Here is a 50,222-nt window from a genome sequence, read left to right on the forward strand (position 1 = left end):
TACACGGTGGAGCTGTTTGAAAACGTCTCCGGCAAAAAATACGCCGCGGAGGGCAAGGTGACGGTGAGCGTCAAGCTGGACGACCCCTACGCGCCGTTCCTCGGGCCGAACCAATACGTCCATTATACGCAGGATACCGAGGCCGTCAAGACCTCCTACGCGCTTTGCGAGGGCATGACGGACGATCGGGAGATCTTTGAAACGATTCGCGGCTACATCAAGGCCAATTACATGTATGATTATGTGAAGGCGGCGACGGTTGCGGGCGGCACCCTGCCGGACATCGACGGCTGCTATGAAAAGAAAATGGGAATCTGTCAGGATCTGGCGGCGCTGGCGGCCTGCATGCTGCGCGTGCAGGGCGTGCCGACGAAGCTGATGGTCGGCTATGCCGGAAAGATGTACCACGCATGGAACAGCGTCGTCATCGACGGCGAGGAGGTGCTCTACGACCCGACGCTCGAGCTGAGCGCCATCGAGAGCGGGCAGACCTACACCACGGAGCGGTATTATTGAGCGCGGCGGCCGCGGAAAACCGAGCGGGAAAGCGCGAAATTTCGAATGTTCGATTCGAATTCGAAAGGAAAGGATGCACATCATGGCAAGCAAGGATCACGGCCTGACGCCCATCGAGCTGAGCAGCTTCTGCTCGGAAATCGCCCTGATGCTGGGGGCGGGCATGCCGCTTTACGCGGGCATGGAGGCGCTTGAAAAGACGTATGAAGACGACGCGCACGCGGCGCTGTATCGCGGCGTCAGCGAGACGCTGACGCAGACCGGCTCTCTGCGCGACGCGCTGGAGAGCGCGCACGCTTTCCCGACCTATCTGGTGGAGATGTGCGGCGTGGGCGAGCGAACGGGCCATCTGGAGGACGTGATGCGGGGGCTTTCCGTCTACTACGAGCGGGAAAGCCGGATTCGTCAGGCCGTCCGCAGCGCGGTGACGTATCCGCTGGTGCTGGCGGTGATGATGGTGCTGATTCTGCTGGTGCTGATTCTCAAGGTCATGCCGGTGTTCCGCACCGTGCTGGGCAGCATGGGCGTGACGATGACCGAGACGGGCAGCGTGATGATGAGCGTCGGCACGGCGCTGGGCTGGGTGGTGCTGGCGCTGGTGCTTGTCGTCGTGCTGGCGGCGCTGGCCTGCGTGCTGATTTACGTTATGGCCTGGCACGACGGCGTGGACCCGGTAAGAATAATTTTATCCGGCGTGGCCATCAACACGGTATTGGGCGCGTACAACGCTTTTTTACAGATGCTTAATTCCGATAATCTGGCTAATGTGCTGGCCTTTATGAACGGCAGCCTTTCCGGCTGCAACTGGCAGCAGATTTACGTTATTACCGCTTATTCCAGCGTGGGCATTATTTTAGGCCTGTGCTGCATTAAAAGCGCCAATATTTTGCAGCTGGGCGACGAAATGGCTACCAGTCTGGGTATTAACGTCAGCTGGGTGCGGGTGTTTTTGTCGGCTGTGGGCGCTTTTTTGGCGGCCTCTACTGTGGCTGTGGCCGGTATGATAGGCTTTATCGGCTTGGTAGTGCCCCATATCGCCCGCATGATGGTGGGCTCGGACTATAAAGCGCTGCTGCCTGTCAGCACGCTGCTGGGCGCGGTGCTGCTGCTGGCGGCCGACACCCTGGGACGCACGCTGATCAGCGGCATGGAAATTCCTGTCGGCATCGTTATGGCGGCTACCGGCGGACCGTTTTTCCTGTATATGCTGAGAAAGAAGGGCAGAGTAAGTGGAAGTTAAAGGAACGAAGCTGGAAATAGGCTATGAAGGCTGCGTCATCGTCCCCGAATTTGATATAACAGTCTGCAAGGGCGAAATCACTACTATCATCGGCCCTAACGGCAGCGGCAAATCTACGGTGCTGAAGGCTTTGACGCGCCTGCTGAAATATACCAAGGGCGCAGTTTATCTTAACGGCGAAGAAATCAAAAAAATTGAAGCTAAAACCTTGGCCCGTTATATTGGCGTGCTGCCGCAAAAGCACAGTGCTCCTCCGGACTTTAAGGTTAAGGATTTAGTTGGCTATGGCCGCGTACCTTATCAAAAGTGGTACGAAAAAAACAAGGCCGAGGACGATAAAATAGTGGAATGGGCTTTAAAGGCTACGGGCACCTGGGAGCTGCGCAATAAATCCATTAACGGGTGCAGCGGCGGCGAAGCGCAAAGAGTGTGGATTGCAACGGTGCTGGCGCAGCAGCCGGAAATTTTGTTTTTGGACGAGCCTACTACCTATTTGGATATTGCTCATCAGCAGGAAACCATGCGCCTGGTGAAAAAGCTGAACCAGGAAGCCGGTATCGGCGTAGTGATGGTGCTGCACGATTTAAGCCAGGCTCTGGAGGTCAGCGATAAAATTATCGTTATTAAGAATGGACGCAAATACAGCGAGGGCACTCCCGACGAGGTTATTACTTCGAAAATGCTGCGGGAGGTCTATAATGTGGAATGCGATATTATCCGCGTTCCGGGACGCAGCAAGCCGGTGCTGGCCTTTAAGGAGCTGTAGCGCCGGTGCGCGGCTCTGCGTTGCTTGCTAAGCCGGGCAAAAATTTGGAGGTAAAAGGCGGTTAGCTATGCTCAAAACATTTTTTAAATATTACAAGCCCTATAAGGCAGCTGTGGCAGGCATTGTCTTTGGCTCGCTGGTGGCTGCGGCAATGGAGCTGCTGTTTCCCGCTCTGGTGCGTCAGATACTGAATGTGGAGCTGCCGCAGAACAATGTGGCGCAGGTAATGCGTCTGGCTGCATTGCTGTGCGGCTTGTATATTGGCAATTTGCTGCTGCAATATGTTTTTTCCTATTGGGGCTATTTGATGAGCGCGCGCATGGAAAACGATATGCGCCGCGATTTATTCAGCCATATTCAGAATATGTCCTTCCGTTTTTTTGACAGCGCAAAAACGGGGCAGCTGCTTTCCCGCATCACGGGCGATTTGGGAGAGATAGGCGAGCTGGCCTTTCGCGCCCCGGCGGACGTTATCGTTTGCCTGTTAAGTATGCTGGGCACTATGGTTATCCTGATGTGGATGAATTTGTATCTGGGCGTTTTGGTAACGGTGTTATTGTTAGGCAAGACGGTACATACTATTTATCTCAACGGCAGGATGAAGGCTGCGTATTTTGCCAACAGGGTGAAGCAGGGCGAAATGACGGCGCGGGCAGAGGAAAGCCTGAGCGGTATCCGTTTGGTAAAGGCCTTTGCGGCGGAAGAAGAAAGTCTGTCCGGCTTTATGCAGAAGGCGGACGCTTACGTGGCCGTGCGCAAGGCTTCGTTTAAGGTGCGCGCTTATTTCATCAGCAGCATGAGCTTTTTTACGAATTTTATCAACGTGGCTATCTTGGTTGGCGGCACGCTGCTCATCAGCCGGGGAGAAATGCTGCTCAGCGATTTGGTGGCTTTCTTCTTATACGTTGGTATTTTTATTAAGCCGCTGATGCGCCTGTTGGCTTTTACGGAACTGTACCAGCGCGGCATGGCGGGCTTTCAGCGCTTTTACGAGATTATGCGCCAGCCGGAGGAAATTACCGACCGTCCTAACGCGATAGAGTGTAAAAATATTCGCGGCCGGATAGTTTTTGAAAACCTTACCTTTGGCTACGGCGAGGGCCGGGAGGTTATTAAAAACCTTAATCTGACTATCGAGCCGGGCGAAACCGTGGCCTTTGTAGGCGCTACGGGAGCAGGCAAAACGACGATTGCTAATCTTTTGCTGCGCTTTTACGAGCCCAGGCAGGGACGGGTGCTGTTGGACGATGTGGATATTGCCGATTATACGCAGAAATCCTTGCGCCGGCAAATCGGCTTGGTGCAGCAGGACGTATTTTTGTTTTCTGATTCCGTAAAATATAATATCGCTTACGCTGACCCGGACGCCAGCGACGCGCAGATAGAAGCGGCGGCGAAGGCAGCGGCAGCGGACGAATTTATTGAAGGGCTGCCGGATAAATACATGACGGAAATTGGCGAACGCGGCGTAAAATTAAGCGGCGGTCAAAAACAGCGCATTGCTATCGCCAGAGTATTTTTGAAAAATCCGCCCATCGTCGTTTTGGATGAGGCCACTTCGGCCTTGGATAATAAAACGGAAAAGCAGATTCAGCGGGAGCTGGATAAGCTGGCCGCAGGCAGAACGACGCTGATTATCGCCCACCGTCTTTCCACCGTCAGCCGTGCCGATAAAATTGTGGTGCTCAAGGACGGGCGCATGGTGGAATGCGGCACGCAGGCGGAGCTGTTGGCTAAGCAGGGCGCTTATTATGAGCTATATCATCAATAAAATATAAATTAAAGTCAAGGAGAAAAACACATGAGAAAAATTGCAATCTATGGTAAGGGTGGCATTGGTAAATCCACAACTACGTCCAATCTGTCGGCGGCGCTGGCTTTGAAGGGCTATAAGGTTATGCAGATAGGCTGCGACCCCAAGTCCGACAGCACCAAAAACCTGATGGAAGGCAAGCGTATTCCCACTGTGCTGGAGCAGCTGAAGGCCAAGGGCGAGGAGCTGAAGCTGGAGGATATCGTCTTTACCGGCTTCGGCGGCGTGCTGTGCGTGGAAGCAGGCGGCCCCACTCCCGGTATCGGCTGCGCCGGACGCGGTATTATTTCCGCTTTTGAAAAGCTGGAGGAGCTGCGCGCTTTTGATGTTTATAAGCCGGACGTAGTAATTTACGACGTATTGGGCGACGTGGTTTGCGGCGGCTTTGCTATGCCTATCCGCGGCGGCTATGCCCGCGAAGTATTTATAGTGTCCTCCGGCGAAATGATGGCATTGTATGCAGCCAGCAATATCGCTCAGGCGATCAAGAATTTTGGCCGCCGCGGCTATGCCCGTCTGCGCGGTATTATTCTGAACGCGAAAAATATCGAGGACGAAAGAGCGCTGGTGGATAAGGCTGCCGCTGAAATTGAAACGGAAGTGGTGCAGTATGTGCCACGCAGCGGCGATATTCAGCTGGCGGAAAATCAGGGCGGCACCGTAAGCCAGTTTGTGCCCGATTCCCACATGGTCAAGGTATACCAGGAATTGGCGGACAAGGTGCTGTCTTTAAGCGAGGATGTAGAATAATAGGAGGAAACAATGGGCTTAAAAGAAGATGCAATGTGGGCGATGGCGCGTAAAATGGGTATGCCCGAAAGCGCTATTGCAGCAGTAAAGGCTAAGCGCGCTAAGGGCGAGCCCATGCCGGATATGGCGTCCATGATGAAAATGATGACCAAGAGCGGCGGCAAAAACGAAATGATGAAGATGGCGCAGAAGATGGGCATGCCGCCTTTGGCTAAGGGCATGGACGGCAACGAGCTTTTAGGCAAGCTCAAGCGTTTGAGCCAGGTGGCTACAATTAAGGACGTGCCCCAGCTGACGAAAGCGCTGTTCCCCGGCACTCACTGCCCGCTGATGGGCGCGGCGATGGCCGCCGGCGGCATTAAGGGCTGTTTGCTGGTTATCGTCGGTACGGATGAGTGCAGCTATTATACTAAGAGCCTGACGATTAACGACAATTTCGGCGGCGTAGGCGGACGCTGCGTTTCCGTGGTTTTGGACAGCCACGACGTTACCTTCGGCAGCAGCGAGATGATGCACCGCGCCTTCAAGGAAATGATGGAGGAATACAAGCCGGAATGCGTTATGCTGGTTACGACCTGCGTTATCGAGGTTATCGGCGACGATTACGATTCCATTGCCGAAGAATTAAGCGCCCAGTATCATATTCCCGTTATGGCAGTGCATACGGAGCATTTCAAATGCGAGGACCATTTCCCCGGTTTGGAGCGCGCTATCAGCGCCTGCCTGGATTTGATGGAGGAGGTTCCCGGCAACGGCTCCGTCAACGTTATGGGTCAGCGCATGGGTAATTTTTCGTCCACCGAGCTTTACGCCATGCTGCAAAAATCCGGCGTGAAGATTGGCATGCAGCTGCCCAGCGGCTGCACCGTTGAAGAAATTAAGCAGGCTGCCGCAGCCAAGGTTAATATCGTAGTGCATGATATTGCCCTGCCTTTGGCCAAGGCTATGGAAAAACGTTTCGGTACGCCTTATGTGTACTTTAATAAATTTGCCGACCCGGAAAGAATTATGGAAAGCTATCAAAAGCTGTTTGCTTATCTGGAGCTGCCTCTGCCTCAGGAGGTGCAGGAGCTGTACGGTAAGAGCAAGGAGCTGGAAGCAGCCGCTAAGGGCGAGCTGCAGGGCGTTCCCTATATTTACGGCAATACTCCCTACGACTGCTTGGAGCTGAACCGTTATTTATGCCTGCTGGGTATGGAGCCCCAGCTTGTGCAAAGCAATCATTTTGCCGAGGATAACCCAGATGTGGCCGATATCCTGCGCTTTACCGACCCCTATGTCTGCAAGGCCGCCAATATCGCGCCGCTGCAATATGTTTACGATGTACTGCATCCTTATCTGTATTTGGGGCATGAATTTGACGACCGCCTGCGGGCAAAGGGCATTGCCGTAGTTCACAGCGACGGCGCAGGAGCTATGCTGGGCTTTGAGGTGCAGCGCTTCCTGCTGCAGGTGCTGCAGGAAACTTTGGCTAAGGGCAAGGTATACAGAAAGGAGGCAGGACTGTGAGCTTAGTAAGATATTTACCTGTCCCTTCCGACAGAATGGGCATTATTTGGAGCCTGCTCAATGTACAGGGCAGCATTGTTTTGGAATACGGTCCGGCCGGCACTACTCACTATAGCATGGGCTTGTACGGCGGCCTGGGCATTCGCTTCCAGAACCGTTTATTTACCACGCACATGAGCGAGGACGATGTGGTTATGGGCGACGTTACGCGCTTGGAGGAATCCTTAATAGAGCTGGATAAAAATTACGAGCCCCAGGTGATTTTCGTAGTAGCCTCCTCGGTAACGGCTGTTATCGGCACGGATATTAAGGGCGTCTGCCGCTATATGCAGCAGGAGGTTAAGGCTAAGCTGGTGGCCTTCGAGCAGGGCGGTTTCTTGGGCGACTACAGCGTTGGTACCAGCGAGGCTTATAAGCTGTTGGTGCGCAATCTGCCGAAGAAGGGGGTGTCCAAGCGTCCGCTGACCTATAATATTATTGGTGCTTCCGCTTGGCATTACCGTATTTCCTCCGATATCTGGGAAATAGACAGCCTGCTCAAGGAAAGCTTTGGCATGTCGCGTATTGCCTGCCTGTGCTGCAATACGTCGGTGGATGAAATTGCGGAGATGGGAGCTGCGGCTGTGAATATCGTTATCAGCTGCGAGGGCTTGGCTGCGGCGCAGCTTTTGCAGGAGCAGTTCGGCACGCCCTACGTTTACGCTGTACCCTATGGCTATCAGGGAACTTTGCACTTTTTGCAGCAGGTTGGCGAGACAGTCGGCGCTGTGCCCGACCCCATGGTAATGATGCGCATTAACATGAAGGAAAAGGGCCTTGGGATGCTGGGCATGATGCGTATGATGCGCGGAGGCAATCTGCAGCCGCGTGCGGCAGTCAGGGGCGAGTACGATACTGTCGTGGGCATCAGCGCCTTCCTGGCGGAAGCAGGCATAGCCGTAGAGCAAAAGATCTGCGCTCATTCGCTGAAAAATGTGGCTGATCCGGCAGAAGGCGTTGTGCATTATGAAAACGAGAAGGACTGGCTGGCACAGCTGCGTCCCTTGCAGCGCACGCTGGTAATGGGCGATGATATCGCTCTGCTGCAGTGCGACAGCAGTAATACTAAGCTGCGCATCAGCGCGCCTTTCCTGGAGGGAGCGTTAATCGCCAGTCACCTGCCGTTCATGGGCGAGCGCGGCGCAGACTTCCTGATGGAGATTATTCAGGAGTATTATCAGAAGGCTTAGGCTTTGCTGTACATAAAGCCGTAAATAAAAGGACGCCGTTTGGCGTCCTTTTTGTATATTTGTAGAATTTCCTCACGCTTCCTGCGCGTTAAAACTTGTCTGTATAACAAAATTTATGTATAATATTGTTATGAAATAAATGTTAGGAGGTAGGCGTATGCCGAAAATTCATTCCAGCGCAGATTTGCGCAATAGCTATAATGATATTTCCAAATTTTGCCATGAATATAACGAGCCCGTATTCATTACTAAAAATGGCAAAGGCGATCTTGCCGTAATGAGCATAGAGGCATATGAGGAGCTGGCTGCCCGCAGTGAACTGTATACTAAAGTACAAAGAGGTCTGGACGATGTGCGGGCAGGACGGGTTATTCCTGCTGAGGAGTTTGCTGCTAGGCTGCGTGAACGGCGGCTTGTGATTCGTTAAAAAAATTCTAAAAAGGTGTTGACAAACGCGCAGCGATGCTTTATACTTATATTCGTTGCTGATGCGGAAATAGCTCAGTGGTAGAGCACCTCCTTGCCAAGGAGGGGGTCGCGAGTTCGAATCTCGTTTTCCGCTCCATTTAAAAATTTGCCCGACAGACAGCGTCTGCCGGGCTTTTTAGTATTGTCAAGACGCGCCTGTTGTGATATGATATTATGAGCGATTTGTGTCAGCATATTTTATGTATTAGGAAAGCTGGCAGCTTAATCCGATTATAATATTTTTACCCACATAAATTTAAGGGAGGATTTTATTCAATGAATGTTACTGTTGAAAGAGTAGAAAACGAGGCAACCTTAAAAATTACCGCTCCTGCGGCTGACGTTAACGCAGGTTTTAAAAAGGCTGTGCAAAAAATTGCCAACAGCGTAAATATTCCCGGCTTCCGTAAAGGTAAAGCACCCCGCGCCATTATCGAAATGCATTACGGTAAGGAAGCAGTTAAGCAGGAAGCTTTTGAAATCGTAGCTAACAAGGCCTATAGCGACGCTTTGGAGCAGGAGCGCCTGATTCCTGTTGAAGACCCCAAGGTAGAAGCTTCCACCTTTGAAGAAGGCAAGGATATGGAGCTGACTATTAAAGTAACTTTGAAGCCGGAGCCGGAGCTGGGCGAATACAAGGGCCTGCATGTAGATAAAGAAGAAGCTGCCGTTACCGACGAGCAGGTAGAAGCGCAAATGAACGATCTGCGCAACCGCAACGCTAAAATGGTAGTTGCAGAAGAAGGTCACGTTATTGAAAAAGGTGATTTCGCTATTATCGATTTTGCCGGCACCGTTGGCGGCGAACCCTTCAGCGGCGGCGAGGGTAAGGGCTATCCTCTGGAGGTTGGCTCCAATTCCTTCATCCCCGGTTTTGAGGATCAGCTGGTAGGCCTGTCCAAGGGCGATTCCACCGACGTAGAGGTAACCTTCCCCGAAGAATATTTCGTAAAAGAGCTGGCTGGCAAGGAAGCTGTGTTCAAGGTTAATATTCAGGACGTAAAAATTAAAGAGCTGCCTGAGCTGACCGACGAATATGTTGCTGCTAACAGCGATTTCAAAACTGTAGAAGAGCTGCGCACTAACTATAAGGAGCGTATGCAGAAGGCTGCTGAGGAAAACGCCAAGGTTGCTTACGAGCATGCTTTGATCGACATGGCTGTGGCTAACGCTAAATTTACCGTTCCTCCTATTATGATCGAGGATCGCATCAGCCAAATGGTTGAAGAAATGAAAATGAGCCTGGAAAGCCGTAAGATGACCATGGATATGTACATGCAGTACACCGGTCTGGATATGGACAAGATCCGCGAAAACCAACGCCCTGTTGCTGAAGAAAACGTCAAGACCGATCTGGTTCTGGACGCTATCGCTAAGGCTGAAAACATTCAGGTTGACATGGCCGACGTGGACGCAGAAATTGCCGCTATTTCCGCACAGCACGGCGCTTCCGTGGACGAAGTTAAGAAAATTATTAAGAGCAACGGCACCATGGGCCTGCTGCTGGCCAACATTCTGCGCCGCAAAGCAGCCCGCGTAGTTATCGACAGCGCAAAATAAGCTGCCGTTAGAGTTGTACAGTAAAGGGGTGTGACAAAATGAATTACGTGCCTATCGTTGTTGAACAATCCAGCCGTGGCGAACGGTCCTACGATATATATTCCCGCCTTTTGAAGGATAGAATCGTTTTCGTGACTGGCCCTATTGATGACAATATGGCCAATGTTGTCATCGCTCAATTATTGTTCCTAGAGTCGGAAGATCCTGACAAGGATATTCATTTGTATATCAATAGTCCTGGCGGCAGCGTCAGCGCCGGTATGGCTATTTACGATACGATGCAGTACATCAAGCCCGACGTTTCCACTATCTGCATGGGTATGGCCGCCAGCATGGCTTCCGTGCTGCTGGCTGCCGGTGCGCCCGGCAAGCGCTTCGCTCTGCCCTATTCCAGAGTAATGATCCACCAGCCCTTGGGCGGCGCTCAGGGTCAGGCGACGGAAATCGAAATCCACGCCCGTGAGATTCTGCGAATCCGCGAGGAAATGAACCAAGTGTTGTCCAAGCACACTGGTCAGACTGTGGAAAAGATTGCCGCCGATACGGAACGCGACCATTACTTAACCAGCAGAGAGGCTAAGGAATACGGCTTGATCGACGAGGTCGTTACCCGCAGCAGGTCGGCTGAATAAGATACCAAGGAGATTTCCAAAATGAGTTTTGACGATGATCACGGCAAGGAGCTGTGCTGTTCCTTCTGCGGCAAGCGCGAGGGGCAGGTGCGCAGGCTGATTGCCGGTCGCGGGGTGTATATCTGCGACGAGTGTATCGAATTCTGCAAAGATATGCTTGACGAGGATAACCAGCAGGCTGCGTCTGCCAGCGTGGCCGAAGTGGGCGATTTGCCTAAGCCGAAAGAAATAAAGGCTATTTTAGACGAATATGTAATCGGTCAGGACGAGGCGAAAAAGACTTTGTCCGTAGCCGTTTACAATCACTATAAGCGCATTAATTACGAATTGCAGAACCCGTCGGAAGAACGGGATGTGGAGCTGCAAAAGTCCAATATCCTGATGCTTGGCCCCACTGGCAGCGGCAAAACGCTGCTGGCGCAGACCTTGGCCAAGATTTTGCAGGTGCCCTTCGCCATGGCCGACGCTACTACCTTAACCGAGGCTGGTTATGTAGGCGAGGATGTGGAAAATATTCTGCTCAAGCTTATCAGCAATGCCGATTATGATGTGGAGGCTGCTCAGCGCGGCATTGTCTACATCGATGAGATTGATAAGATTTCCCGTAAGTCTGAAAATGTTTCCATTACTCGCGACGTTTCTGGTGAAGGCGTACAGCAGGCTTTGCTGAAAATTTTAGAGGGTACCGTGGCCAGCGTGCCGCCTAAGGGCGGGCGCAAGCATCCGCATCAGGAGTTTATCAATATCGACACCACCAATATTCTGTTCATCTGCGGTGGCGCTTTTGCCGGTCTGGAGCATATTATCAACGCCCGCGTCGGCAAAAAGAATTTGGGCTTTGGCGCGGATATCCGCAAAAAGGAAGAACTCAATAGCAACGAATCCTTTAGCCAGGTATTGCCGGAGGATATTATGAAGTTTGGCATTATTCCTGAATTTGCCGGCCGTCTGCCGGTTGTGGTAACGCTGAATTCCTTGGACAAGGCGGCGTTGGTTAAGATTTTGACGGAACCGCGCAACGCGTTGGTTAAGCAGTACCAGCGTTTTCTGGCGATGGACGGCGTAGAGCTGGAGTTTGAGCCTGCGGCTTTGGAGGCTATTGCCGAAGAGGCTTTAAAGCGCAATGCCGGCGCTCGCGGACTGCGCGCTATTATCGAGTCCATTATGCGCAATGTGATGTATGATGTTCCTTCCCGTGATGATGTAAAAAAATGCATTGTTACCGAAGCCACTGTGCGTGAGCATTGCGAGCCGCAAATGCTTGTGGAGTAAGTAATTAAAAAATGTAGGGGGAAGGTAAAGCGCCTTCTCCCTTATTTTCTATGAGATAGATTTTGTTAGAGTAAAGCGCCGGCTTGGACCGGCGGACGTGAGGAGGGATTAGATGGCTGAAAATTTATTGACTAAGCCTCTTTTGCCATTACGCGGCCTGGTGATTTTGCCGGGAATGCTGGTCAATGTGGACGTGGGCCGCGATAAATCCATGGCTGCCGTGAAGGCGGCTTTGGATACGGATAAAAAAATTTTGCTGGCGGCGCAGAAGGACGCTGCCCGTACCGATATCAGCACGGCCGATTTGCATGGCTGGGGCGTTCTGGCGGAAATCAAGCAGCAGCTGAACCTGCCCAGCGGAGCTATGCGGCTGCTGGTGGAGGGCTTGGAGCGCGTGCGCTTGACCGACGTAACGGAGGTGCATCAGGACGGCAGCGATTATTTTGTCGGCCAGGGCGAGTTTGTGCCCAGCGCGGCTGGCAACGCTGCGGAGGCTGAAGCGCTGCGCCGTTTGCTGCTGGATGCCTTTGAAAATTGGGTGCTGCTGACGAAAAAAATTAACGCCGAGGTGGTGCAGGCCTTCAGGGGTCAGCCCGATACAGGGCGCGTGGCCGATATGATTACCGGCTATCTGCCGGTTTCACTGGAGGAAAAGGAGCGGGTGCTGGAAACGCCTGCCGTCAATGAACGCCTGCGTTATCTGTACGAGCTGCTGACCCGCGAGCAGGAAATTGCCGACGTGGCTAAAAGTATTTCCCAGCAGGTACACGCTCAGGTGGAGCAGAATCAGAAGGAATATTATCTGCGGGAGCAGATTAAGGCCATCAGCAAGGAGCTGGGCGAGGCCGAGGACGTGCAGAGCGAAATTGCCGAATACCGCAAGCGGGTGGCGGAGCTGGAGCTGCCGGAGGATGTGGCGGCCAAGCTGGACAAGGAATTCAACCGCCTGATTAAAATGCCGCCGATGACGCCTGACGGAGCCGTTATCCGCAGCTATATCGACGCGCTGCTGTCGCTGCCCTGGGGCAAATTTACCGAGGATAATTTTGATTTGCAGCGGGCGCAGAAAACTTTGGACAGCGATCATTACGGCTTGAAAAAGGTTAAGGAGCGCATCATGGAATATTTGGCGGTGCGCGCCCTGGCGCCTGCTTCCCGCGGGCCTATTCTGTGCCTTGTAGGTCCGCCCGGCGTGGGCAAAACCAGCCTGGCCTACAGTGTGGCCCGTGCCATCGACCGCAAATTTACCCGCGTGTCTTTGGGCGGCATTCGCGACGAGGCTGAAATTCGTGGCCATCGCCGTACCTATATCGGCTCCATGCCGGGCCGTATTATTCACGGTATGCAGACTGCTGGCTGCATGAACCCCGTCTTTTTGCTGGACGAGGTGGACAAAATGGCTGCCGATTTTCGCGGCGACCCGGCCTCCGCGCTGTTGGAGGTGCTGGACCCGGAGCAGAACAACGCTTTCAGCGACCATTTTATCGAGTTCCCCTTCGATTTATCCCATGTTTTCTGGATTGTAACTGCCAATACGGTGGAAACAATTCCTCCGGCGCTGCTGGACCGCATGGAGATTATCCAGCTTAGCAGCTATACGGACGAGGAAAAGGTGAAAATTGCCCAGCTGCATCTGCTGCCGAAGGAAATTAAACTGAACGGTCTGGATAAATATAAGGTCAAGGTCAGCGAGAAGGCTATCCGCCGCGTTATTCACGATTATACGCGGGAGGCCGGCGTGCGCAATTTGGAGCGCAAGCTGGCTGCGGTGTGCCGCAAGATAGCTTACCACATTGTGAAGGGGCGGGGCAAATCTGCCCAGGTAACGGAAAAGAATTTGGAAAAATACTTGGGTAAGGTGCTGTATATGGACGATGATATCAGCTTGGAGTCCTCAGTAGGCGTCTGCAACGGTCTGGCTTGGACCAGCGTCGGCGGTGAGCTGCTGAAGGTAGAGGTGCTGGCCTTTAAGGGAAAGGGCAACCTGACGCTGACGGGACAGCTGGGCGACGTGATGAAGGAGTCGGCGCAGGCAGGCTATACCTATATCCGCAGCCGCGCTAAAACCTTGGGCTTGCCAGACACCTTTGGCGAGAACACCGACCTGCATATCCATCTGCCGGAGGGCGCGGTACCTAAGGACGGGCCTTCCGCAGGCGTTACCATGGTCACGGCTATGGTGTCCGCCTTAACGGGCAAGCCGGTGAAGGGCAAGCTGGCCATGACGGGCGAAATCACTTTGTCGGGTAAGGTGTGGCCTGTAGGCGGCATTAAGGAAAAAATGCTGGCTGCTTACCGCTATGGCGTTAAAACCGTGCTGCTGCCCAAGCGCAATATGCAGGATCTGGATGAGCTGCCGGATAATGTGCGCAAGACCATGCAGTTTATTCCTGTAGAACATTTGGATGACGTTTTGCAAATAGCATTGGAGGAATGACATGAGTAAAGGAACCTGGGATATTATTCGCTCTAAATATGTGGCTTCCGCCGTTCGTGCCGACCAGTACCCTCATGATAAAATGATTGAGGCTGCTTTCATCGGCCGCAGCAATGTTGGCAAATCATCTCTGATTAATTCGCTGTGCCGCCGCAACGGCTTGGCGCGCGTCAGCGCTACGCCCGGCAAAACCCAGACCATCAATTTTTACGAGCTGGAAGCTAAGCGCGTCAGCGAGGGACTGGACGAACGCGCCAAGTTTTATCTTGTCGACTTGCCGGGTTACGGCTTTGCCCGTACCAACCGCAATAATAAGGAGCAATGGTCCGGTTTCATCAGCAAATATCTTTCTGAAAGTGAAAATTTGGGGCTGGTGTGCCAGCTTATCGATATTCGCCATAAGCCTATGGACAGTGATCTGGAATGCTACCATTGGCTCAAAAGCTGCGGCCTGAAAGTGCAGATAGTGCTGACCAAGGCCGATAAGCTTTCCAAAAGCGCTGCTATGGCGCAAAGGGCGCTGTTTATTCGGGAAATGGGGCTGAGTAATCAGAATATCATCGCCTATTCCTCCACGCAGCACACTACCCGCGGCGAGCTTATCGGCCGCATTATGGACGTGTTGGCGGCGGACGCAGCAGTTGAAGAATAGGCGGCGTACCGCTTTAGACCATAAGTTTTATCCTGAGGAGTTGGCTGGAAATGCTTGTTAATCGTTTGCTGTTATTCGTTACTGCGTTGTGCCTTGGTCGTTTGTTGCAAAGCGCACATTTGCCCATACCCTTTTTAATGGGCGGCTTGCTGACGGCGGTTGCGTGCAAAACCTTGGCGCAGCGCGTGAGCGTCAGCTGGCCGAAAAAATGGCGCGAATATGCTTTAATGGTCGCCGGGTACGGTATCGGCTCGGTATTTACGGCGGATACGTGGCGCAGCTTTTTAGACGAATTGAGCGGCGTCATCGAAGCGACGGTAGTGATTTTAGCCGCCAGTATGGCTTTAGCGTGGGTGGCGTCGCGTATTTCCCACGAAAACCTTAAAAGCTGTATTATGGGGATGCTGCCCGGCGGCATGACGCTTTCCATGCTGATGGCGGAGGAAGATAAGGAAATTAACCCTAACGCCGTGATGGTCATGCAGGTTATCCGCTTGCTGGGCGTGGTTATTACGGTGCCGTTTTTGGTAATCTGGCTGTTGGACGCGCAGGTGGTGGGCAGCAGCGTTGCTCTGCCTAACAGGGGCGGCCTGCATTGGCTGGTGTTTGTGCCTTTGGTTATATTGGGCAGCTTTGTGGCTGTCAAAACGCATTTGCCGACGCCGCGCCTTTTGGGGCCTATTTTGGCGACGGCGGCGTTCGCCGTTTATGCCGACGGGGTGCAGCCTGTGCCGTTTTGGCTCATGGCTCCGGCGCAGGTCAGCATCGGTTTATTCATGGGTATGCAGCTGGACGCCGGGCGCATTGCCAAAACTAAGGGTGTGGTGCCGCTGGTGCTGGTGGGCACGGCGCTTTTAATCGTCGTCAGCATCGGCATGGCTAACGTATTGAGCGCGCGTTACGGATTTAGCCTGATTACAGCTTTTTTAGCTATGGCTCCCGGAGGCATTGCCGAAATGTCGCTGGCAGGCATGAGTATGGGTGAAAATGTTTCCATCATATTGACGTACCAGCTCGTGCGCGTGCTGGTCATCAATATCTGCGTGCCGCCGCTTTTGGGCTGGCTGTTTCCGCATAAATAAAGAAAAGGCTGCTGTACTTTAAGATAAGTGCAGCAGCTTTTTTGTCGAAAATAATATTTTGGCCTTGCTGCCGTAATTTTTGGCAATCACGCAGAAAAAATTTTAAAAATTTTTCTGCGCCTTTTGCTATACGCTTATGTAAAATCTATGTAAAACCGCATGGCTGCTGGGTTTGCAGCTCACACTGCTAATATCGGGACATGAAAAGACCCTACTGGACAAAAACGCGCCAGCGTGTTATACTATAGCCATGTTAAGGAAGCTTAACAAATAAGATGCGAAAGGAAGTAAGCGTGATGTCTTTTGATAGATTTGTAGAAACTCTGTGCAGCTTTAAATGGTACATGATTCACTGAGCAAGGGAGGTTGAGTATTATGCTGGAAGGCTTCGTTAAAGCATTATATGAATTAAACTTCTACTATATTCACTAATAGGCGGTATGTAATAAAATGCATATAGGTATACTGTAAAAGCGCTGGCTGTTGTGGCTGAGCGCTTTTTTGTTGCGCTTCGCGCGCTGTAATTGAAGGAAAAAGCCTATCTATATATAATCGCAAGCAGTAAAAATAGAAAAGTAAAAATTTTTCTCAAAGATGGTTGACAAAACAAATAGTAATGAGTATAATTAACTTAACAAGTTGATATTGATATTACAGGTGCGCGAGCTTAATAGAGAAGCCGGTGAAAGTCCGGCACGGTCCCGCCGCTGTAACGTGGAGCGTGTCTTGTTTATGCCACTGGAAATCCATCTGGGAAGGTAAGATATGCGAAGAAGCGAAGCCAGAAGAACTGCCTGTAAGATACATCGTCGTTTGACCTGCGAGAGACGGGGAGAGATGTCGTGAGAGTAAAGCTATGGGTTGATTCGCTTTATTTCTGTATGATATTTCGCCGTTTTTCAAAAGTCCCGCCTGCAGAAGGTTAGTTAGGGTACTTTGAAAAGCGGTTTTCTGTTTCTATCTGCTTTTAGGGTCGCGTGATGGCTGTGACCTTAGGAGAAGTGCCAGGGCCATCGATGTTTTCAATGCGCTTGTTCACGGTATTGGACACACCGTGTTTTTCAAATCCCATTCTCAAATTTTTCTTTTAGCTGAAAGCATTTCCTTTCTCCTCTCAGGTGCTGCGGTGTAGGGGTGCACCGCAATACCGAATTTCCAGCCATCACTTTTGCGTGGTGGCTTCTTTTTTTGCCGCAATTACGCAATGAGTAAGGCGACGTTTTTGGAATAGGAGGTTTTACATATGAAAGAATTATATTTAGCAGGCGCGGCTGCCGCTTTGACCGAGGCTTTTCAGTCTGTGAAGGGCGTGGAGAAAATTCATGCAGGCAAGGCCGTAGCCACTGATGGACAGGAGCTTACCGGCGTACAGCTGGTGTATAACCCTAAAAAACAGGATATCTGCGGTATTCTGGAGGCGTATTTTGCGGCGGTGAACCCCTTTGCCGTAGCTGACGACCCCGCGCTGCAGGCGGCGGTATTCTATTCTTCTGGCGAAGATGTGATGCAGCTGGAATATTACGCACGATTTTTGCAGAGCCGCGGCCATGAGCCGGGCGCCGCTTTGGGAAATCTGATTGTCAACGATTCGATTACGCCGGGGCAGGAGATAAGGCCGCTGCAGGTGCGATTCGGAAGACTGCAATTGTTCACTGCCGAAGTGTAGTTGTGTGGGATGTTTTCCGCGCAGCCGCAAAAATTTTGCGGCAAGCGTTTATGTTTGTTATATACGGCCTGGACAACCGTGACCGTGTATATAAATGCTTTGTTTTAATCTTCCAAGCAAGAGTGTGGCGCGCTTGTCAAAATACTGGGTGAGAGCAGTTAAGCGCGGGGACACTAGAATGATAAACGGAGGTGGTAGTGCTAATAAATTTATTTGCACCTAATCAAAGCAAACTAATATTTAATCTAAAAGGAGGATTATTTAGATGGCTGATGAACAAAAAATAGCTGCTGTTGAAGGCGAACGTCCGTTGACAGACCAAGAGCTGGAAGCTATGCTGCGTAAATCAGAAAAAGTAACCGAATTCCCCGAGGTTACCTTGGATGAATTTACCGAACCTGAATGGGACGAATGGGTGGAGGCATGCAATGCACTCTTAAAAGGCGCTCCCTTTGACAAGATTATGTATACGAAAAATTACGAGGGCATTACTTTCGACCCCATTTATCGCCGTAAAGAAATGGATCCCATCCTGCCCACAGATGATTATCCCGGTATGGGCGATTACCTGCGCGGCGCAACCTTGAATGGTTATGTACATGAACCTTGGGGCATTGCCCAGGCATGCGATGAAACTCTGCCCAGCGATAATAATGAGCTGCTGAAGGAAGAAATCGCCAAAGGTTCTACTGTTTATCATATAAAACTGGACAGCGCTACTTTGGCTGGCATTGACGCTAAAGACGCTGCTAAGGTCGGCGACGTAGGCGTAAATATCACTACTGCTGACGATATGAGCACTCTGCTGAACGGTCTGAAACTGGATAAATATCCCATCATGATTTATGCAGGCGCAGGCGCTAAAGGTATTCTGGCGCTGACTGAAGCGGCTTTAAAGGGCGCAGGCAAAGAACTGAAGGGCGTAAAAGGCGTTATCGGCGCTGACCCGATTGGCGAGCTGGTAGTAAACGGCAAAACGAATACATCTTTGGAATGCTTGTATGATGAGATGGCAGAAACCATCAAATATTGCCGCGCTAACGCTCCCCTGATCCGTCCTGTATATGTACGCAGCGACTGTTTTACTGATGGCGGCGCAGAATCCGTACAAGAAGTTGCTTACACCTTTGCAACCGCAGTTGAATACATTCGCGCTATGCAGGCTCGCGGCATTGAACTGAAAGATATTGCAGCATCCCTGTATTTTGCCTTTAACCAAGGCGCTAACTTCTTCATGGAAATCGCTAAGCTGCGTGCAGCTCGCCAAGTATGGGCTGCTATTATGGAAGCCTTTGGCGCAGATGTTGAAGATCGCGCTATCATGGTACATGGCCGCAGCGCTCGCTTCACCAAGACTGTTATCGACCCCTATGTAAATATGCTGCGCAACTGCACCCAAACATTCTCCGGTGTTGTAGGCGGCGTAAACACTTACGAAAACCCGCCGTTTGACGAGTTGATTCGTAAAGGCGACGTCTTCTCCCGCCGCATTGCACGTAACCTGCATGTAATGCTGCAAGAAGAGTTTGGTATGCTGTGCCCCATTGACCCGGCTGGCGGCTCTTGGGCAGTTGAATCGCTGACCAAACAAATCGTAGAAAAGATTTGGGCTGAATTCCAAAAGATTGAAGGAATGGGCGGTATGGTTAAAGCTTTGGAAGCAGGCTATCCTCAAGCTCAAATTGCCAAGACCTTGGAAGAACGCTTTAAAGCTTTGGAAATGCGCAAAGACCGCGCTGTTGGCGTCAACATGTATCCTAACATGACGGAAGAACCGTTGGAGCGTCGCGAAGAAGATACGCCGAAGCTGAAGAAACAACGCGAAGCCGCAGTAGCAGCTTACGTTGCCGATATCGATACCAATTATCTGGCAGGCAAACTGGCGAACGTCGTTACCGTAGAAGGCGCTATCGAAGCGTTCAGTAATGGCGCTACGCTGGGGCAGGTTGCTGCAGCAGGCTGCAAAGCTACTGCAATTGCAGAAATTACTCCTATTGCAGCACATCACTGGACCGAGCGTTATGAAGAACTGCGCTTTGACACTGAAAAATACGTGAAGGAAACCGGTAAGAACGTCGAAGTATTCCTGGCCAATATGGGACCCATCCCGCAGCACAAGGCTCGTGCAGATTTCTCCACCAGCTTCCTGCAGGTAGGCGAATTCAACGTACATCTGAACAACGGCTTCCAAGACGATGAGGGCAAACCGGGTTCCCGTTATGAGAAGTGCGTAGCTGCGCTTAAAGAAGGCATTGACGGCAAGGGTACTCCTTACGATGTAGCGGTAATCTGCTCCACCGATAAAACTTATCCTGAAGACGTGCCTGCTTTGGCTCCTATGCTGAAAGCTGCTAACCCCAACATGACGCTGTTCTTGGCCGGTGCTGCGCCCAAAGATTTGGAAAAAATCTATCTTGAAGCCGGTGTTGACGATTTTATCAGCGTAAAAGCTAACTGCTTCGCTACCTTGAAGAAACTGCAACAGAAGAAGGGGATGATTGAATAATGAGCATTAATCCTGATTTCACTAAAGTGTCTATTCCAGATCATCCGTCCTGTTCCTATGACGAATGGAAGAAAAATCTGGAAGCAAAAATGGGCGAGAATTACGACGCCCTGTACGATACTACCTTGGAACGTATTCCTAAAGCTCCGCTGTACACCAAGGACATCTACGATAAATGCAATCATTTGGACTTTATGAGCGGTATTCCTCCGTTCCTGCGCGGGCCGTATTCCACCATGTACGTATTTCGTCCCTGGACTGTACGCCAATACGCAGGCTTCTCCACTGCGGAAGAATCCAACGCTTTCTACCGCCGCAACCTGGCAGCAGGCCAAAAGGGTCTGTCCATCGCGTTCGACTTGCCTACCCACCGCGGTTATGACGCAGATAACCCTCGCGTAGTCGGCGACGTTGGTAAGGCAGGCGTATCCGTTTGCTCCATGCTCGATATGAACATCCTGTTCTCCGGTATTCCTCTGGACCAGATGTCCGTATCCATGACCATGAACGGCGCTGTATTGCCTATTCTGGCATTCTTCATCGTATCCGGCGAAGAGCAGGGCGTTGATAAATCCATCATGGCGGGCACTATCCAAAACGATATCCTGAAGGAATTCATGGTTCGTAATACTTATATTTATCCGCCTGCTATGTCCATGCGTATCATCGGCGATATTTTTGAATACACTACTAAATATATGCCGAAGTTCAACAGCATTTCCATTTCCGGCTACCACATTCAGGAATGCGGCGCAACCTGCGATTTGGAACTGGGCTACACACTGGCCGACGGCATGGAATATATCCGCACCGGCGAAGCTGCAGGCCTGCCTGTTGATGCATTCGCTAAGCGTTTGTCCTTCTTCTGGGATATGGGCAAAAACTACTTTATGGAAGTTGCCAAGATGCGCGCTGCCCGTGTACTGTGGGCTAAGATCCTCAAGAGCTTCGGCGCTAAGAACCCGAAATCTATGGCTTTGCGTACTCACAGCCAAACATCCGGCTGGTCCCTTACCGAGCAGGATCCGTTCAATAATATTTCCCGTACCTGTATGGAAGCCATGTCCGCAGCTTTGGGCCATACCCAATCCCTGCACACCAACGCTCTGGACGAAGCCATCGCTTTGCCGACCGACTTCTCCGCACGTCTGGCGCGCAATACCCAGCTGTACATTCAGGACGAAACCAAGGTCTGCAAGATTATCGACCCGTGGGGCGGTTCCTACTACGTCGAATATCTCACCAACGAAATCATTCGCCGCGCCTGGGCTCATATCCAGGAAGTCGAAGCTTTGGGCGGCATGGCCAAGGCTATCGCTACCGGCTTGCCTAAGATGCGTATCGAAGAATGCGCAGCCCGTCGTCAGGCTAATATAGACAGCGGCAAAGAAACCATTGTCGGCCTGAATAAATACCGTCTGGCTAAAGAAGATCCGCTGAACGTATTGTCCATCGATAACACCGCAGTACGTAACGCACAGATTAAACGTCTGGAAAAACTGAGAGCAGAACGCGACGGCGAAAAAGTTCAACGCGATTTGGAAGCTATTACGCGCGCAGCAGAAAGCCGCGACAATGGCAACCTGCTGGAGATGGCCGTACAGGCCGCCCGCGACCGCGCTTCCCTGGGCGAAATTTCCGACGCAGTCGAGAAGGTATCCGGCCGTTTCAACGCCGTTATCCATACCGTATCAGGCGTATATTCCAGCGAATTCAGCGGCAACGACGATATGGAACAAGCTACTAAGCTGGCAGACGAGTTTGAAAAACTTGAAGGCCGCCGTCCGCGTATCTTCCTGGCTAAAATGGGTCAGGACGGACATGATCGCGGTCAAAAAGTATTGGCAACCTCCTTTGCCGATATGGGCTGGACCGTCGACGTTGGCCCGTTGTTCCAGACTCCAGAAGAATCCGCGCAAGACGCAGTAGATAACGACGTAGATATGGTTGGCTTCTCCTCCCTGGCCGCAGGCCACAAGACCTTGCTGCCGGCTATCGTTGAGGAACTCAAAAAACGCGGCCGCGAAGATATCATGGTCTGCATCGGCGGCGTAATTCCTGCGCAGGATTACGACTTCTTGTACGAGCACGGTGCGGCAGGCATCTTTGGTCCCGGCACCAATATTCCTAAATGCTGCATCCAGCTGCTGCAAATGCTGGTAGACCGCGCTAAAGCTGAACAGGCTGACGAGTAGTAGGGACGAGGTGAGCTAAATGCCTGAAACTGGTGAAAAAGACATTAGGCCGAGTTGGGTACCCCTGAAAAAAGACCCCAACTTTGCCTGCTCTGTGATGGGCGGGATCGACAGCGCCGTAAACGCTGTCTCAGAGGAGAAATATAACCCTGTGGATAAAATTAGGAAATTCCCCTTGAGGAAAAAACCTAGTCCTGAAGAGTTGATAAAAGGAGTCAGTGAGGGCGATCGTAAAACCTTATCCCAAGCTATTACGCTGATTGAAAGCAATGCTCCGAAAGATTTTGATAAGGCGCAGCGCGTACTGCAAGCATTGCTGCCGCGCACCGGCAAAGCCTTGCGCATCGGTATTTCCGGTGTGCCAGGCGCCGGCAAGAGCACCTTTATCGAAGCTTTTGGCCAAATGTTGTGCCGTCAGGGCTATAAGGTCGCTGTTTTGGCAGTCGACCCTACCAGCTCCATCACCGGCGGTTCTATTTTGGGCGATAAAACACGTATGCAAATGCTTTCCCGCGAGCCTAACTGCTTCATCCGTCCGTCTCCGGCCAAGGGTACTTTGGGCGGCGTAGCGCGTAAGAGCCGCGAAACCATGCTTTTGTGCGAAGCTGCAGGCTGCGACGTTATTCTGGTGGAAACCGTAGGCGTAGGCCAGTCTGAAATCACGGTTCGCTCCATGGTCGACTTCTTTATGCTCATAGTGCTTACGGGTGCTGGCGACGATTTGCAGGGCATCAAGAAAGGCATTATGGAGGTAGCCGACGCTATCGTGGTCAATAAAGCCGATGGCGACAACCTGCCCAAGGCCATCGTTACCCAGGGCGAATACGAGCGTATGATCGAATTCATCCGCCCGGCAACGGAAGGCTGGAAGACGCACGCTTACCGTTGCTCTGCCGTAACCAAAGAAGGTTTGCTTGAACTGTGGGCTGTTATGAAGCATTTTGAAAAGCTGACGAAAGAATCCGGCGCTTTTGAAAAACGGCGTAAATCGCAGACACTGTCCTGGGTTAACAGCATGATCGACGAACATCTGCATAATTTGTTCTTTGAAGACCCAATGATTAAAGGACGTTTGCCTGCGGTTATGGAAGCGGCCGTCAACGGCGTAGTTTCTCCCAGTCAGGCCGTTACCGAATTGATTCGCGCTTTTGATATCGATAGGGCGGCAATACGGCATTACGACAGTCAAAAATAGCAAGCATGTGCTTGGACCAGAAAGCGGAGCGATAGCTCCGCTTTCTTTGCTTAGTAATCTTATTAGCACAAGATATCGCAAGAAAAAATTCTATAAAATCTTCTCTAGAGTCTTGACATTCTTAATGATAATGAGTATAATTAAAACATCAAATCAATATTTCGTGTAAAGTGCTAATTGGTGTAAATCCATACGGTCCCGCCGCTGTAACAGGCTTGCCTGAAGTCAGCAAAGTGCTATACACAAGCATATGCTTGGCCTGCGAGCGACAGGAGAGATGTTAACAGATAAGGTGCTGTTTATGTGAGAGTGGCAGTTCCCTTAAATGAGCGCATTAAACCGCTTCTGCTTGCAGGAGCGGTTTTTTATCGACTAAGCAAGCGGGACGAAATATTGATTTCCAAAATCTACTGGAACATAAGCAAACCGGACATTTGCTTTTGCATATTATTCATATGCTGTTCTGATAATCTCTTATCAATTCTCCTTATCCTTCTCCTCCATTTTATGTTAGCTTGTTACAGGGGTGTGGCAACGCTAAGCAGTAAAAAAGCCGCCGTGCAGGCGGTTTTTTTATTTGTAAATTTGGCAGGCTGCAAAAAAGCGTTAGCTACGTCGTTACGGCGATACGGCTAACGCTTTTGTTTTTATGTGATTAGCTGCTTGCGGTTCACAGCGTTTCGTTTTTCAGCAATGCTTCTAAATCGCAAACCTGCTGGCTGCCGCGGGTGCGGGCGTAAAAGCGCAGGAAGTGCTGCGCCGCTACGGAAAGCGGGCGGTCCTTGACCTTGACTACGGTTTTATAGACGTCGGCGTTCAGGTCGGCTATCTTTTTGATAACGAAGCCTTCGCCTAAATCCTCGCCCGGCTCTACGGGCACGATAGAAATAGCCGCCTTAACCTGCGTCCAGGCCAGCGCCGTGCTGCGCGTAGTGCTGACGCAGGTGACGCGGGGCATAACGCCCGCCTGCTCGCAGCCCTTGAGAAAGATATCGGCAGACCCGGCGGAAAGGCTGACGGGAACATTATGCAGGTCCTTGAGCTCGACGCAGGGCTTATCGTCTTCTAAAAAAACTGATTCGTGGTGAAAAACGGCGGCCAGCTCCTCGTCGCGGCGGAACAGTATTTCAAAATTATCCTGATGATTAACGGGAACGCTGAAAATGCCCAGCTCCGTGATGCCGTTGAGCAGCTGCTGGCTTTGCTCGTTGATACCGGCTTCATACAGCTCGCATTTTATATTGGGGTAGAGCTGGCAGAAGCCCTTGAGAGAGGATTCAATAAAAACCGGCGAACGGGAATTGGCTATGCTGAAGCGCAGCGTGCCGATAACGCCGCCCATGATATTTTCAATTTCATTGCGGGCCAAATCCTCCAGCGAGCACATATATTTAGCCTTTTGATAAAGAGCGCGCCCTGCTTCCGTTAAAAGAATCTGGCGGCTGCCGCGCTGGGTGAGGATCCGCTTAGCGCCAAAATAGTTTTCCAAATTGCGCAGCTGTTTGCTCAGCGCCGGCTGAGCGATATGCACATAATCGGAGGCGCCGGTAAAGCTGCCTGCTTCGACTATGGCAAGAAAGTTACGGTAGGTATCTAATTCCAAACGATTCACCTCCAAAGTAAGATATAAAAATAAATAGGATATTTTCTTGATTTACTAAATCAGTTTAGCATATTGAGAAAAATAAAGCAACCTGCAAATGCAAAATCATTTACAGGGAAATTTTGCTGCCAAAGAATATATTGCTTAGTTATAATTTTAATTCCTATTAGGTATTTTTATTATTAAGATTTTTGTTGTATACTGTTACCAACAAAGGCAAGAGGCCTTGTGAATACAGCTTGTAAGAATTTAGCAAAGGAGTAGATCATCATGGAAGCAAAGCAAAACATTCAACAAAAAACCGGTGTGTACGCTTATCTGCAAAGAAAACGCAATGCAGCAGCTCAAGTATTTCCTCATCGTGGTCAGGATGCAGCAGATTTCATTAAACGCATTCAAGGCGCTAAGCTGTCCGATTCTTCCGTTAGAGCGCTGAAAAGGGGCTGATTGGAATGCAGCTGCAGGTATTGTTCAGCCGTTGGCTGAAAATTATGGATAGGGATTTTTACTGGAAGTATCTGAAGACAGTTCTGTTATAACGAATGCTACGATTAAATCGATATAGACCGGCTTGAGAAAGGTATTGTATCTCCCACCTCCTTGTATATCTTTCTCCAGCCGGTTTTTGTTTGCCTGTGTTTATAAGGAACATATACTGATTTTAGCATAACTTTAATGCCAATCAGGTATTTTTCTTATTTCGGAATATATTGTATAATCTATAACAGTCAAAGGGAACTCTCTAATAATAAAAAGAAAGGAGCTGAGTCAGATTGGATGTAACTCTCATCATTGATAACGAAAATGAAAAGGAAGAATCAAAAATTCGGGAGTACCTGAGACAGGTGGATAAAAAGTTTTATTATCGCGCGATTGAAAACCGTAAGAAGGAAGGACTGGTCTTTCCCCATCGCGGCGAGGATGGTAAGCTGTTCGCCAACACGTTCCAATACGTAAATCTTTTTAAAGACAAAAAATAAACTGGAGGGATAGTATGAGTCCGGCAATTAAATGCTTAATTCTTTTGGCAGTAGTCGCTCTGCTCTTTGTCACTGAAATGATTCCGTTGGCAATGACGGCAGTAATGGCGGCTGTAGCCTGCAGCGCTTTGGGTTTGGTGCCCGAAAATCAAATTTTCCTGGGTTTGGCAGATTCTACCGTAGTTTTATTTGGCGGTATGTTCGTAGTTGGCGCTGCTATGTTTTACACCGGTTTGGCGCAAAAGATCGGCGGCGCTGTAGTAAAGCTGTTTGGCAAAGGCGAAAACAGCTTGATGTTCGGTATTATGATTATTGCGGCTTTAATGTCCGCTTTTCTTTCCAACACCGGCACTACGGCTTGCCTGATTCCGGTAGTTCTGGGCATTTGCGCTAACGCCAAACTGTCCAGCTCCCGCGAGCTGATGCCTTTGGCCTTCGCCGCAGGCTTGGGCGGCACCATTACCCTGATCGGCACACCGCCTAACATTCTGGCTAACGTAGCCTTGAAGGCCGCCGGCATGGAAGACCTGCAATTCGGCTTCTTTGAATACGCTTACATCGGCATTCCAATTACGGTTGCCGGTATCATTTATATGATGTTTGTTGGCAAATACTTCCTGCCCGACGATGTAGTGAATGTTGAGGCTGACGTAGAGCAGGAATTTGAAGCCAACGCTACCAGCACCAAAAAGCAGATCATCTGCGGCGTGATTATGACAGGCGTTATCCTGTGTATGGCTACCAGCCTGGTGCCCTTGGAACTGGCTGCTGTTGTGGGAGCGGTACTGTGCGTACTGACAGGCTGCATTACCGAAAAGCAAGCTTATAATTCCATCGACTGGGTAACAATCTTCCTGTTTGCAGGCATGATTCCCGTAGCTAACGCTATGAATTCCAGCGGCGCAGGCAAGCTGATCGCTGAAGCTACCGTCAACATGATGGGCGGCGATCCTTCTCCCTACACTGTTACCGCCGTACTGTTCTGCTTGGCTGTGGTGCTGACTCAGTTCATGTCCAACACCGCGTCCAAAGCTCTGCTGTGCCCGGTTGGCATCGCGCTTTCCGCACAAATGGGCGCTTCTCCGAAAGCCGTACTGATGGCTATTCTGATTGCCTCCAGCTGCGCTTTCGCTTCTCCCGTAGGCACTCCTCCGAATACCCTGGTACTGGGCCCCGGCAAATATAAATTCATGGACTATGTAAAATGCGGTTCCGGTTTGGTTGCCGTATGCCTGGTAGTATCCATTCTGGTTATTCCGGTAGTATGGCCCTTCTTCCCCGCCGCCGGCGCAGCAGCCGCTGCCGCTTAAAGCATATAAAAATTTTTCAAAACAACAATTTTCTCCTTAAAAATTTTCTTGAGATACAAATTTTACACTTGCTTGGATCAGACAAATCAATAGATGAATGCACAATACCTTCTTCTTGATATACTTGCTTAGGGGACATTGGCAAATATGTTAGGAACTTTTTGAAAGACAGCCTTCTACTGCGTTGGACAGAGCGCGGCAGAAGGCTGTTTTACCTTTTATCGTCCGCAATTTATTCCTTGACGTTATAGCTGGCATAGCGAATCTGTATTTTTAACGGCGCGCGTCTTGTAGTACAATAGGGCCGGAGAAAGAAGATGTTATTATGAGTATTACTTTAGTTTTGCGGGGCTTTGTCGTGCTGGGCGTCATGCTGATGCACACCGCCTGGTATTTCAGTCAGGCCGGGGCTGCGTCATGGGTAGCTATTGCCGAGATGCTGCTGGATATTATTTCTTTGTTTGCCGTTCCCTTGGTGATGTTTGTTTCCGGCTATATTTTTATCAACCATCATCGTCATGCAGACCATTACCAATGGAGCTTTTTTAAAAAGATGTGCTTATCGGTACTGATGCCCTATGTATTATTTTCCTTATTATATTTGGCGATTGCCTGCTGCTTCAGCGACGCGGCGTATAGCTGGCGGCAGATAGGCTATTTGCTGCTGACGGGCAGCAGCGCTGTGCATATGGGCTTTTTCAGAGCTTTATTTGGGTTTTATGCCGTATATCCTTTAATTTTGCGCCTGTTTAACCGCATCCGTTTACAGCAAAAGCTGCCGTATTTTTTAATGCAGGCTGTGCTGCTGCAGCTCTTATGGAAGATAGCCAATAATCTGCCGCTGACAAGCCAGTACGCAATTGGGCTGGTAGAAGCGCTGTCTTTTTTGCGTTATTTAGCCTATTTTTGCTTTGGCATGACCGCTTATGTTTATCGTAAAGGCTTTCTGCGCTGGATAGATACGCACCACTTTTTGCTGATAGGTATGTTTTCCCTGTCGCTGCCGGCGGTAGCGGTGTGCTGGCTGGCAAAATATTACTGGCACAGCCTGCATATTTTGGAATTCGTTTGCCTGCCGCTGAATTTACTGCTGTATACCATTACCATTGCCGTGCTTTTTCGCTGCGCTCATTCCTTGGAGGAGCAGGACAGCCTGAGCAAGCGCTTTATGATGTATTTGGGGAATTATTCCTTCGGCTTGTTTTTAATCCATATTATTTATATGTACGCAGGCAGTAAAATGCTGGAGCTTTTACATCTGACGCCGCAGAATTTGAGCTTTTATCCGCTGCTGTTTATAATTATGCTGGCTTTGAGCCTGCTTTCCGTGGAGCTGCTGGTGAAAAGGGTCTGGGGACGTTATTGGGTGGGGCGCGTAGAAGGCATGAATTGGCGCAGCGTAAGGGGTAAGAGGATAGGCAGAACTTATTCTTCTAAAAAGTTGACTTATGTTACAAAATGCGCTATACTGTTATTGAGAAAAAATATCAAAAAGAGTAAAATATTTAACCGTATCGGGTGCTGACGCTTAATAGAGAAACAGGTTCAAAGCCTGTGCTGTCCCGCAGCTGTAATGCCGAGCCGCGTTCTATAGCCACTGGGAAACTGGGAAGGAGGAACGCAGCCATGACGCAGAGCCAGAAGAACTGCCCGATATGTTGTAGTTGCTATGCTGCGAACGACAGTATGAAACAAAGGGGCAGGACTGCCCTTATGCCTTTTGCCGTGCTTGCGGCAAAAGGCTTTTTAATTTGCTTGTGGATGCGCGCTTTGTGGTTTAATTGGGGCGGGCATAAACAAAATATAAAAACAGGAGTGACTGTTATGGAAAGAAAATATCGGTATGCGTTATTGACGGCTGCCCTTCTGACGAGCAATGCAGTGTGGGGGGGTACAGCGGTATTTGCTGAGGAGAATCCTCTAGAGTTTACTTTGGACACAATGGTGATTACGGCTACGAGAACTGCTTTGTCCGTTAAGGAATCGCCTTCTTCCGTACAGGTTGTGGACAGTAAAAAATTAGAGCAGATTCAGGCCAAAACCCTGCGCGACGCTTTGAAAAACGCGTTAGGCGTTAATATCTTTAACGACTTCCAGGGACGCAGCAATGTCAGCATTCGCGGCAGCGAATCGCGCCATGTTTTGATTATGGTGGACGGTAAGCGTTTAGGCGGCGAATTATCGTATAATTCTGCTAACGCTTGGGATGTGGACCGCATTCGTATGGAGGACGTGGAAAAGGTAGAGATTATCCGCGGACCGGCAGGCGCGCTTTATGGCAGCGACGCTATGGGCGGCGTTATTAACGTCATCACTAAGCAGCCGGATAAAACTATGGCTGTGGTTAATTATGAATACGATTGGTATGAAAACGGTAAGGGCGCTGGCTATAAGAGTAATTTATATTTGCAGGGCAAGGAAAACCGCTACAGCTATAAATTAAACGCAGGCTTGAATAAAAACAGACCGTATGAAATTTCAGAAGGTAACGACGCCAATTTTAATGGCAAAGAACAGCCAATCTCCATGAGCTTGGGTTATGAATTTGATAATGGGAATAAACTTACCGCTGATTTTAGCAGACTAAAAGAAGAAACGCATAAAGATAGCAAGAGCGTTAAAAATACAACGGTATCTATGGGTCCCATGGGACAAATACCCCAAGAAATTACTTCCTATGGTTCTATAATTAATGATAATAAAAGAACGGATTTTTCTTTAAGTTATTCTGGCAGCGATGAAAATCAGGATTGGATTATCCGAGCGTACAGGTCGGTGTACGATAAAAAATATACTAGCGTTACAGACGAATATAAAAGATTGTTTATGATGGGTTCGTGGCGCCCGCAGACTCATGTAGACCCTGTTCCTAAAATTGATACTGTAAAACGTACTTTGAGCGTTATTGAAGGTCACGATAGCTGGACTTTAAGCGATAAACATAAAATGACCGCTGGGTTAGAGTACCGTCAAGACAAAAGCGAGGGTACGCGCATAAAAAGAAAAGGCACACCGCTACCGGGGGCTGGCAGTGTGCTTGACGCTTATGACGAGGCTTCGGTAAATTATACGGCAGCGTATGTGCAGGACGAGTTCCGCCCTACGGATAAATGGTTGATTATACCTTCTGTGCGCTATGATTACAGCGACCAATTCGGCAGTGAATTTACCAGCCGTTTGGCTAGTACCTATCATGCTGCCGATGATGTACGCATTAAGGCCGTAGTGGGGCAGGGCTACAAAACGCCTACCGTCAATGAGTTGTATCACTATTGGGAAATGTATTCAGCTATTCAGCCAACTGGAATGCCTTTCCCGATACCAGGACAATTTTTTGAGGGAAATCCCGATTTACAACCGGAGAAGTCCTTGAGCTATGAACTGGCTATTGAAAAGGATTGGGGAGATACTACGACTGTTCATCTAGGAGCTTTCCGCAATGATGTTAAGGATTTGATTACTTCCTATTATACTGGAAGGGATACAAATGACGCTACGCATCCGGGACTTGTAGGGCCTGACCAAATTATGACTTACAGGAACGTACCTAAAGCTACTTTACAGGGTATCGAATTATATGGTAATCATAAAGTTGCTAAAGATATTTATGTAAATGCTGGTTATACGTTTTTGGATGCAAAGGATAAGAGCGACGACAGCCGCTTGACTGATCGCGCTAAGCATCAGATTATTTTTGGTATTTCCTATCAGCCGCAGAATAAATATGCCTGGGATTGCAGCTTTGACTTAGTTTCTAATTTAAGCTACTATTGTCGTGATAACGAAAGAAGTTCTATGGGAAATTCCAGATATATGACCAAGGACTTTACCATTGCCAATATCATGACCTCTAAATATATTAATGAAGATACCAAGATTTATTTGGGTATCGATAATATCAGCAATCACCAGAACTTCGGCGCTTATGCGGACGGCAATATTGGCCGCGTATACAGATTCGGTATGGAATATAAATTCTAAAAACGCAATAAAGCAGGTCGTTGCGTCCTGCTTTATTTGTAATGGAAAATTTGGAGAAAACATGAAAAAGTTGTTAATATTTATTATAGGTCTGGTATTTCTTTTTGCAGCAGGCTGCGGCGGCAATGACAGCAGCTTTACGGGCGGTGGCAAGCATACCATCGTCGACGCTAATAACAGGACGGTGGTTGTGCAGCAGCCGCCCCAACGCATTGTGGCGCTGTCGCCGTCCTTTTTGGAGCTGCTGCAGGCGGTGGACGGCAAGGTGGTGGGCCGCGCTAAAACGCAAATTGGGCAGGTGCCGGATTTTGCTAAGGAAGCCGACGAGGTGGGATATATTTTCAACATCAATATCGAAAAGGTAGTCAGCCTGCATCCCGATATGGTCATTGCCTATAAGGGAATGCACGAGCGGTATATTTCCATCTTGGAAAGCAACAAGATTCCGGTAATAGTTTTAAGCTTAAAGAGCTATGACGATGTGAAAAACAGCCTGATTGTTTTGGGTAAAATGCTGGGACGTGAGGAAAAAGGACGGCAGGTGGCTGCTTCCTTGGACGCCGCTATTCAGCAGACGGTGGAAAAGCTGCCTAAGACTAAGCGCACCGTGGCGATTATCCATACTACCAATATGGGCGTAACACTGGAAAAGGATACCAGCATCGCAGGCTGCTGCGCCAAAATGCTGCAGCTGCAAAATATTGCGCATGGTACGTCAAAGCCTGTGGCCGGGCCTATGGGCAGCCAGCCGGATATGGCTCCTTACAGTTTGGAGGATTTGGTGGAGAAAAATCCGCAGGTTATTTTTATTACTTCTATGGGCAGCAAGCAGGATATTGAAAATAAGCTGCGCAGTGAGGTTACGGATAATCCTGCCTGGGGCGCTATCGAGGCGGTGCGTAATAAGCAGGTCTTTTATCTGCCGGACGAGCTCTTTTTATTGAATCCGGGGCTGCGTTATCCTGAAGCCATCAGGCTGATGGCAAGCAAGCTGCATCCGGATTTAGTGGAGGAATAAATAATGAACAATTATCAGCATAACGCGGAGCTTTTTCTGCGGAAGGACGATTACGACGCTTTGACGGGGCGGTCTGATGGCGATTTGATTGCCTTTAAGGATTTTACTTATATTCCCCGCAAGACGGAAATGCTGCCGGGCTTTATGTCTGACAAAATGCTGGAACAGGCGCAGGGGCCTGCGGATAGCTCCTTATATTTGCATATCCCCTTTTGTAATCTGCGCTGCACTTACTGCGGCTTTTATCGGGAACATTTTTCGCCGGAGCAGGTAGAGCTTTATGTGCAGTCCTTATTGCAGGAGCTGGATTTATGGTATAATAAAGGCGTAATGCGACAGCGTAATTTTAAGGCTGTGTTTTTTGGCGGAGGTACGCCCTCCGTGTTTAACGCGCAGCAGATACGGGCGCTGCTGGCAAAAATACGCGAGGTTGCGTCGCTGGCGGAGGACTGCGAAATAACCTTTGAAAGCAGTCTATACGACATTGATAAAGAGAAGCTTCAGGCCTGTCTGGAGGGAGGTGTCAACCGTTTCAGCTTTGGCGTGCAGACCTTTGATACGGCCTTACGGCGTTCGATAGGACGCACGGGCAGCTGCGAGGAGGTCATTGCCAAGCTTAAAGACATGGCGCAGCGCGACGCGACGATTATTGTCGACTTGATTTACGGACTGCCGGGGCAGAATACGGAGCTGCTGCTGCGCGATATTGAATTAGCGCTGAGCTGCGGCGTCAGCGGTATGGATTTGTATAAGCTGCAAATCATGCCGAAATCTCCTTTAGGTCAGGCGCTGGCCGCTAAGAAAATCGTTTATGAGCAGACGGAAGAGAAATTGTGGCAGATGTTTTTAGCGGCGGATAATTATTTGCAGCAGCGCGGTGCAGGCGCTATCAGCTGTTGCCATTGGGCTAGCGAGTCAAGGGAACAAAGCGTATATAATACCTTAGTGAAAAACGGTACGGATATTCTTGCCTGTGGTTGTTCCTGCGGCGGCAGATTGGGACGTTATCAGTTTATGAAGTCCTTTAAGCGTGAGGATTATCAGGAAAAGGTAATGCAGGGCAAGCTGCCTATGATGGGAATCAGCAAAAATCCGTTAAGCTATATTTTTCTAGAGCAGCTTTCCGGACAGGTGGACAAGGGCTGCTTGAATTTTGCTCTGCTGTCTGACATGGGCGGAGCCGATTGGGAAAAGCTTTTGCAGCCGCTGCTTGATAAATGGCTGGAGCTGGGGCTTTTGCGTCAGGAAGCGGAAAGCTACGCTTTAACTGCCAAGGGAAAATTCTACTATAAATATTTGGACAGAATTTTATTGACCATGGTGGAATTTATTTTGCATGGGCCTCTTGGCATGTTTGAGGCCGCCGGGCAGAAAATGCTGGGCGCGATGAAAAATTTAAAGTAAAGGAGTACGATGATGCAGGATATTTTAATTGTTTACGACAGCAAAACAGGCAATACGGAAAAGGTGGCTAAGGCGCTGGCCGAGGCCGCAGGCGCAAGAGCGCTGCTCTGCCGCTGCAGTGAGGCTCCCGCTGCGGACGCTTTCAGCGTAGTTTTTGCCGGCTATTGGGTGGATCGCGGTATGCCTAACGCTAGTATGAAGAAATATTTGCCGACGCTGAAAAATAAGAAGGTAGTTTTATTCCAAACCTTAGGCGCGGAGCCTAAGAGCGAGCATGCCATGGCTTCTGTAGCCAACGCGGGCAAGCTGCTGGACGCCAGCAATAATGTGCTGGGCGTTCTGTCCTTCCGCGGCGCTATCGACCCGCAGCTTATCGCCATGATGCGCAAGATGCCCGCAGGCAGCCCGCACGCGCCAAGCCCGGAAGCGGAAGCTCGCTGGGCCGCTGCTGCCAGCCATCCCGACGCTCATGATTTGCAGGAAGCGCACGATTATATGGCAAACTTCCTCGATATGTTCGAGCGCTTTTATAAGAATATGTAAGAGCGGCTTAGGTGAAAATTTCATTAGCGGCAAATTTAACGGCACTCGCTTTAGGGCGGGCGCCGTTTTTGCTTAGAGGCATGGTTGCAGTTTCCGCACATTGATGATATGATAAAAAATATAATGTGAAAGAGCGAATGCGTGAGAAAAAGACGGCGACAGCGAAAAATTTTGTCTTAGCGCAGGAGCGGAAAATATAAAACAGTTCTGGGATTATCGAGAGGGATAGGAATTTACAGGGAGAAAATTATGCAGCTAGTGGTAGATAAAATTGCCAAGGCCTTTGGCATTCATGAAATATTCAAAGACGTAAGCTTTATGATAGAAAAGGGCGAGCATGTGGGCCTGGTGGGCGTCAACGGCAGCGGCAAGACGACGCTGCTGCGCTGTTTGCTGCAGCCAGATTGGGTGGACGGCGGCAGTATAAAATTCGAGCCGGGCATCAGCGTGGGCTATGTGCAGCAGGGCTTTGCAGAAATTCACGGCACAATCTGGCAGTTTATGCTGGAAGCCTGTCCGGAAATTACGGAGCTGCGGCAGAAGCTGGCGCAGCTGGAAGCCGACTCTGCCGGTTTGCAGGGCGAGGCGCTGGAAGCCTGCCTGGAGGAATATGGGCGGGTAACGAAGCGCTATGAATTTATCGACGGTTATAATTTTGAAAACCGCATCAAGCGCGTGCTTATCGGCCTGGGCTATACGGAGGAATGGTGGCAGCAGCAGGCGCCGACGCTGAGCGGCGGCCAAAAAACGCGCTTAATGCTTGCGGCCGCTTTGGTGCGCAACCCCGATTTTATGATTTTGGACGAGCCCACCAACCATTTGGATATTGTGATGACCCAATGGCTGGAAAAATATTTGCAGGAATTTAAAGGCGGACTGCTGGTGGTCAGCCATGACCGCGCTTTCCTGGATAATGTGGCGGCGCGTATTTTGGAGATGGAGGGCGGCCGCCTGCAGTCCTTTAAGGGTAATTACAGCCGCTATTTGCAGCAGAAGGCCATTCAGACGGCGACGCTGGAGGCGGCGTATAACGCGCAGCAGGATTATATTGCGCGCACGGAGGCCTATATCCGCCGCTTTAAGGCAGGCATTAAAAGTAAAATGGCGCGGGGGCGGCAGTCCCAGCTGGACCGTATGGAGCGCATGGACGCGCCGGTGCGGCACGAGGAATTTGAGCTGCGTTTGCCGCCTGCGGCCGAATGCGCCGAGCGCGTTTTAATTATGGAGGACTTGACTATTGGCTATGGCGAAAAGGTTTTAGCCAAGGGTATCAACCTGACGCTGCGGCGCGGGGAAAAGACGGCGCTGCTGGGCGCTAACGGCACGGGCAAAACCACGCTGCTGCGTACTATTTTAGGCGAGATTGCGCCGCTTAAAGGACGGGCGAAGATAGGCAACAGAGTGCAGGTGGGCTATTTTTCCCAAAGCTATGAGCGGTTGGACCCCAGACAAACGCTGCTGGAAAATTTTGTTATCGAGTACGGCTTTACGGAGGAGCATACGCGCTCCATGCTGGGCGGCATGCTTTTTCACGGGGACGATGTGTTTAAGCGTATAGGCGAGCTGAGCGGCGGGCAGAAGGCCCGGCTGGTTTTGCTCAAGCTGGTTTTGGACGGCGCTAACTGTCTGGTGCTGGACGAGCCTACCAACCATTTGGATATTATGGCGCGGGAAACGGTGGAGGCGGCGCTGGCGGCCTTCGACGGCACGGTTTTGCTGGTCAGCCACGACCGTTATTTCGTCAACGAGGTAGCCGACCGTATTTGGGAAATAGATGACGGACAGGTCAAGGATTATAAAGGGAATTACGAGTTTTATTTGGAAGAAAAGCAGCGGTTGGCGCAGGCCAAGGACGAAGCGGCTGCGGAATTGGCCAAGGCGCAGGAGGCGGCGCAGCGGGCTGGTAAAGCAACCGCTGTTGTGCAGGCTGCGGTAAAAACAGCGGATGCTAAGCCTAAGCGCTTTAGCACAGAGGAGGCGGCTAAGCTGCTGCCCAAGGTAGAGCTGCAGATTCGCGAGCAGGAGGCCATGATGGGGCTTTTGGAAAAGCAAATGGCCGACCCGGCTAATCATGCCGACCCGGAGCACAGCGCGGCTATGGCGGCAGAGCATACGGCGTACGAAAATAAAATAGCGGAGTTGATGGAAAAATGGGAAGCGCTGATGGAAGCGGCGGAGGAGTGAGCATGGATCACGAGCATTATATGCAGCTGGCCTTGGCGGAAGCGCGTAAGGCCGCGGAGTTGGGCGAAATCCCTATCGGTGCAGTGCTGGTGCATGACGGGCAGGTGATCGCGGCGGCGCATAATATGCGCGAGACCTGGCAGGACGGTACTGCCCACGCCGAGATTATCGTCATTCGGGAGGGCTGTAAGCGGTTGGGCCGCTGGCGGCTGAGCGGCTGCGCTTTGTATGTTACGGTGGAGCCCTGCCCCATGTGCAGCGGCGCAATTGTCAACAGCCGTGTAGATACGGTGGTTTACGGCTGCCCGGATGTGAAGGCGGGCGGCGCGGAATCTATCTTCAATATTATCACCAATCCTAATCTTAATCATTGCGCCGAGGTTATCGCCGGTGTGTGCGAGGAGGAATGCGCCCAGGTGATGAAGAATTTTTTTAAGCGGCGGCGGCAGGAAAATAAAGCGCTTAAAGCTGGCTCTTGCCAAAAGCAGTAATTTCAGCTATAATATTATTTCAATGGAGATGTAGCGAAGTGGTCATAACGCGGCTGACTCGAAATCAGTTTGCCGTTTACGCGGCACGTGGGTTCGAATCCCACCGTCTCCGCCAAAGAAAAAGCAATCCTGCGACGTGTGCCGCAGGATTTTTTTGTTGCTCGTGTAAATTGTAACCTTTTTAGCACTCCTTTCCCTAAAAGCCTATCAATTTGGTAAAATATGACGTTTCGTTTGCAAAATAGGAGCTTAACTGCTACAATAGCTATCAAATACGTAAAAATAAGGGAGAGGCGCGTAATGGGTTCTATAAAATTAACTGATATTTTTAACAGCGACAAGGTCTGCATTTCCTGCGAGGTTTTTCCGCCTAAGCAGGGCACGGAGCTGCAGAACAGCCTAGGCATTGTCAAAAGAATTGCGGAGGCACAGCCCTCCTACATCAGCGTTACCTACGGCGCAGGCGGCAGCACTGTGGGCTATTCCGCAGCGTTGGCTAAAGAGGTACAGAGCCATGGCCTTCCGGCGTTGGCTCATTTGACCTGCGTGCAGGCTGACGATGCTAAAATAACCCGGGTGCTGGAAGAAATGAAAAATAACGGTATTCAAAATATTTTAGCGCTGCGGGGCGATATTCCGGCGGGAGCGCAGGGCACCGGCGGCTGTTTTGCTCATGCCAGCGATTTGATGCGTTTTATTAAAAAGCAGGGCGATTTCTGCGTCGGCGGCGCCGCTTACCCCGAGGGGCATCCTGAATCGGGCAGCATGGCGCGTGATATTGACAACACTAAATACAAGGTTGAGGCCGGCGTGGACTTTTTGGTAACGCAGATGTTTTTTGATAATACCATCCTTTATAATTATATGTTCCGGCTGCTTTCGGCAGGCATTAACGTGCCAGTAGTGCCGGGCATTATGCCTGTGACCAACGCTAATCAAATCAACCGCATCTGCCAGCTGAGCGGTACGAAGCTGCCGCCGCAATTCCGCGCGATGGTGGAAAAATTTGCCGATAAACCTGCGGCTCTGCAGCAGGCGGGCATTGCTTATGCGACGGGTCAGATTATCGATTTGGTGGCCAACGGCTTTAATCATGTACATATTTATACTATGAACCGCCCGGAAATTATCGGCGGCATTATGCGCAATCTGTCGGAAATCGTAAAATAAGGTGATGCACTGTGGACTTCAATAGAAAAGAGGCGCTGCGGTATCTGCGGGCCGACTTGCGCGACGAAGCGTCCGGTGTGCTGGTAGATACGGTGTATCTTAAGCTGCGCAACGAGGTGCAGGCGCGGCATGTGCTGCAAAAGCACAGGGTGCAGGTGGACGCGGAGGGGGTTACGCTGGACTGCGGTGTGCGCTTAACCTCCCGCGATTTGGCGCGGCATTTGCAGGGCTGCGGCGAGGCGCTGCTGCTGGGCGCAACTTTGGGCAGCAGGGTGGACGTGGCTATTCGCCGTCTGGCCTTGGGCAGCGTGGCTGAAGGTGCGGCGGCTCAGGCTGTGGCGGCGTCGCTGATTGAAAGCTATTGCGACCAGGTGCAGGCTGCGGCAGATACCGGCGGCTTAGCCCAACGCCCACGCTTTTCCCCAGGCTACGGAGATTGGAATTTGCAGGAGCAGCGTTTGCTTTTTCCTGTTTTAAATTGCGCTAAGCTTATCGGCCTGACGCTGACCGACGGCTTGATGATGGCTCCGTCCAAATCGGTGACGGCGATTATCGGCTTGTCGGAAAAAACGGAATGCGTTTGGAACAGGTGTATGACGTGCGGCAACATAAACTGCCCTTATAGAACAAACGACTTATAAATCACCATCTACTGTGTTGGGGCTCCTTGACGTACTCCTAGTACGCCGTCGCCGCCCCGCCTTGTATCTGGCACTTTCTAAGCCGTTTTAAGAACCTGTGTATTAAATCCAGAGGAGAAGAAAAGGAAATATGAATTTTAAGGAACTATTAGGTAAACAAATGCTGTTTTTTGACGGTGCGACTGGTACCCAATTACAGGCGCGCGGCCTGCAGCCCGGCGAACTGCCGGAAAGCTGGAACTTTATTCATCCGGAAATCGTCGAGGCTGTCCACCGCGGCTATTTGGATGTGGGCTCCAATATCGTAAAGTCCAATACCTTTGGCGCTAACCCCATTAAGCTGAAAGGGACAGGACTGGACTGCAAGGAAAGCATCGAGGCGGCTGTGGCTATCGCTAAGAAAGCCTGCGGCGGTCGGGAAAATAAATTTGTTGCTCTCAATTTAGGTCCGACGGGCAAGCTGCTGGCTCCCTACGGCGATTTGCCCTTTGAGGAGGCCGTGGCCTCCTACAGCGAAATGGTGCGCTATGGCGCGGCTGCCGGAGCCGATTTGATTTTAATAGAAACTATGAGCGACACTTATGAAATCAAGGCCGCCGTTTTGGCCGCCAAGGAAAACTGCGATTTGCCGGTTTGCGTGACCATGACCTTCGACGAGGACGGCAAGCTGCTGACGGGCGCTACCGTGGAAGCGGCTGCTGTGATGTGCGAGGGCCTGGGCGTGGACGCCATAGGCTTTAATTGCGGCCTGGGGCCGGTGCAGGTAGGCAAGCTGCTGCCGCAAATGCTGGCTGCTGCCAGTCTGCCGGTAATTATCAATCCCAACGCCGGACTGCCCGTGCAGCGCGACGGCAAGACCTGCTTTGACGTAGGGCCGGAGGAATATGCCGAATTGATGTATGAGCTGGCGCAGCAGGGACCCAGCATTATCGGCGGCTGCTGCGGTACGACGCCGCAGCATATTGCGGCGATGATTGCTAAATGCCGCCAGCTGCCGCCCGGAGGCTGCCGCGACTGCCGTTTGACGGCTGTGTCCTCCTATGGCAGGGCATTGCATTTAGGCGAGGGGCCTGTTATTATCGGCGAGCGCATTAACCCGACGGGCAAAAAACGCTTGAAGGAGGCTTTAGCTAATAACGATTTGGATTATGTGTGCCGCCTTGGCTTGGAGCAAATCAACAGCGGCGCGCATATTCTTGACGTCAACGTGGGCTCTCCCGGTATCGACGAGCCTGCGATGATTGCTAAGGCCGTACCTGCTTTACAGGCGATTACCGATACGCCGCTGCAAATCGACACCTCTAATTACGACGCTATGGAAAAAGCGCTGCGCCTGTATAACGGCAAGCCCATGCTCAATTCCGTCAACGGCAAGGAGGACAGCCTGCGCCATGTGCTGCCGCTGGCGAAAAAGTACGGCGCTGTGCTGGTCGCTTTGTGCCTGGATGACAGCGGTATTCCCAATACTGCGGCAGGACGCATTGCCGTGGCAGATAAAATTATCGCCCGCGCTGCTGAATACGGCATTGAAAGCCGCAATATTGTAGTGGATCCCTTGGCTTTGACTATTTCCACCGGCGCGGAAAACGCAGCCATTGCCTGCGAGGTGATTCGCGCTATGAAGGCGCGGGGTATCAATACGGTCATGGGCGTGTCCAATATTTCCTTTGGCCTGCCGGGACGCGAGGCGGTCAACAGTGCTTTCTTTACGCTGGCTCTGGCGGCGGGGCTGTCCTGCGGCATTATTAACCCGCAGAGCAAGCCCATGCTGGACGCTTTTTATGGCTATCGTGCGCTGAGCGGCTATGACGAAGGCTGCAAGGAATACGTGCAGCGTTATGCCGATGCGCCTAAGGCTGCGGCGACTGCGGTTAGCGAAATGGGTCTGTACGACGCTATCGTTAAGGGTCTGCAGGGAGAAGCGCGCAAGGCTGCGGCCGCCGCTTTAACGCAGGAAGCGCCCTTGGAGGTTATCAATAAATATATGATTCCGGCGCTGGATTTTGTGGGCAACGGCTTTGAAAAGAAAACTATGTTCCTTCCCCAGCTTTTAATGAGCGCCGACGCCGCTAAGGCAGCCTTCGAGGTGATTCGCGACGCTGTGGGCGTGGACGAAACTCAGGGTGAAACGGTGATTATCGCTACGGTACACGGCGATATTCACGACATCGGCAAAAATATTGTGAAGGTGCTGCTGGAAAATTACGGCTACCGCGTGCTGGATTTAGGCAAGGATGTGCCTGTGAATACTATTGTAGAGGCGGCGCAGACAAGCGGCGCTAAGGTGGTGGGGCTGTCGGCGCTGATGACGACGACCGTAGGCGCGATGGAGGAAACGATTGCAGAGCTGCGCAAGGTGAGCGACTGCAAGGTGGTCGTAGGCGGCGCAGTGCTGACAGAGGAATATGCTGCGTCCATCGGCGCTGAGCATTACGCGCCTAACGCCGTCAGCGCAGTCAATTATGTGAACAGCGTCTTTGGTAAATAGCGCACAGCTGGAGCTTGTGATATAATGCTTGTACACAGCGATTGGCGCGCCGAAGGCGATGACAGAGCCGCGGTAGGCATGGTATAATAATATCAGGAAAAGCAAGGAGGTGCGCGGATGAATATTTACTTATGGCGTCACAACAAGACCTATCACAGTCACAGCATGATCGAGGAGCCCTGCGTAAACAACGAATTTTATCTTGATGCGTTGGCTATTGTGGTGGCTGCCGATATGGAGGAAGCGCTGAACAAGCTGGCGGAGCAAAAGGCTGGCTGGCGCATTGACGATCTGCGCGCTCTGCCCTGCCAGGTATTGCCTGCTGATAAAGCTGGCGTTATCTTTACGGAGCTGCGCGGCATGATAAATCATTTGTGAGGGCGCTGGCAGAAGCGCGGAAATTTTCATAGAAAAACAGCTTATGCAAGCGTACGTAATTACGCTGACATAAGCTGTTTCTTTTTAAATATAACCTATGGGAACTATGAGAGTTTCGCTGTCTAAAGCTCCCAGTTTTTCGCTTAAACAAATTATTGCGCCGGTTCCTCGTTTTAGCGGAGCTTTGTCTAATACGGAAAATGATGCGGTCATACGCTTTTCCGGCATGGCTGACTTCTTTATTTCTAAGGGATAAAGCTTGCCGTCGCTTTCTAAAAGCAGGTCGATTTCTTTGGCATCCTTATCGCGGTAGTAATAAGCGTAGGGTTCTAAGCCATGATAATAATAGCTTTTCATGATTTCGGAAACGACGTAATTTTCAAAGAGCGCACCGTTCATAGCGCCGTTTTGGGTTACTTCCGGAGAGCTCCATTTTGTTAGGTAGCATACTAATCCGGTATCATAAAAATAAAGCTTAGGAGTTTTTAACGTGCGCTTTAAGACATTGTTGGAATAGGTATGCAAATAAAAAATTATGCCTAGTGTTTCCAGGATATTCAGCCAATTTTTGACCGTGGCTTGGTCGATATCTGCATCATCGGCTATGCCTTTATAATTTAGCTGTTGACTGCATCGAGCGGAAACCGCTGTGATAAACCTCATAAACTTCAATGAATCGATAGCGTTGGAAAGCTCGCGTACATCGCGGTTAAGGTAGGTGCTGAGATAGCTGGAATAGAAAATATTACGGTCAGAAACTTCACCGCTGCAAAGAGCAGGCATACTCCCTAGCCAAATATCTTCAAAAATCTTTGGCGCGGTCAGCACAGGCGCAGAATTGCTTTTGCTGCGTAAATTCATAAGATTTACTTGGAAAGGAGCACCTTCGCTGTCATATCGTTCGCTTTGAGATAAGGAAAATAATTTTAAAAGCGCTACCCGTCCGGCTAAGGATTCCTGAACGCCGCGCATCAGCTTATATAGCTGCGAGCCTGTAAGCCAAAAGCTTCCGGGAATATGTTTTTGGTCGGCGTGAATTTTTATATGTGTAAAGAGCTGGGGCGCGTATTGTACTTCGTCGATTAAAAGTGGCGGCTGATGAATCTGCAAAAACATAGCCGGATCATTTTGAGCCAAATCGCGCTCGTTAAGGTCGTCCAAGGAGACGTATTCACGAGGCTGCATTTCATGCTTCATCAGTTCGCGGAGCATGGTGGTTTTGCCAACCTGACGCGGTCCGGTAATTAAAATTACAGGATATTCCTTGCTTAATTGCAATACTTTGTCTTGCAGCTGCCTGTTGATGTATACCATTATATTCACTTCTTTCGGAAAATATTGGACTATAATCTTATTTTATCCGAAACAAAGCACTTTAGCAAGAAAAAAACTTCGGACAAAATTGGATAGTAATCCTATTTTTTCCGAAGAGTATCTTCGAGGGGTGTATTAGGATGGGGTCGTTATATTTTGCGCAGAGCAGCCATAACAAGCGATATGATTTATATAATAGGCTTTGGTAAAATATTCTTGCTCTATTTTTGTGAGCTGTTGATAGATAGCGTGCGAAATCAATAAATTTGGATAATGATCGTTATTAGCGTTATTACATAAAATTTCTGCCCGTTCTAATACATCTCCCAACCAAAGATTTTTTTTAGTATTATCAGATGTGCTAAAATGTGTGTATCCGCAGTCAGCGGAGATGGCTATTTGCAGTAAAGGCTCTTCGCATTCTGATAAAGCTGTATTTATCGATTTGAACAGATCGTATAATTTGTTAATTAATTCTATGGTATGAAGCTGTATATTTGTATCGGGTTCTGTTAAAATGATGGTGAGCAGATTTTTGTGCTGACATATTTCCAATACGGCTTTTTTTGCTTCCAATAAATTTTCCAGCATATCATAATATATGTAAAAAGCAATTTTAAAAGCAGGATTGCGTCTGAAATTTGTTATATCTTTAGCAGGATATAATCTTACGCAAACAGCAATTATGTGTATGGTTTTTAAATTACCAAAGCGCTTTTGCAATAAGGATTTTCCTTGCTGGCTTTCATAAGAGTATGTAATTATTTTGCGCCTTATGGAATCATATTTTAAAGTGTTATTACTACTGATATAGTTATTCATCTTCTTTTTCCTTCGCGTAAATCAAAGTACAGTAATCGTTGGCGTTACTGGTCATCAAGCTATTAATAATATTAACGGCGTAAATATTACCAGTAAAATCTTTAGATAAGGATTTTAACGCTTTGAGAAATTTTTTTACTGTCATAGCTAAATTTTTGCCGTTGTCGTATGAAAAATAGCATAAATAATTCCCTGACGGATTAAATCCTAACTCGTTTTTATCAAATTCTTCAGGATGGTCAGTTTTTAAAAAGAAACGAGCAACAGAAAAATCTTGTTTGAGTACGTTTTTTATAGAGTAGTATGCGCCTAATTGATAATGTGGCCAGGTATTATCATAGAATCCCTTGAAAAATAAATCATTTGCTATATTGGAATCATTTTCTGTATAATTGGCGTTTATATTGAGAGGAGCTGAGTGGATCATAAACCATTCAGGTAAATAAATAGTGAAAATCGTATTTGCTTGATGAAGTTCAGTGAGACGGTAGTAATAATTAAGGTTATATATAGTATTGCGAACTGCATTATACTCTTTTATGGATTTATCTAAAATTTTATATATATCCATATAATGCTTCATAGAAAGCTTGAAGTCATTTTCTTCTATAGTTTGTTTAATAATTTGTAAGGGTATCTGTGCTTTAACTCCAAAAATGATTCTGGTTAATTGCAATGCTTGCTCGGGCAAATAATAACGATATTTATTATCTCCAACATGCGCTGGCTTTAGTATTCCGATACGGTCGTAGTATTTAATTGTATCAATAGGAATGTGCGTAAAACTGCTGAACTCTCTTACAGTCAAAAAGCCTGTAGTATTCATGGTAAATTATAACATCTCTTTTCTAAAATCCCTTGACTTGTGACTTACTCACACCTTTATAATACTATAAAACAGTATTGAATACAATTGCTATTTAAAATTGTTTGCTGTTAAATTTATCGGTGTTAAGGGGGTTTATATGATGAAGAGAAAAAATTTGAAATTTGCTGTATTGTTGACTATATTACAAGCAGCGGCTTCGGTATGTTATGCAGAAGATATTATGAGTACGACTCTTGATGAGATTGTTGTTGAGGCTGACAGGCTAACTATTGCAGACGGACGCTTTGCTACAACACAAGAAGTGGGCTTATTGGGTAAAAAGTCGGTTATGGAAACGCCATTACATCAAGTGACCTTAACAAGTAAGGTTATTGATGAATTTTCCCGTCCCGGCAGAGGTATGCTGGATGCTTTGACCTTGGATCCTTCTATACGTACAACTAATGGGTCTATGGATACAAGCGTATATATTAGAGGATTTTCTGGTTCTGCTAAAGCATGGAATTTAAACGGCGTGCCTAACATGACGCATCAGAAACAAATGCCATATAATTTTGCCGAATCTGTTTCCTTTATTTCAGGTCCCGCTATTGGCGTAGCAGGAAATTCTTCCCCTTTTAATGCGCAGTCAGGCGGTTCTATCAATATGACTAGTAAAAAAGCTGGAGACAGCCGTAATGCCAGTGTGGAATTAGGCTGGGCCAGCGATAGTTATTTGATTCAGAAAATTGACGTTGGGGATCGTTTTGGTAAGGATAAGGAATGGGGCCTACGTTTAAATGCGATGAATGCAGTAGGCGATTTACGCCAAGATGGTGCGAATGATAAGCAGCGAAATGTTTATTTAAATTTGGATCGTAAAGGCAAGCATTCTAAAACTAATTTGTTGGCAGGATATGATTATGATAATAACAGCGGTTTGGGTAGTACCATTAATTTGGGTTCTGCAATTACATCTTTGCCGCAAGTACCTAAGAACACTAAAACCTTAGCGCCGACTTGGAATAACGATACATATAAAAATACTGTAGTAGTTTTAAATCATGAACAAAATTTTGGGGGGAGAATGGCTTAAGCTATTTTATTAATGCTGGCTATCATAAAGAAGACTATACCAGCTGGCTGCAGCAATGGAGTTCCCGTACATTGAACGATATGGCAGGCAATTATACTGGTGTTTATACACAGATGCCTGTTTATCATACTAATACTTATTTAGGCGCTGGCTTTAAAGGTAAATTTATGGCAGGCGGCTGGCAGAATGATTGGGTAGTAAATGTTGAACGTCAGGATTTTAAGCGAGATAGAGTTAATAATGTAAGTAATAATAACAAATATAATGTTAGCGGCAATATTTATACAGGCAGTCCTACGCCCAAGCCTAATGTATTTTGGGACCCTATTACCCATCAGTATACGACAGTAATGTATGGCTGGAGTGTTTTGGATACAATTACGACACCAGATAAAAAGGTGGAATTAACCTTAGGCATGCACGGCCATAGGGTTGAGACTACTAATTATGATAATGGCAGCAACAGCGGATTACGCCGTATTAGCGACGCTACCAGTCCTGTGGCTGCTATAGTTTATAAGGCTTCACCTAATCTGTCCTTTTATGCCGACCATACGGAGACCTTTACTGAGGGCTCTGCTGTAGGTACTAGCTATAATAATGATGGTGCAATGCTTCCACCTACCAAAACTAAACAAAATGAGATAGGTATGAAGGTCAAGAGCGGAAATCTTTTGCATACCTTGAGCTTATTTGATATTACTCAGGAAAATGCTATTGATATTCTTGTATCAGAAGGGCCTAAATATAAAGTAAGGGCTTTGGATGGTGAAGAACGCCATCGTGGTATAGAATATTCTGTTGTTGGCAGTTTAAATAAAAAATGGGACGCTATTTTCGGTGTATCCTATTTGCACGCTTACCAGAATAAAACGCAAGGTGGAGTTAATGACGGCCGCGTCGTAAGCGGTATACCTCGTTTAAGCGGAGATTTAGCTTTAATTTATAAGCCAGACGACAGTTGGAATATTACTGGCAGAATAAACTATACTGGTACTACAAGCATTAGAGAAACATCTTCTTATGCGGCTCCAATAGATATTCCTTCAGCAACCATCCTAGATTTAGGCGCAAGCTATAAAACTAAGTGGGGAAATAATCCCGTAACGATCAGCGCTATGTGCTATAATGTGTTTGACCGTGATTACTGGTATGCTGCAGGTTCAAATTCTATAGGATTAGGCGCTCCGAGAACTTTTATGGTATCGGCAAAATTTGATTTTTAATAATATTATTCTTGAGTATAATCGAAGGCTCTATAAAAGCCTTTGATTATACTTCTTTAAAATTAGCTTATGCGAGTAATTGTTTTTATGTTTTTGAGTATCTGCATAATGATAAGCGGATGCGTTTCCAAAGATTTAGATTCAAAAGTTAATACTGTAAAAAAAGATGATAGCAGTTCTTTTGTCGTTACCAGCTACGGTTCGGATTTGAAAAAGCATGATTATATTTATCCAAGGCATCCGAAAAAGGTAGTAGCTTTATGGCAAAATTCTGTAGAAACCTTGATTGCTTTAGGGGCTGTTGATAAAATTATTGCTTTTGGCGGTTTGGCTAATGAAAATTATCTTAAGCCAGAGCATAGGGAAGCCTTTGAGAAGATACCTATAAGAAGCAGGCAGGTGTTTTCACAGGAGAGCGTTCTTTTAATGGAGCCGGATTTTATTTTAGGTTGGTATTTTGATTTTAGCGGTAAAGGTCGTTCTATAGGAACTACTGATTTTTGGAATAAACGTCATGTAAATGTTTATATGAATTTATTAAATGGAGCAGAATTTCAACCTACGCATACATTAGAGGATGAAATAAAATATATTAAAGATGTAGGAAGAATTGTTGGTAAGGAAACGCAAGCAGAAAATATCATTCATAATATTACAGAAAGAATTGGCGCTTGCAAAAATAGACTTTCTTTAGGCAGAAAACCTAAAGTTTTAATTATCAGCAGCATTGGAAGCGGTGTTAGTATATATACGCCCAGAACCTTACCAGGTGATTTAGTTACACAGCTTGGCGGTATAGTGCTTGGTAAAGAAAATGAGAAAATAGGTGAAAATGAAACCATTAGCTTGGAAGAAATTTTGATAAATGATCCTGATGTAGTTTTTATTTCTTCATCTCCTGAATATGCTCATCTGATGCTGGAAAAATTTAAAAATATACCTGCTTTGCGTAGTTTGCACTGCATAAGGAACAATAGCTGTTACATTATTCCTTTTTATACTATTCGCAGTCCAGGTGTTAGGGTAGTAGACGCTATAGAGATTTTTGCAAGTGGGTTGACGAAAGCGAGCGTTTCATCATGAAGTTGAAAATATATTTTCTGCTGGGCGGTATGATAATATTTCTTATTATAAGCTTTTTTACTGCTCTTAGTTACGGAAATGCTTCTATACCGGTACGCCAAATTATAAAAGTTTTACTGCAGGGCTTACAATATCCTTTCCTTGTTGAGGATGGAGGACAGGGACCGATATATGATATTATTTGGCTGCTGCGCATGCCGCGGATAATTTTAGCGATGTGTGTAGGCGCAGGACTTTCTGTAACAGGTGTTATTATGCAGGCCATAGTCAAAAATCCTCTGGCTGATCCATATATTTTAGGTATATCATCAGGAGCCTCGTTAGGTGCTACGATTGCAATTTTATTAGGAATAGGAGTCTTTTTGGGAGAAAATTTTATAGGGTTAGCAGCGTTCGCTGGCGCATTTTTAGTATCTTTATTGGTTCTCATAATAGCCAATATAGGTGGGCAAGCTAATTCTGTTAAATTGATTTTATCTGGTATGGTTCTCAATGCTGTTTGTTCAGCTTTTGCTAGCTTCGTAGTATATTTTGCTAATAATTTAGAAGGAATGCAAACTATTTCTTATTGGTTAATGGGAAGTCTTGCAGGAGCTAAATGGAGCCTCATTGCAATATTGGTTCCAGTAATATTATTGGGGACTGTTTTCTTTTGGTCGCAAAGAAATATTTTAAATATTATGTTGTTGGGTGATGAGGCTGCTATTACGTTAGGATATAGTTTACACAGATACCGTCAGCTTTATTTATTATTAAGTACTTTTATAGTAGGCTTCATAGTTTATGCTGCCGGAATGATTGGTTTTGTTGGTTTAATTGTACCGCATATTGTACGAATGCTTACTGGCTCTAATCATGCTAGGCTCATACCATTGTCTGCGATAACAGGAGCTGCTTTTTTTGATTTGGGCTGATTTAGGGTGCAGGGTTATTATTCCTCGCACTGAGCTTCCGATAGGCATTTTAATTTCAATGATAGGTGCGCCTACATTTATTTATCTTATGATAAAACGAACTTATGGGTTTGGAGGACAGTAGTAGTAAATGGAAATTACGGCGCAGGCAATAAATGTCATTTTTAATAAAAGGCATATTTTAGAAAAGTTAGATTTTAACTTACATGATAGAGAATTTGTAGGAATTATAGGACCTAATGGCAGCGGAAAAAGTACATTTCTTAAATGTGTGTATCGGGTACTGTGTCCTAGCTCTGGAACGATTAGATTTGATGGAAAAAATTTAGATGAGCTTAGCTACAGGGAATCTGCACAGCGGTTGGCTGTAGTTGCTCAGCATAATTTTTATAATTTTGACTTTTCCGTATTAGAGATAGTTTTAATGGGGCGTGCTCCTAATAAAGGCATTTTTGAAAATACCAATGATCAAGATTATACTATTGCGTTTAATTCCTTAAAAACAGTGGGATTAGAGGAATTTGCTGAGCGTAATTTTTCTACATTATCTGGCGGGGAACAACAGCGTGTTATTCTAGCAAGAGCCTTAACTCAACAAACAAGGTGCTTGGTTTTGGACGAACCTACAAATCACTTGGATATTAAATATCAATTACAGATTATGGATATAGTGAAAAGTTTGAATATAAGCGTTGTAGCCGCCATACATGATTTGAATATTGCTGCAATGTATTGCGACAGATTAGTTGCTTTGAAAAATGGAAAAATAATCGGCAACGGAAAACCTAAGAATTTACTGACTGAAAAATTTATATATGATGTGTATGGAATAAAATGCAAAGTTATATATGACGGTACGGAAAAGATGAATATTATGTATTTACCGAAGCATTGGCAGAACAATGATTAATTAGTATATGCTATAGGTGTCTTACAACTAAAAAGCCTGCCTCCGCAGTTTTGCGAAAGCAGGCTTTGACTGTTTATGCTGTGATTGCGCAGCGCTACTCTTATTACCAAACGCTTTGCAGAAGCGGCAGCAGCAGGGGCGCAAAGACAGAGGTGGCGATGCCCGTCAGGGCGATAGCCACACCGCCGATGGCCAGTTGAATTGTGCTGACGGCGGCGCAGGCGCTGGTGCCAAGGCCGTGGCTGGACGCGCCGATGGCCAGCCCTGCGGCCAAGTCGCTTTTAATGCCAAAGACAGCCAGCAGCTTGTGATTAAAGGTAGCGCCTAAAATACCTGTAAAGATGACGGCGGCGGTGGTGAGCGCCGGAAT

The 50,222-nt window shown here is 48.6% G+C and carries 41 protein-coding genes, 2 tRNA genes, 1 pseudogene and 3 riboswitches; of the genes and pseudogenes, 39 read left to right on the forward strand and 5 right to left on the reverse strand.

The window, feature by feature from the left end:
* The 19 genes from QZ105_RS02530 to meaB all read left to right on the forward strand — a co-directional run.
* A partial coding sequence (locus QZ105_RS02530) for a transglutaminase domain-containing protein (protein ID WP_293728280.1) occupies positions 1 to 516 on the forward strand: 516 nt, incomplete at its 5' end.
* 82 nt (positions 517 to 598) lie between these two features.
* On the forward strand, positions 599 to 1,756 hold the full coding sequence (locus QZ105_RS02535; RefSeq protein ID WP_293728281.1) for an iron chelate uptake ABC transporter family permease subunit: 1,158 nt from the start codon (positions 599 to 601) through the stop codon (positions 1,754 to 1,756).
* Positions 1,746 to 2,522, forward strand: coding sequence for an ABC transporter ATP-binding protein (locus tag QZ105_RS02540; protein WP_293728282.1), 777 nt, complete (start codon positions 1,746 to 1,748; stop codon positions 2,520 to 2,522). Before QZ105_RS02535 ends, QZ105_RS02540 begins: the two co-directional genes overlap by 11 nt.
* A 67-nt stretch (positions 2,523 to 2,589) precedes the next feature.
* Complete coding sequence (locus QZ105_RS02545; RefSeq protein ID WP_293728283.1) at positions 2,590 to 4,293, forward strand: ABC transporter ATP-binding protein; 1,704 nt, start codon at positions 2,590 to 2,592, stop codon at positions 4,291 to 4,293.
* Between the two features lie 30 nt (positions 4,294 to 4,323).
* Positions 4,324 to 5,085, forward strand: a complete 762-nt coding sequence (locus QZ105_RS02550; RefSeq protein ID WP_293728284.1) for a nitrogenase iron protein NifH — start codon at positions 4,324 to 4,326, stop codon at positions 5,083 to 5,085.
* 12 nt (positions 5,086 to 5,097) lie between these two features.
* A complete protein-coding gene (locus tag QZ105_RS02555; protein WP_293728285.1) occupies positions 5,098 to 6,594 on the forward strand; it encodes a nitrogenase component 1 in 1,497 nt (498 codons plus the stop codon).
* Positions 6,591 to 7,823 carry a nitrogenase component 1 gene (locus QZ105_RS02560; RefSeq protein ID WP_293728286.1) on the forward strand — a complete coding sequence of 411 codons (1,233 nt, stop codon included), beginning with the start codon at positions 6,591 to 6,593 and terminating at the stop codon, positions 7,821 to 7,823. Before QZ105_RS02555 ends, QZ105_RS02560 begins: the two co-directional genes overlap by 4 nt.
* 157 nt (positions 7,824 to 7,980) lie before the next feature.
* A complete protein-coding gene (locus QZ105_RS02565) occupies positions 7,981 to 8,250 on the forward strand; it encodes a type II toxin-antitoxin system prevent-host-death family antitoxin (RefSeq protein WP_293728287.1) in 270 nt (89 codons plus the stop codon).
* 63 nt (positions 8,251 to 8,313) lie between these two features.
* Positions 8,314 to 8,388: transfer RNA gene (locus QZ105_RS02570), tRNA-Gly, on the forward strand.
* Positions 8,389 to 8,567: 179 nt separating this feature from the next.
* Positions 8,568 to 9,851, forward strand: a complete 1,284-nt coding sequence (gene tig, locus QZ105_RS02575) for a trigger factor (protein ID WP_293728288.1) — start codon at positions 8,568 to 8,570, stop codon at positions 9,849 to 9,851.
* Between the two features lie 38 nt (positions 9,852 to 9,889).
* On the forward strand, positions 9,890 to 10,483 hold the full coding sequence (gene clpP, locus QZ105_RS02580; protein WP_293728289.1) for an ATP-dependent Clp endopeptidase proteolytic subunit ClpP: 594 nt from the start codon (positions 9,890 to 9,892) through the stop codon (positions 10,481 to 10,483).
* 21 nt (positions 10,484 to 10,504) lie between these two features.
* Positions 10,505 to 11,755, forward strand: coding sequence for an ATP-dependent Clp protease ATP-binding subunit ClpX (gene clpX / locus QZ105_RS02585; protein WP_293728290.1), 1,251 nt, complete (start codon positions 10,505 to 10,507; stop codon positions 11,753 to 11,755).
* A 112-nt stretch (positions 11,756 to 11,867) separates the two neighbouring features.
* A complete protein-coding gene (gene lon / locus QZ105_RS02590; RefSeq protein ID WP_293728291.1) occupies positions 11,868 to 14,192 on the forward strand; it encodes an endopeptidase La in 2,325 nt (774 codons plus the stop codon).
* Between the two features lies 1 nt (position 14,193).
* Positions 14,194 to 14,844, forward strand: coding sequence for a ribosome biogenesis GTP-binding protein YihA/YsxC (gene yihA / locus QZ105_RS02595; protein ID WP_293728292.1), 651 nt, complete (start codon positions 14,194 to 14,196; stop codon positions 14,842 to 14,844).
* Between the two features lie 50 nt (positions 14,845 to 14,894).
* Positions 14,895 to 15,926, forward strand: coding sequence for an AbrB family transcriptional regulator (locus tag QZ105_RS02600; RefSeq protein ID WP_293728293.1), 1,032 nt, complete (start codon positions 14,895 to 14,897; stop codon positions 15,924 to 15,926).
* Positions 15,927 to 16,564: 638 nt separating this feature from the next.
* Positions 16,565 to 16,739: riboswitch (cobalamin riboswitch) on the forward strand.
* A gap of 430 nt (positions 16,740 to 17,169) precedes the next feature.
* A complete protein-coding gene (locus QZ105_RS02605) occupies positions 17,170 to 17,592 on the forward strand; it encodes a hypothetical protein (RefSeq protein ID WP_293728294.1) in 423 nt (140 codons plus the stop codon).
* 265 nt (positions 17,593 to 17,857) lie between these two features.
* A complete protein-coding gene (locus QZ105_RS02610) occupies positions 17,858 to 20,098 on the forward strand; it encodes a methylmalonyl-CoA mutase family protein (RefSeq protein ID WP_293728295.1) in 2,241 nt (746 codons plus the stop codon).
* Positions 20,098 to 22,293 carry a methylmalonyl-CoA mutase gene (gene scpA / locus QZ105_RS02615; protein WP_293728296.1) on the forward strand — a complete coding sequence of 732 codons (2,196 nt, stop codon included), beginning with the start codon at positions 20,098 to 20,100 and terminating at the stop codon, positions 22,291 to 22,293. Before QZ105_RS02610 ends, scpA begins: the two co-directional genes overlap by 1 nt.
* A 19-nt stretch (positions 22,294 to 22,312) precedes the next feature.
* Positions 22,313 to 23,488: a methylmalonyl Co-A mutase-associated GTPase MeaB gene (gene meaB / locus QZ105_RS02620; RefSeq protein ID WP_366935965.1), complete on the forward strand. Its 1,176-nt coding sequence runs from the start codon at positions 22,313 to 22,315 to the stop codon at positions 23,486 to 23,488.
* A gap of 150 nt (positions 23,489 to 23,638) precedes the next feature.
* Positions 23,639 to 23,772, forward strand: a riboswitch (adenosylcobalamin (AdoCbl) riboswitch).
* A gap of 386 nt (positions 23,773 to 24,158) precedes the next feature.
* On the opposite strand, the gene QZ105_RS02625 is transcribed toward meaB, so the two are convergent.
* Positions 24,159 to 25,091: a LysR family transcriptional regulator gene (locus QZ105_RS02625; protein ID WP_293728298.1), complete on the reverse strand. Its 933-nt coding sequence runs from the start codon at positions 25,089 to 25,091 to the stop codon at positions 24,159 to 24,161.
* 270 nt (positions 25,092 to 25,361) lie between these two features.
* Here QZ105_RS02625 and QZ105_RS02630 point away from each other — a divergent pair, with 270 nt between their 5' ends.
* From QZ105_RS02630 to QZ105_RS02700, 15 genes are all read left to right on the forward strand, one after another.
* Positions 25,362 to 25,538 (forward strand): hypothetical protein, encoded by a 177-nt coding sequence (locus tag QZ105_RS02630; protein ID WP_293728299.1) that lies wholly within the window; start codon positions 25,362 to 25,364, stop codon positions 25,536 to 25,538.
* Positions 25,539 to 25,864: 326 nt separating this feature from the next.
* A complete protein-coding gene (locus tag QZ105_RS02635) occupies positions 25,865 to 26,071 on the forward strand; it encodes a hypothetical protein (protein ID WP_293728300.1) in 207 nt (68 codons plus the stop codon).
* A gap of 14 nt (positions 26,072 to 26,085) precedes the next feature.
* Positions 26,086 to 27,381 carry an SLC13 family permease gene (locus QZ105_RS02640; protein ID WP_293728301.1) on the forward strand — a complete coding sequence of 432 codons (1,296 nt, stop codon included), beginning with the start codon at positions 26,086 to 26,088 and terminating at the stop codon, positions 27,379 to 27,381.
* Between the two features lie 325 nt (positions 27,382 to 27,706).
* Complete coding sequence (locus QZ105_RS02645; protein WP_293728302.1) at positions 27,707 to 28,906, forward strand: acyltransferase; 1,200 nt, start codon at positions 27,707 to 27,709, stop codon at positions 28,904 to 28,906.
* A riboswitch (cobalamin riboswitch) is annotated at positions 28,881 to 29,050 on the forward strand. (Overlaps the previous gene by 26 nt.)
* A 155-nt stretch (positions 29,051 to 29,205) precedes the next feature.
* The gene (locus QZ105_RS02650) at positions 29,206 to 31,362 is read left to right on the forward strand and encodes a TonB-dependent siderophore receptor (protein WP_293728303.1); all 2,157 of its coding nucleotides are present in this window, start codon (positions 29,206 to 29,208) and stop codon (positions 31,360 to 31,362) included.
* A 61-nt stretch (positions 31,363 to 31,423) separates the two neighbouring features.
* Complete coding sequence (locus QZ105_RS02655) at positions 31,424 to 32,380, forward strand: ABC transporter substrate-binding protein (RefSeq protein WP_293728304.1); 957 nt, start codon at positions 31,424 to 31,426, stop codon at positions 32,378 to 32,380.
* 3 nt (positions 32,381 to 32,383) lie between these two features.
* Entirely contained in the window at positions 32,384 to 33,784 is a 1,401-nt protein-coding gene (locus QZ105_RS02660; RefSeq protein WP_293728305.1) for a radical SAM protein, read from the forward strand.
* Positions 33,785 to 33,796: 12 nt separating this feature from the next.
* Positions 33,797 to 34,327 (forward strand): flavodoxin family protein, encoded by a 531-nt coding sequence (locus QZ105_RS02665; RefSeq protein ID WP_293728306.1) that lies wholly within the window; start codon positions 33,797 to 33,799, stop codon positions 34,325 to 34,327.
* Between the two features lie 249 nt (positions 34,328 to 34,576).
* A complete protein-coding gene (locus QZ105_RS02670) occupies positions 34,577 to 36,511 on the forward strand; it encodes an ATP-binding cassette domain-containing protein (RefSeq protein ID WP_293728307.1) in 1,935 nt (644 codons plus the stop codon).
* A 2-nt stretch (positions 36,512 to 36,513) separates the two neighbouring features.
* Entirely contained in the window at positions 36,514 to 37,002 is a 489-nt protein-coding gene (gene tadA, locus QZ105_RS02675) for a tRNA adenosine(34) deaminase TadA (RefSeq protein ID WP_293728308.1), read from the forward strand.
* Between the two features lie 24 nt (positions 37,003 to 37,026).
* A tRNA-Ser gene (locus tag QZ105_RS02680) sits at positions 37,027 to 37,117 on the forward strand.
* A 194-nt stretch (positions 37,118 to 37,311) separates the two neighbouring features.
* A complete protein-coding gene (locus QZ105_RS02685) occupies positions 37,312 to 38,172 on the forward strand; it encodes a methylenetetrahydrofolate reductase (RefSeq protein WP_366935966.1) in 861 nt (286 codons plus the stop codon).
* 11 nt (positions 38,173 to 38,183) lie between these two features.
* Positions 38,184 to 38,813 carry a vitamin B12 dependent-methionine synthase activation domain-containing protein gene (locus tag QZ105_RS02690; RefSeq protein WP_293728310.1) on the forward strand — a complete coding sequence of 210 codons (630 nt, stop codon included), beginning with the start codon at positions 38,184 to 38,186 and terminating at the stop codon, positions 38,811 to 38,813.
* Between the two features lie 130 nt (positions 38,814 to 38,943).
* Positions 38,944 to 41,301, forward strand: a complete 2,358-nt coding sequence (locus tag QZ105_RS02695; RefSeq protein ID WP_293728311.1) for a homocysteine S-methyltransferase family protein — start codon at positions 38,944 to 38,946, stop codon at positions 41,299 to 41,301.
* A gap of 117 nt (positions 41,302 to 41,418) precedes the next feature.
* Positions 41,419 to 41,679 (forward strand): hypothetical protein, encoded by a 261-nt coding sequence (locus tag QZ105_RS02700; protein WP_293728312.1) that lies wholly within the window; start codon positions 41,419 to 41,421, stop codon positions 41,677 to 41,679.
* An 84-nt stretch (positions 41,680 to 41,763) separates the two neighbouring features.
* Here the strand turns inward: QZ105_RS02700 and QZ105_RS02705 are convergent, their stop codons facing one another.
* The 3 genes from QZ105_RS02705 to QZ105_RS02715 form a co-directional block, all read right to left on the reverse strand.
* On the reverse strand, positions 41,764 to 42,993 hold the full coding sequence (locus tag QZ105_RS02705; protein ID WP_293728313.1) for an ATP-binding protein: 1,230 nt from the start codon (positions 42,991 to 42,993) through the stop codon (positions 41,764 to 41,766).
* Positions 42,994 to 43,128: 135 nt separating this feature from the next.
* The gene (locus tag QZ105_RS02710; protein ID WP_293728314.1) at positions 43,129 to 43,815 is read right to left on the reverse strand and encodes a hypothetical protein; all 687 of its coding nucleotides are present in this window, start codon (positions 43,813 to 43,815) and stop codon (positions 43,129 to 43,131) included.
* Positions 43,808 to 44,641 (reverse strand): MerR family DNA-binding transcriptional regulator, encoded by an 834-nt coding sequence (locus QZ105_RS02715; protein ID WP_293728315.1) that lies wholly within the window; start codon positions 44,639 to 44,641, stop codon positions 43,808 to 43,810. The genes QZ105_RS02710 and QZ105_RS02715 overlap by 8 nt, the downstream gene beginning before the upstream one ends.
* 139 nt (positions 44,642 to 44,780) lie before the next feature.
* Between QZ105_RS02715 and QZ105_RS02720 the strand changes: the two genes are divergently transcribed.
* The 5 genes and pseudogenes from QZ105_RS02720 to QZ105_RS02740 all read left to right on the forward strand — a co-directional run bounded on the left by QZ105_RS02720 (position 44,781) and on the right by QZ105_RS02740 (position 49,852).
* Positions 44,781 to 45,719: a TonB-dependent receptor plug domain-containing protein gene (locus QZ105_RS02720; protein ID WP_293728316.1), complete on the forward strand. Its 939-nt coding sequence runs from the start codon at positions 44,781 to 44,783 to the stop codon at positions 45,717 to 45,719.
* A gap of 47 nt (positions 45,720 to 45,766) precedes the next feature.
* A complete protein-coding gene (locus tag QZ105_RS02725; protein ID WP_293728321.1) occupies positions 45,767 to 46,945 on the forward strand; it encodes a TonB-dependent siderophore receptor in 1,179 nt (392 codons plus the stop codon).
* Positions 46,946 to 47,032: 87 nt separating this feature from the next.
* The gene (locus QZ105_RS02730; RefSeq protein ID WP_293728317.1) at positions 47,033 to 48,028 is read left to right on the forward strand and encodes an ABC transporter substrate-binding protein; all 996 of its coding nucleotides are present in this window, start codon (positions 47,033 to 47,035) and stop codon (positions 48,026 to 48,028) included.
* Positions 48,025 to 49,066, forward strand: a pseudogene (locus tag QZ105_RS02735) (iron ABC transporter permease). The gene QZ105_RS02730 and the pseudogene QZ105_RS02735 overlap by 4 nt, the downstream one beginning before the upstream one ends.
* Positions 49,067 to 49,072: 6 nt before the next feature.
* Positions 49,073 to 49,852: an ABC transporter ATP-binding protein gene (locus QZ105_RS02740; RefSeq protein ID WP_293728319.1), complete on the forward strand. Its 780-nt coding sequence runs from the start codon at positions 49,073 to 49,075 to the stop codon at positions 49,850 to 49,852.
* 103 nt (positions 49,853 to 49,955) lie between these two features.
* On the opposite strand, the gene QZ105_RS02745 is transcribed toward QZ105_RS02740, so the two are convergent.
* Positions 49,956 to 50,222, reverse strand: a 267-nt coding sequence (locus tag QZ105_RS02745; RefSeq protein WP_293728320.1) for an LrgB family protein, incomplete at its 5' end; no start/stop codon positions are given.

Origin of the sequence: uncultured Phascolarctobacterium sp. (assembly GCF_905212365.1) — a bacterium.
In the GTDB taxonomy this organism is placed as follows: Bacteria; Bacillota; Negativicutes; order Acidaminococcales; family Acidaminococcaceae; genus Phascolarctobacterium_A.

What these genes read in the sequence shown, in the direction of transcription:
- QZ105_RS02640 (WP_293728301.1), top strand. Translation starts at nt 26,086, where the DNA reads ATGAGTCCGGCAATTAAATGCTTAATTCTTTTGGCAGTAGTCGCTCTG.
- clpX (WP_293728290.1), top strand. Translation starts at nt 10,505, where the DNA reads ATGAGTTTTGACGATGATCACGGCAAGGAGCTGTGCTGTTCCTTCTGC.
- QZ105_RS02660 (WP_293728305.1), top strand. Translation starts at nt 32,384, where the DNA reads ATGAACAATTATCAGCATAACGCGGAGCTTTTTCTGCGGAAGGACGAT.
- tadA (WP_293728308.1), top strand. Translation starts at nt 36,514, where the DNA reads ATGGATCACGAGCATTATATGCAGCTGGCCTTGGCGGAAGCGCGTAAG.
- QZ105_RS02730 (WP_293728317.1), top strand. Translation starts at nt 47,033, where the DNA reads ATGTTTTTGAGTATCTGCATAATGATAAGCGGATGCGTTTCCAAAGAT.
- QZ105_RS02720 (WP_293728316.1), top strand. Translation starts at nt 44,781, where the DNA reads ATGATGAAGAGAAAAAATTTGAAATTTGCTGTATTGTTGACTATATTA.
- QZ105_RS02700 (WP_293728312.1), top strand. Translation starts at nt 41,419, where the DNA reads ATGAATATTTACTTATGGCGTCACAACAAGACCTATCACAGTCACAGC.
- QZ105_RS02650 (WP_293728303.1), top strand. Translation starts at nt 29,206, where the DNA reads ATGGAAAGAAAATATCGGTATGCGTTATTGACGGCTGCCCTTCTGACG.
- lon (WP_293728291.1), top strand. Translation starts at nt 11,868, where the DNA reads ATGGCTGAAAATTTATTGACTAAGCCTCTTTTGCCATTACGCGGCCTG.
- tig (WP_293728288.1), top strand. Translation starts at nt 8,568, where the DNA reads ATGAATGTTACTGTTGAAAGAGTAGAAAACGAGGCAACCTTAAAAATT.
- QZ105_RS02740 (WP_293728319.1), top strand. Translation starts at nt 49,073, where the DNA reads ATGGAAATTACGGCGCAGGCAATAAATGTCATTTTTAATAAAAGGCAT.
- QZ105_RS02630 (WP_293728299.1), top strand. Translation starts at nt 25,362, where the DNA reads ATGGAAGCAAAGCAAAACATTCAACAAAAAACCGGTGTGTACGCTTAT.
- clpP (WP_293728289.1), top strand. Translation starts at nt 9,890, where the DNA reads ATGAATTACGTGCCTATCGTTGTTGAACAATCCAGCCGTGGCGAACGG.
- QZ105_RS02610 (WP_293728295.1), top strand. Translation starts at nt 17,858, where the DNA reads ATGGCTGATGAACAAAAAATAGCTGCTGTTGAAGGCGAACGTCCGTTG.
- meaB (WP_366935965.1), top strand. Translation starts at nt 22,313, where the DNA reads ATGCCTGAAACTGGTGAAAAAGACATTAGGCCGAGTTGGGTACCCCTG.
- QZ105_RS02695 (WP_293728311.1), top strand. Translation starts at nt 38,944, where the DNA reads ATGAATTTTAAGGAACTATTAGGTAAACAAATGCTGTTTTTTGACGGT.
- yihA (WP_293728292.1), top strand. Translation starts at nt 14,194, where the DNA reads ATGAGTAAAGGAACCTGGGATATTATTCGCTCTAAATATGTGGCTTCC.
- QZ105_RS02565 (WP_293728287.1), top strand. Translation starts at nt 7,981, where the DNA reads ATGCCGAAAATTCATTCCAGCGCAGATTTGCGCAATAGCTATAATGAT.
- QZ105_RS02665 (WP_293728306.1), top strand. Translation starts at nt 33,797, where the DNA reads ATGCAGGATATTTTAATTGTTTACGACAGCAAAACAGGCAATACGGAA.
- QZ105_RS02600 (WP_293728293.1), top strand. Translation starts at nt 14,895, where the DNA reads ATGCTTGTTAATCGTTTGCTGTTATTCGTTACTGCGTTGTGCCTTGGT.
- QZ105_RS02605 (WP_293728294.1), top strand. Translation starts at nt 17,170, where the DNA reads ATGAAAGAATTATATTTAGCAGGCGCGGCTGCCGCTTTGACCGAGGCT.
- QZ105_RS02550 (WP_293728284.1), top strand. Translation starts at nt 4,324, where the DNA reads ATGAGAAAAATTGCAATCTATGGTAAGGGTGGCATTGGTAAATCCACA.
- QZ105_RS02655 (WP_293728304.1), top strand. Translation starts at nt 31,424, where the DNA reads ATGAAAAAGTTGTTAATATTTATTATAGGTCTGGTATTTCTTTTTGCA.
- QZ105_RS02545 (WP_293728283.1), top strand. Translation starts at nt 2,590, where the DNA reads ATGCTCAAAACATTTTTTAAATATTACAAGCCCTATAAGGCAGCTGTG.
- scpA (WP_293728296.1), top strand. Translation starts at nt 20,098, where the DNA reads ATGAGCATTAATCCTGATTTCACTAAAGTGTCTATTCCAGATCATCCG.
- QZ105_RS02705 (WP_293728313.1), bottom strand. Translation starts at nt 42,993, where the DNA reads ATGGTATACATCAACAGGCAGCTGCAAGACAAAGTATTGCAATTAAGC.
- QZ105_RS02535 (WP_293728281.1), top strand. Translation starts at nt 599, where the DNA reads ATGGCAAGCAAGGATCACGGCCTGACGCCCATCGAGCTGAGCAGCTTC.
- QZ105_RS02555 (WP_293728285.1), top strand. Translation starts at nt 5,098, where the DNA reads ATGGGCTTAAAAGAAGATGCAATGTGGGCGATGGCGCGTAAAATGGGT.
- QZ105_RS02645 (WP_293728302.1), top strand. Translation starts at nt 27,707, where the DNA reads ATGAGTATTACTTTAGTTTTGCGGGGCTTTGTCGTGCTGGGCGTCATG.
- QZ105_RS02710 (WP_293728314.1), bottom strand. Translation starts at nt 43,815, where the DNA reads ATGAATAACTATATCAGTAGTAATAACACTTTAAAATATGATTCCATA.
- QZ105_RS02670 (WP_293728307.1), top strand. Translation starts at nt 34,577, where the DNA reads ATGCAGCTAGTGGTAGATAAAATTGCCAAGGCCTTTGGCATTCATGAA.
- QZ105_RS02715 (WP_293728315.1), bottom strand. Translation starts at nt 44,641, where the DNA reads ATGAATACTACAGGCTTTTTGACTGTAAGAGAGTTCAGCAGTTTTACG.